Source organism: Sphingomonas sp. SKA58, from assembly GCF_000153545.1.
Lineage (GTDB): Bacteria > Pseudomonadota > Alphaproteobacteria > Sphingomonadales > Sphingomonadaceae > Sphingobium > Sphingobium soli.
Genome location: NZ_CH959308.1, coordinates 144,095 through 201,765, shown reverse-complemented (window position 1 = coordinate 201,765; position 57,671 = coordinate 144,095). Strand labels below are relative to the sequence as shown.

At 64.3% G+C, this 57,671-nt stretch carries 42 protein-coding genes (3 of these 42 only partly in view); 22 read left to right on the top strand and 20 right to left on the bottom strand.

What is annotated here, in order from left to right; all coding sequences use genetic code 11:
• The 3 genes in view from dgcN to SKA58_RS16215 are tightly spaced (at most 5 nt apart) and all read left to right on the top strand, a layout consistent with a single transcriptional unit that may run on beyond the window.
• A protein-coding gene (dgcN, locus tag SKA58_RS16225; protein ID WP_009823556.1) for an N-acetyltransferase DgcN crosses the window boundary here: on the top strand, positions 1-125 show its 3' end. It extends 907 nt beyond the left edge of the window; the window shows 125 of its 1,032 coding nt (coding positions 908-1,032); its start codon lies beyond the left edge, outside the window; its stop codon occupies positions 123-125.
• A 5-nt stretch (positions 126-130) separates the two neighbouring features.
• Entirely contained in the window at positions 131-1,123 is a 993-nt protein-coding gene (dgcA, locus tag SKA58_RS16220) for an N-acetyl-D-Glu racemase DgcA (protein WP_009823555.1), read from the top strand.
• A 2-nt stretch (positions 1,124-1,125) separates the two neighbouring features.
• Positions 1,126-2,400: a dicarboxylate/amino acid:cation symporter gene (locus tag SKA58_RS16215; protein ID WP_009823554.1), complete on the top strand. Its 1,275-nt coding sequence runs from the start codon at positions 1,126-1,128 to the stop codon at positions 2,398-2,400.
• On the opposite strand, the gene SKA58_RS16210 is transcribed toward SKA58_RS16215, so the two are convergent.
• From SKA58_RS16210 to SKA58_RS16190, 5 genes are all read right to left on the bottom strand, one after another.
• The gene (locus SKA58_RS16210; RefSeq protein ID WP_037543814.1) at positions 2,384-3,802 is read right to left on the bottom strand and encodes an NAD(P)(+) transhydrogenase (Re/Si-specific) subunit beta; all 1,419 of its coding nucleotides are present in this window, start codon (positions 3,800-3,802) and stop codon (positions 2,384-2,386) included. The two genes, SKA58_RS16215 and SKA58_RS16210, sit on opposite strands and share 17 nt — an antisense overlap.
• Positions 3,802-4,086, bottom strand: coding sequence for an NAD(P) transhydrogenase subunit alpha (locus SKA58_RS16205; RefSeq protein WP_009823552.1), 285 nt, complete (start codon positions 4,084-4,086; stop codon positions 3,802-3,804). Before SKA58_RS16205 ends, SKA58_RS16210 begins: the two co-directional genes overlap by 1 nt.
• A gap of 84 nt (positions 4,087-4,170) precedes the next feature.
• The gene (locus SKA58_RS16200) at positions 4,171-5,292 is read right to left on the bottom strand and encodes an NAD(P) transhydrogenase subunit alpha (protein ID WP_009823551.1); all 1,122 of its coding nucleotides are present in this window, start codon (positions 5,290-5,292) and stop codon (positions 4,171-4,173) included.
• A 231-nt stretch (positions 5,293-5,523) separates the two neighbouring features.
• The gene (locus SKA58_RS16195; RefSeq protein ID WP_009823550.1) at positions 5,524-6,285 is read right to left on the bottom strand and encodes an SDR family NAD(P)-dependent oxidoreductase; all 762 of its coding nucleotides are present in this window, start codon (positions 6,283-6,285) and stop codon (positions 5,524-5,526) included.
• A gap of 16 nt (positions 6,286-6,301) precedes the next feature.
• Entirely contained in the window at positions 6,302-7,486 is a 1,185-nt protein-coding gene (locus tag SKA58_RS16190; RefSeq protein ID WP_009823549.1) for an acetyl-CoA C-acyltransferase, read from the bottom strand.
• A 119-nt stretch (positions 7,487-7,605) separates the two neighbouring features.
• Here SKA58_RS16190 and SKA58_RS16185 point away from each other — a divergent pair, with 119 nt between their 5' ends.
• Positions 7,606-8,247: a TetR/AcrR family transcriptional regulator gene (locus SKA58_RS16185; RefSeq protein WP_009823548.1), complete on the top strand. Its 642-nt coding sequence runs from the start codon at positions 7,606-7,608 to the stop codon at positions 8,245-8,247.
• A gap of 9 nt (positions 8,248-8,256) precedes the next feature.
• On the opposite strand, the gene SKA58_RS16180 is transcribed toward SKA58_RS16185, so the two are convergent.
• From SKA58_RS16180 to SKA58_RS16160, 5 genes are all read right to left on the bottom strand, one after another.
• Entirely contained in the window at positions 8,257-9,570 is a 1,314-nt protein-coding gene (locus SKA58_RS16180) for an oligogalacturonate lyase family protein (RefSeq protein ID WP_009823547.1), read from the bottom strand.
• 14 nt (positions 9,571-9,584) lie between these two features.
• The gene (locus SKA58_RS16175; RefSeq protein WP_009823546.1) at positions 9,585-12,275 is read right to left on the bottom strand and encodes an exo-rhamnogalacturonan lyase family protein; all 2,691 of its coding nucleotides are present in this window, start codon (positions 12,273-12,275) and stop codon (positions 9,585-9,587) included.
• 21 nt (positions 12,276-12,296) lie between these two features.
• Complete coding sequence (locus tag SKA58_RS16170; RefSeq protein ID WP_009823545.1) at positions 12,297-12,995, bottom strand: DUF6250 domain-containing protein; 699 nt, start codon at positions 12,993-12,995, stop codon at positions 12,297-12,299.
• A complete protein-coding gene (locus SKA58_RS16165; protein ID WP_232209454.1) occupies positions 12,992-15,691 on the bottom strand; it encodes a TonB-dependent receptor in 2,700 nt (899 codons plus the stop codon). Before SKA58_RS16165 ends, SKA58_RS16170 begins: the two co-directional genes overlap by 4 nt.
• Positions 15,692-15,911: 220 nt before the next feature.
• On the bottom strand, positions 15,912-17,381 hold the full coding sequence (locus SKA58_RS16160) for a diguanylate cyclase domain-containing protein (RefSeq protein WP_009823543.1): 1,470 nt from the start codon (positions 17,379-17,381) through the stop codon (positions 15,912-15,914).
• Positions 17,382-17,601: 220 nt separating this feature from the next.
• Here SKA58_RS16160 and katG point away from each other — a divergent pair, with 220 nt between their 5' ends.
• Positions 17,602-19,809 (top strand): catalase/peroxidase HPI, encoded by a 2,208-nt coding sequence (katG, locus tag SKA58_RS16155; RefSeq protein ID WP_009823542.1) that lies wholly within the window; start codon positions 17,602-17,604, stop codon positions 19,807-19,809.
• A 45-nt stretch (positions 19,810-19,854) separates the two neighbouring features.
• Here katG and SKA58_RS16150 read toward each other — a convergent pair whose 3' ends face one another.
• The 4 genes from SKA58_RS16150 to SKA58_RS16135 form a co-directional block, all read right to left on the bottom strand.
• Complete coding sequence (locus tag SKA58_RS16150; protein WP_009823541.1) at positions 19,855-22,791, bottom strand: LpqB family beta-propeller domain-containing protein; 2,937 nt, start codon at positions 22,789-22,791, stop codon at positions 19,855-19,857.
• A 33-nt stretch (positions 22,792-22,824) separates the two neighbouring features.
• Complete coding sequence (locus SKA58_RS16145) at positions 22,825-24,699, bottom strand: gamma-glutamyltransferase family protein (protein WP_009823540.1); 1,875 nt, start codon at positions 24,697-24,699, stop codon at positions 22,825-22,827.
• 63 nt (positions 24,700-24,762) lie between these two features.
• Positions 24,763-25,719, bottom strand: a complete 957-nt coding sequence (locus SKA58_RS16140) for a FecR family protein (protein ID WP_009823539.1) — start codon at positions 25,717-25,719, stop codon at positions 24,763-24,765.
• Positions 25,655-26,242, bottom strand: coding sequence for an RNA polymerase sigma factor (locus SKA58_RS16135; protein ID WP_269572093.1), 588 nt, complete (start codon positions 26,240-26,242; stop codon positions 25,655-25,657). Before SKA58_RS16135 ends, SKA58_RS16140 begins: the two co-directional genes overlap by 65 nt.
• Positions 26,243-26,623: 381 nt before the next feature.
• On the opposite strand from SKA58_RS16135, the gene SKA58_RS16130 reads away from it, so the two are divergent.
• On the top strand, positions 26,624-30,046 hold the full coding sequence (locus SKA58_RS16130; RefSeq protein WP_009823537.1) for a TonB-dependent receptor: 3,423 nt from the start codon (positions 26,624-26,626) through the stop codon (positions 30,044-30,046).
• A complete protein-coding gene (locus SKA58_RS16125; protein ID WP_009823536.1) occupies positions 30,046-31,878 on the top strand; it encodes a gamma-glutamyltransferase family protein in 1,833 nt (610 codons plus the stop codon). Before SKA58_RS16130 ends, SKA58_RS16125 begins: the two co-directional genes overlap by 1 nt.
• A 23-nt stretch (positions 31,879-31,901) precedes the next feature.
• Here SKA58_RS16125 and SKA58_RS16120 read toward each other — a convergent pair whose 3' ends face one another.
• Positions 31,902-32,363 (bottom strand): Lrp/AsnC family transcriptional regulator, encoded by a 462-nt coding sequence (locus SKA58_RS16120; RefSeq protein ID WP_009823535.1) that lies wholly within the window; start codon positions 32,361-32,363, stop codon positions 31,902-31,904.
• A 129-nt stretch (positions 32,364-32,492) separates the two neighbouring features.
• On the opposite strand from SKA58_RS16120, the gene SKA58_RS16115 reads away from it, so the two are divergent.
• Together SKA58_RS16115 and SKA58_RS16110 are read left to right on the top strand one after the other, a co-directional pair.
• Positions 32,493-33,545 (top strand): Leu/Phe/Val dehydrogenase, encoded by a 1,053-nt coding sequence (locus SKA58_RS16115; protein ID WP_037543942.1) that lies wholly within the window; start codon positions 32,493-32,495, stop codon positions 33,543-33,545.
• Positions 33,546-33,796: 251 nt separating this feature from the next.
• On the top strand, positions 33,797-34,039 hold the full coding sequence (locus SKA58_RS16110) for a hypothetical protein (protein WP_009823533.1): 243 nt from the start codon (positions 33,797-33,799) through the stop codon (positions 34,037-34,039).
• Between the two features lie 59 nt (positions 34,040-34,098).
• Here SKA58_RS16110 and SKA58_RS16105 read toward each other — a convergent pair whose 3' ends face one another.
• Both SKA58_RS16105 and SKA58_RS16100 read right to left on the bottom strand, forming a co-directional pair.
• Positions 34,099-34,362, bottom strand: a complete 264-nt coding sequence (locus SKA58_RS16105) for a hypothetical protein (protein WP_009823532.1) — start codon at positions 34,360-34,362, stop codon at positions 34,099-34,101.
• Between the two features lie 38 nt (positions 34,363-34,400).
• Positions 34,401-35,072, bottom strand: a complete 672-nt coding sequence (locus SKA58_RS16100; RefSeq protein WP_009823531.1) for a DUF4197 domain-containing protein — start codon at positions 35,070-35,072, stop codon at positions 34,401-34,403.
• Positions 35,073-35,211: 139 nt separating this feature from the next.
• Here SKA58_RS16100 and SKA58_RS16095 point away from each other — a divergent pair, with 139 nt between their 5' ends.
• The 5 genes from SKA58_RS16095 to SKA58_RS16075 all read left to right on the top strand — a co-directional run bounded on the left by SKA58_RS16095 (position 35,212) and on the right by SKA58_RS16075 (position 39,010).
• Positions 35,212-36,078, top strand: coding sequence for a 2-dehydro-3-deoxygalactonokinase (locus SKA58_RS16095; RefSeq protein WP_009823530.1), 867 nt, complete (start codon positions 35,212-35,214; stop codon positions 36,076-36,078).
• Entirely contained in the window at positions 36,075-36,707 is a 633-nt protein-coding gene (locus SKA58_RS16090) for a 2-dehydro-3-deoxy-6-phosphogalactonate aldolase (protein ID WP_009823529.1), read from the top strand. Before SKA58_RS16095 ends, SKA58_RS16090 begins: the two co-directional genes overlap by 4 nt.
• Positions 36,708-36,876: 169 nt before the next feature.
• Positions 36,877-37,179: a hypothetical protein gene (locus SKA58_RS16085; protein ID WP_009823528.1), complete on the top strand. Its 303-nt coding sequence runs from the start codon at positions 36,877-36,879 to the stop codon at positions 37,177-37,179.
• On the top strand, positions 37,176-38,687 hold the full coding sequence (locus SKA58_RS16080) for a PepSY-associated TM helix domain-containing protein (protein ID WP_009823527.1): 1,512 nt from the start codon (positions 37,176-37,178) through the stop codon (positions 38,685-38,687). The genes SKA58_RS16085 and SKA58_RS16080 overlap by 4 nt, the downstream gene beginning before the upstream one ends.
• Positions 38,684-39,010, top strand: a complete 327-nt coding sequence (locus tag SKA58_RS16075; protein ID WP_009823526.1) for a DUF3325 family protein — start codon at positions 38,684-38,686, stop codon at positions 39,008-39,010. Before SKA58_RS16080 ends, SKA58_RS16075 begins: the two co-directional genes overlap by 4 nt.
• Before the next feature lie 4 nt (positions 39,011-39,014).
• Here SKA58_RS16075 and SKA58_RS16070 read toward each other — a convergent pair whose 3' ends face one another.
• Both SKA58_RS16070 and SKA58_RS16065 read right to left on the bottom strand, forming a co-directional pair.
• Positions 39,015-40,379, bottom strand: coding sequence for an ATP-binding protein (locus tag SKA58_RS16070; protein WP_009823525.1), 1,365 nt, complete (start codon positions 40,377-40,379; stop codon positions 39,015-39,017).
• The gene (locus SKA58_RS16065) at positions 40,376-41,104 is read right to left on the bottom strand and encodes a response regulator (protein WP_009823524.1); all 729 of its coding nucleotides are present in this window, start codon (positions 41,102-41,104) and stop codon (positions 40,376-40,378) included. The genes SKA58_RS16070 and SKA58_RS16065 overlap by 4 nt, the downstream gene beginning before the upstream one ends.
• A 367-nt stretch (positions 41,105-41,471) precedes the next feature.
• Between SKA58_RS16065 and SKA58_RS16060 the strand changes: the two genes are divergently transcribed.
• The 3 genes from SKA58_RS16060 to SKA58_RS16050 are packed head-to-tail and all read left to right on the top strand — an operon-like array spanning position 41,472 to position 47,113.
• Positions 41,472-42,602: an efflux RND transporter periplasmic adaptor subunit gene (locus SKA58_RS16060; RefSeq protein WP_198005991.1), complete on the top strand. Its 1,131-nt coding sequence runs from the start codon at positions 41,472-41,474 to the stop codon at positions 42,600-42,602.
• Positions 42,603-42,611: 9 nt separating this feature from the next.
• Positions 42,612-45,752: an efflux RND transporter permease subunit gene (locus SKA58_RS16055; RefSeq protein WP_009823522.1), complete on the top strand. Its 3,141-nt coding sequence runs from the start codon at positions 42,612-42,614 to the stop codon at positions 45,750-45,752.
• Positions 45,749-47,113, top strand: a complete 1,365-nt coding sequence (locus SKA58_RS16050) for an efflux transporter outer membrane subunit (protein ID WP_009823521.1) — start codon at positions 45,749-45,751, stop codon at positions 47,111-47,113. The genes SKA58_RS16055 and SKA58_RS16050 overlap by 4 nt, the downstream gene beginning before the upstream one ends.
• 608 nt (positions 47,114-47,721) lie before the next feature.
• Here SKA58_RS16050 and SKA58_RS16045 read toward each other — a convergent pair.
• Entirely contained in the window at positions 47,722-49,215 is a 1,494-nt protein-coding gene (locus SKA58_RS16045) for an MFS transporter (protein ID WP_037543934.1), read from the bottom strand.
• Between the two features lie 191 nt (positions 49,216-49,406).
• On the opposite strand from SKA58_RS16045, the gene SKA58_RS16040 reads away from it, so the two are divergent.
• Positions 49,407-51,404, top strand: a complete 1,998-nt coding sequence (locus SKA58_RS16040) for a glycoside hydrolase family 127 protein (protein WP_009823518.1) — start codon at positions 49,407-49,409, stop codon at positions 51,402-51,404.
• Positions 51,405-51,538: 134 nt separating this feature from the next.
• Positions 51,539-53,698 (top strand): catalase, encoded by a 2,160-nt coding sequence (locus tag SKA58_RS16035; RefSeq protein WP_009823517.1) that lies wholly within the window; start codon positions 51,539-51,541, stop codon positions 53,696-53,698.
• 178 nt (positions 53,699-53,876) lie between these two features.
• Positions 53,877-56,843 carry a TonB-dependent receptor gene (locus SKA58_RS16030; protein ID WP_037543810.1) on the top strand — a complete coding sequence of 989 codons (2,967 nt, stop codon included), beginning with the start codon at positions 53,877-53,879 and terminating at the stop codon, positions 56,841-56,843.
• Between the two features lie 108 nt (positions 56,844-56,951).
• Positions 56,952-57,671, top strand: partial view of a SapC family protein gene (locus SKA58_RS16025; protein ID WP_009823515.1) — the 5' portion only. The gene runs 3 nt beyond the window's last position; only the first 720 of its 723 coding nucleotides appear in the window; the start codon lies at positions 56,952-56,954; its stop codon lies off the right edge, out of view.
• Positions 57,667-57,671, top strand: partial view of a cupin-like domain-containing protein gene (locus SKA58_RS16020; RefSeq protein WP_009823514.1) — the 5' end (the start) only. The gene runs 1,024 nt beyond the window's last position; the window shows 5 of its 1,029 coding nt (coding positions 1-5); the start codon lies at positions 57,667-57,669; the stop codon falls past the right edge of the window. Before SKA58_RS16025 ends, SKA58_RS16020 begins: the two co-directional genes overlap by 8 nt.

Here is a 57,671-nt window from a genome sequence, read left to right as displayed (position 1 = left end):
TGTGCGCCCGCACCGCCGACAATATGGGCCTGCCCTGCTGCGACCCCTATCGCATGGGTGTCGACGCGGTGGTCGATTTGCTGTTAGCCATGGATGCGCCCGCCGCCGCCACGGAGACGATCTGATCCCCATGCCCCGTTCATTGACCGTCACGGGCGAGACATTCCCGCTCGCCACCCCCTTTCGCATATCGCGCGGCGTCAAGACGGCGGCCGATGTCGTCACCGTGACGATCGCGCAAGGGGAGATTGAGGGGCGCGGTGAAAGCGTCCCCTACCCGCGCTATGGCGAAAGCGTCGCGGACAGCACCGCCGAAATCGAAGCCGTGCGCACCGCGATCGAGGGGGGCGTGAACCGGCGCGGGCTGCTGGAAATCCTGCCGGCGGGTGCGGCGCGCAATGCGGTGGATTGCGCGCTGTGGGACCTGGAATTGCGGCTTGAAGGGCGGGATTTCGCGGCGGCAGCCGGGATCGCGACGCCGTTGCAGCCGATCGCCACGGCGATGACGGTCGGGCTCGACACGCCGGACAAGATGGGGCTGGCGGCGGCGGCGCTTGCTGACGTGCCGCTCATCAAGGTCAAGGTGGACGCCAGCGATCCGGTCGCGCAATTGCGGGCGGTGCGGGCCGCCGCGCCTGATCCGCGCATGATCGTCGACCCCAATGAGAGCTGGAGCATCGCGCACGTCGAGGCCATGCAGGCGCTGGCGCGAGAATTGCGCATCGACCTGCTGGAACAGCCATTGCCGGCGGGCGAGGATGATACGCTGCGCGGCTATGCGTCCGTCATCCCCATCGCGGCAGACGAGTCCGTGCATGTCGCAGCCGATCTCGACAGCTTGCCCGATGGCTATGGCGTGGTGAACATCAAGCTGGACAAGGCCGGCGGGCTGACCGCCGCCCTGGCGCTGGCGGAAGCGGCGCGGGCGCGCGGACTGGGCGTGATGACCGGTTGCATGATCTGTTCATCGCTGTCGATCGCCCCGGCCTGGGCGATCGCGGCGCAGAGCGACTTCGTCGATCTGGACGGACCATTATGGCTGGCGACCGATCGGGCGGGCGGCTTCGCGGGCGACAAGGGCTATCTGTTACCGGCCCAGCCGGGCTTCTGGGGCGGCCTTTGACCATGGGGCCAGCGCGCCGCTGGTTTGCCATTCCGCTGTGGCAGCGAGTGGTCGGCGGGCTGGTCCTGGGCGTTGCGATCGGGCTGTTCTGGCCAATGGCCGCGCCATGGATCGCTTTCATCGGCGAATTGTTCGTGCGGCTGATCCGGATGCTGGTCGTGCCGATCGTGTTCGTGTCCATCGCATCGGGCGTGACCGCTTTGGGCGATCCCCGGCGGCTGGGCGCTGTGGGCGGCCGCACGGTGCTGCTGTTCGCGGCGACCACGGCCTGCGCGGTGTCGATCGGCATGGCGCTGGGCCTCATCATCGACCCGGGCGGCGGCGCGGCGCTGGGTGGGGCAGCGCCCCATGCGCTGGGCGAGGCCAAGTCGGTGCATGATCAGCTGATCGGCATCGTACCGGTCAATATCGTCGAGGCGCTGGTCGAAGGCGACATGCTGGCGATCATCTTCTTTGCGATGCTGTTCGGGTTCGGCGTCATCCTGGCGGGCGAGGACGGACGGCCGATGGCGGGCGTACTGGATTCAGCAAGCCGCGTGCTGTTTCACCTGGTGCGGATCGTGATGGAGGTGACGCCCTTTGGCGTGCTGGCGCTGATCGCGCAGGCGGTGGCGGACAATGGCGTTGCGGTGTTCACCAATATCGGCTGGCTGGCGCTGTGCGTCGTGCTGGGCGTGGCGGCGCAGATCCTGCTGGTGCATTTGCCGCTGATCCGGCTGGCCGCACGATTGTCGATCCGGCGCTTTTTCCGCGCGGCGGTGGACCCGCTGCTGGTCGCCTTCTCCACCGCATCCTCGGCCGCGACGCTGCCGGTCGCCCTGCGCGTCGCGCAGGAGGATCTGGCGATCGAGCCGGCCGTCGCCTCTACCGTGCTGCCGATCGGGGCGAGCATCGGCAAGGATGGGACGGCGATGTATGTCGGGCTGCTCAGCGTCTTTAGCCTGCAGGCGCTGGGAGTGCGGGCGGACGGAACGATGCTGGCGATCATGCTGCTCACCGGGTCGCTCGCCGCCTTTGGCACCGCACCCATTCCATCCGCTTCGCTGTTCATGCTGGCGGCGGTCTTGTCGGCGGTGGGGGTGGCGCCTGAACAGACGGCGCTGGTGGTGGGCTTTGTCCTGCCGTTCGACCGGCTGCTGGACATGACGCGCACGGTCGCCAGCGCCAGCGCCAACCTGACCGTCACCGCCGTCGTCGCGCGGCAGGAGCGCAAGGCGCTGGCCGGATCGAGTCCCCCCGCCCCGGCCAGCGACGCGCCGATCAATCCAGCGACTTGACGATTTCCTCCACCATTTTCTTGGCGTCGGCCAGCAGCATCATGGTGTTGTCCATGTAGAAGACTTCATTGTCGACGCCGGCATAGCCTGCGCCGCCCATGGAGCGCTTCACGAACAGCACCGATTTGGCATTGGCGACGTCTAGGATCGGCATGCCGTAGATGGGCGATGTCTTGTCGGTCTTGGCCGCCGGGTTGGTGACGTCGTTCGCGCCGATGACGAAGGCGACGTCGGCCTGACCGAATTCGCTGTTGATATCCTCCAACTCGAACACTTCGTCATAGGGGACATTGGCTTCGGCCAGCAGCACGTTCATGTGACCGGGCATGCGGCCCGCGACCGGGTGGATCGCATATTTGACGCTGACCCCGGCCTTTTTGAGCATATCACCCATTTCGCGCAGCGCATGCTGCGCCTGGCTGACGGCCATGCCATAGCCCGGCACGATGATGACGCTGTCCGCCTGGCTCATCAGGAAGGCGGCATCCTCCGCGCTGCCGCGCTTGTAGGGGCGGTCCACCGCTGCCGCGCCGCCCGACGCGCCGCCGCTTTCCGCGCCGAAGCCGCCGGCAATGACGCTGAGGAAGCTGCGGTTCATCGCCTTGCACATGATGTAGGAGAGGATCGCGCCCGCCGATCCGACCAGCGCGCCGGTGATGATCATCGCGCTGTTGCCCAGCGTGAAGCCCATCGCGGCGGCGGCCCAGCCCGAATAGCTGTTGAGCATCGACACGACGACGGGCATGTCCGCGCCGCCGATGGGAATGATAAGCAGGAAGCCGATGACGAAGCTGAGCGCCGTCACGGTCCAGAAGACCCATGGGCTCTGGTCAGTCACGAAATAGGCGACAAGGCCCAGGATCGCCGCCAGCGTGCCAAGGTTGATGAGGTGGCGCGCAGGCAGCATGATCGGCTTGCCCGACATATTGCCATTGAGTTTCAGGAAGGCGATGATCGACCCGGAAAAGGTGATCGCGCCGATCGCGACGCCCAGGCCCATTTCGACGCGGCTGGCCTGATGGATCTGGCCGGTCAGCATGTCGAGGATGCCGAAAGCGCCGGGATTGAGATAGGCAGCTGCGCCCACCAGCACGGCGGCAAGGCCAACAAGGCTATGGAAGGCCGCGACCAGCTGCGGCATGGCGGTCATGGCGATACGGCGAGCGATGACGAAGCCGATGCCGCCGCCAATCAGGATAGCGCCGATGATTTCCGGCAGGCTGGCAATGTCATGGGTGTAGAGCGTTGTCACGACCGCGATGGCCATGCCGATCATGCCCATGCGGTTGCCACGACGGCTGGTCGCCGGGCTGGACAGGCCGCGCAGCGCCAGGATGAAGAGGACGCCCGCAATCAGATAGGCGAGCGCGACGAAGGGCGAGACGGGAGCAAGCTCATGCATCACTTGCGCTCCTTCTTCTTGTACATGGCGAGCATGCGTTCGGTAACGGCAAAGCCGCCGAAGATGTTGACCGAGGCAAAGACGACCGCGAGCAGGCCCAGATATTTGGCCGCCGCGCTACCCGCTTCGGCCGACGCGACCAGCGCGCCGACGATGATGACGGAAGAAATGGCGTTGGTAACCGCCATCAGCGGCGTGTGCAGCGCTGGCGTCACCGACCAGACCACATAATAGCCGACGAAACATGCCAGCACGAAAATCGACAGGATGGAGATGAAGTCCATCGTTCCTACTCCCCGTTCACCCTGTTCGAGGCAGGGCGGTATCACGCGGTCCGGACCTGATGGCCGGCCGCGCCCAAATGAGCGTCAGCCCAGCAAACGTTCGTTGACGACCTTGCCACCCTGCGTCAGGCGGATGGCATTGCCGATTTCCTCGTCCAGCACCGGCGCGTTCCTTTCCTTGTCCCAGAAAGCGGACAGGAAATTATAGAGGTTGCGCGCAAACAGGGCGGAGGTGTCGGCGGCAAGGCGCGAGGGGACGTTGCGGTGGCCGACGATCTTGACGCCGTGACGTTCGGCCACTTCGCCAGCCACCGCGCCTTCGACATTGCCGCCCTGTTCGACCGCCAGGTCGACAATGACGCTGCCCGGTTTCATCGTCGCGATCTGCGCGTCTGAGATGAGGCGCGGCGCGGGACGGCCCGGGATCAGCGCAGTGGTGATGACGATGTCCTGCTTGGCGATATGGCCGGACACGAGTTCGGCCTGCGCAGCCTTATAGTCGTCCGACATTTCGGTGGCGTAGCCGCCGCTGCCTTCACCCTCTATCCCAGCGACCTTTTCGACGAAAATCGCCTTGGCGCCCAGGGATTCGATCTGCTCCCTGGTTGCGGCGCGCACGTCGGTGGCGCTGACCTGCGCGCCCAGCCGTTTGGCGGTGGCGATGGCCTGAAGCCCCGCAACGCCCACGCCCATGACGAAGACCTTGGCGGCGGACACGGTGCCGGCCGCCGTCATCATCATCGGAAAGGCGCGGCCATATTCGGCCGCCGCGTCGAGCACAGCCTTGTACCCCGACAGGTTCGATTGGGAGGAGAGAATATCCATCGACTGCGCGCGGGTGATGCGGGGCATGAATTCCATCGCCAGCGCTTCATAGCCCGCCACGGCATAGGCATCGACGCGCGCGCGATCCCCAAAGGGGTTGAGGCCGGCCACGATCCACGCGCCCGGCTTGGCACCTATCAGGCTGTCGGGCGATGGCCCCTGCACGCCCAACAGAATGTCGGCCCCCGCGACCGTGGCGGCGCGATCAGCAACAGTCGCGCCAGCGGCAGCATAATCAGCGTCGGCGATCGATGCGGTAAGCCCCGCGCCAGCTTCGATGGCGACGTCCGCGCCCAGCGCCTTGAATTTTTTCACCGTCTCCGGCGTGGCGGCGACCCGGCGTTCGCCCTCCGCCTGCTCCCGCACGATCGCGATTTTCACTATCCCCTCTCCCTTCTCCTGCACCGGCACGCCGAACGCGCCGGTAATGCGCGGGGGCCAGCAGGACGCGCCTATGCATCGATGCGCCCGATGCCCCCGATCTTTCCTTGCCCGCCTCTATTTCTGTCTTCTGGCGACGGCAACACGCATCATGCGTATCGTTTCTATCAGCTTCCAAGCAATATCTTTATGCGCCTGTTCGTCAGGAGTTTGGGGGAATGGGGTAGACGATCAGCGCGGCGGCATCCGGATCGCGCCGTCGAGGCGTATGACTTCGCCGTTCAGCATCGGATTGCGGATGATAGATTCGACCAGTTGCGCATATTCGTCGGGGGCGCCCAGGCGGCTGGGGTGCGGCACCTGCGCGCCCAGTGCGTCCTGCACATGCTGCGGGAAGCCTTCCACCATCGGCGTGCGAAAAATGCCGGGGGCAATGGTCATGACGCGGATATGGTGCTGCGCAAGATCGCGCGCGACCGGCAATGTCATGCCGACCACGCCCCCCTTGGACGCGGCATAGGCGGCCTGGCCGATCTGACCGTCATAGGCTGCGACCGACGCTGTGTTGACGATGACGGCACGTTCACCCGCCACATCGTCAACAGCGGCGGCGCGCGCGGCGAATTTCGACATGAGGTTGAAGCTGCCGATCAGATTGACCTCGATGGTGCGGCGAAAGAGGTCGAGCGAGTGAGGCGCGTTTTCCTTGCCCACCGTCTTGCTGGCAGGCGCGATGCCCGCACAGTTGACGAGAATGCGCGCGACGCCATGCGCCTTTTCGGCCTCATCAAGCGCGGCGGCGACGGCGGCGTCGTCCGCGACATTGAGCGCGAAGGCGATGGCGCCCATCTCTTGCGCGGCGGCGTTCGCCGCCTCCTCGTTCAGATCAAGAATGGCAACCTTCGCGCCATTGGCGGCCAGCATCGCGGCTGTCGCCTTGCCGAGACCTGATGCGCCGCCGGTGACAATGGCGGCCATATTTCTGATGTCCATGGATTTTGCCCCCCGTTCAGACCAGCTCGACAGCCATGGCGGTGGCTTCGCCGCCGCCGATGCACAGGCTTGCGACGCCGCGCTTCAGCCCACGATTTTGCAGCGCCGCAATCAACGTCGTCAGGATGCGCGCGCCCGATGCGCCGATGGGATGGCCGAGCGCGGTCGCACCACCGTTGACGTTCAGTTTTTCGGGCGGGATCGACAGTTCGCGCGCCGCGATCATGGCCACGACGGCGAAAGCTTCATTGACTTCGAACAGGTCGACATCCTCAATCGACCACCCCGCCTTGTCGAGCAGCTTGCGCATCGCAGGGACGGGCGCGGTCGTGAATTTGGAGGGTTCCTGCGCATGGGCGGCGGTCGCGACGACCTGCGCCACGATCGGCAGACCAAGCCGATCGGCGACGCTGCGCCGTGTCATCACCAGCGCGGCGGCACCATCGGATATGGAGGAGGCATTGGCAGCCGTGATCGTGCCATCCTTGGCGAAAGCCGGCCGCAGCGACGGAATTTTGTCTGGCTTCGCCTTACCGGGCTGCTCGTCGGTATCGATCAGCATGTCGCCACCACGCCCGGAGACAGTCACGGGGGTAATTTCGCGCACGAACGCACCCGACGCAATCGCGTCACTGGCGCGGGAGAGCGACCGGATCGCATAGTCATCCTGTTCGGCGCGGCTGAACTGATAGTCGCGCACGGCTTCTTCGGCAAAGACGCCCATCGCCTTGCCGGGCTCATAGGCGTCCTCCAGCCCGTCCATCATCATCGTGTCGATAATGCGGTCATGGCCGATGCGCGCGCCGGCCCGATGCTTGGGCAGCGCATAAGGCGCGTTGGTCATACTTTCCATGCCGCCCGCCACGATGATGTCCGCCGCGCCGGCCGCCAGCGCCTCATGCGCCATGATCGCGGCCTGCATGCCCGATCCGCACATCTTGTTGACGGTGGTCGCCTCCGTATTGAGGCCAAGGCCAGCGCCGAGCGCCGCCTGGCGCGCGGGCGCCTGACCCAGGCCAGCGGGAAGGACGCAGCCCATATAGATGCGATCGACGGCATCGGCAGGGAGCTTGGCGCGCTCGATCGCCGCCTTGACCGCGGCCGCGCCGAGATCGGTTGCCTTCAAGGGTGACAGCGCGCCCTGAAAACCGCCCATGGGGGTGCGGGCATAGCCGGCGATGACGATGGGATCCTGTGCCATTTTGCGTCCTCTTCCTGCGCGACGTGAGTTACGACGCCGATAAATCTACTGGTGAGTATATTGCTTATTCATGCGTTTTTTGTCAAGTTGATGGGCGGAGACGAGACGTGCAGATAGACATGGACAACAGGCCCGCTTCCCCGTTTCGGACACGGGTGGAAAAGGCGCAGGAGCGTGCGCAGAAACGAGACGCCGTGCTGACGGCGGCCGTGCGCATGTTTAACGCGCGGGGGTTTCATGCCACGTCGCTGGATGATGTCGCGGCGTCATTGGGGATCAGCAAGCCCACCATCTACCATTATCTCGGCAATAAGGAGCAGGTGTTGATCGAATGCGTGACGCGCGGGCTGGAGCCGCTGCGGGCCGCAGCCGATCAGGCGCGCAGCGAGGAAGGGCGGGGCATTGATAGGTTGCGGCGCTTCCTGATCGCTTATGCGCGTACGAACATGGATGATTTTGGCCGGTGCATGGTGCGGACGGGCGATGAACTGCTTTCGCCGCCAAGCGCAGCGGAAATCCGTGCGCGCAAAAGCGAGATCGACAGGACGCTGCGCGCCCTGATCGCCGATGGCATCGCGGACGGATCAATCGCGCCGGTCGACGTCAAGATGAGCGCCTTTGCCATTGCCGGCGCGCTCAACTGGCCGGCGCGCTGGCACGACCCCAACGGACCGTCCAGCGCGGAAGAAATTGCCGCCGCGCTGGTCGATACGCTGATCGGCGGCTTGGCGCCGCGCCCCTGCGCCCCGATTAGGGGATGAAGACCGCGCCTATTTCTTCACCCTGACGGCATAGACCTGGTTGCTGCCGTCCATGTTGGAGCGGAAGATCATCCATGCGCCATCGGGCGTGAAGGTGATATTGGGTTCCAACCGATAGTCATGGCGCGCCATATCGACGATCTTTTCCGCGTCGAACGTGCCGGGCGCGACGAGATCGGCCGCATTGTCGGCATGAATGCCCGCCACGTCGGGAATGTCTTTGGGTGTGAAGAGATAGAGATATTTGCCGTCGGGCGCATGGGCGACCATTTCGCTGTCACCGCCATCGCCGGAAAAATGTTGCAGATCGGGCGCCTGATTATAATGGACCGACCACATATTGCGGTCGACATGATACCAGCGGCGATGGCCGGTCGCGAGTTCATAGCCCGCGAGCCAGAACACCTCCCCGCGCGGCGTCTGAAGGTCGTACCAGATCCATTTTCCGTCCGGTGAGAAAAATTCGTGGCCGGCGATTTCCATGTTCATGAAACGCTTGTGGACAAGTTGCTTGCCCGTGCCATCGGTGCGGATGGTCCAGATGCGATCGACCTTGTGCCAGGGACCTTCGTGGCAATACATGATGAGGCCGGGATCGGTGGGCGAGAATTGGACATGGTTGAGCCAGTCGGTCGAGGCGACCACCACCTTCCGCTCGCCGGTGCGAATGTCGATGGTAAAGATCTCCATCGGAATCTTCGCCTCCAGCCGTTCATTGAGGCGCACTTCCTTCGCTTCGGCGAAGGTCAGCGGCTGGCCGTCGGGGCCGGTGGCGGCGTAGTTGGCCTGGCCGAACTGCTGCTTGATTTCCGGTTCGCCACCCTTCTTCGTGCCATCGGGCTGAAGCGGCTTGTCGCTCGCCGCCCATTGGCCAAGCAGCAGGGTTTCGTCAGCATTGATTGAGCCGATCGAGCCCTTTGCCACGGTCGCGATGCGCCGCGTCTTGCCGCTGTCGATGTCGGCGGCGAAAATGGTCGTCGCCCCGCCTGCATCGTCGCGGCGGTGGCCGGCATAATAGGCCGTGCGCGTCCGGCGGCCGGTAAAGAGCAGTTGCAGGTCGCGCCCCTTGACCAGCGGCGTCACGCTCCAGTCGGCCAGCGTCACGACGCTGATGCCATCGGGCGTCGAGATGACCATCTTGTCGCCCTGGGGCGTATAGCTGTTCTGGTGGAAATAGAGGCTGGCCGCGCCGCCGGGCGCATCGGTGATCTGGACGATCTCATGCCCGGTGGTGGCGTCGGTCCACTGCTTCACCGGCTTGGCCACCGCAGCGCCGGTCCAGGCGAGCGCCGCCAGCGCGAGGAGCGAGATGCCGCTTTTCATGGAGATATCCTTCTTCAGCTTTGGGCCGGCAGTGCATCGGGGATGAGCGCCAGATTTTCGATCGCCGCCAGCCCCCATTGGGCCGCGGCATTGGTGGAGACATGGGGCCATTCGACCGTGGGGCCAAGGATTTGCGGTCCTTGCAGCGTCACGCGCGGGTCGCCCTGCGACAGGCCCAGGCCCGCCTCGCCCGAGAAAAACTCCTCCCAGGCGCGGCGCGCCATCGCTGGATCGCGCGTCTCATGCGCCAGATAGGCCGTCAGGCGAGAATGACCTTCACGCAGATTGCGGCCGCGATAGGGGAAGGGGAATTTCGCCTCCCATTGCGCGCGCGGGGCGTTGAACCAACGGCAATAGTCAAGCCAGGCCGTGCGGTAGGCAGGCACATCGAGCAGGTCGAGCAGTTCGGCATTGAGTTCGAGCGCGCCGAACACGGCGTTGAGATGCGATACCGATATGCTGTCTCCCTTGCCCAGGAAGCGGCCAGTCGACAGGTCGAACGGCGCGGTCCCGGTCAGCCAGCCATATTGCAGGCCGCCGATGCTGGTCATGCCGGCAAGCAGCCGGTCGCGCCATTTCCGCTCGCCGGTCCGTTCCCACTCGGCAAGCCAGGAGGAGGCGACCGCGCACCAGGTGGTGCCAAAGGTCATCTCTATGACGCCGTCGGGCAACGTCTTGCGTTCCGCCCCCGGCACCTTGCGGCCGATTTCGACATGGGCGAGCGTCTGGTCGGACAGTAGCAGGTCGCGCATCAGGTCCCCGACCCGTTCGTCGCCGGTCAGATAATAATAGATGCGCCGATAGATCGCGTTGGAAATGCGCGGCTGCTTGCTGCTGTCGCTCCAATGCTGGACGCCATGACGCGTGCCCAATCCCTTGAAGCGGCCGAGATGATAGACGTCGACCTCGCCCGTATGGCGGGTCATCGCCTCGGCGAAGCGGAACAGGCCCGCATCGCCGGTGCGCAGGACGCTCAGCCACAGCCACAGGTCGGGCGACAATTCGCTGTTATCCCAGGCAAAGCCGCCAATGTCGTAGCGCCACTGGTGCCGGTCAGCGTCGTAAGTGTGCATGATGTCGCCATGATTCCAGAAGCCATACCAGCGGCGGCGGTCGACCTCTGCCTCATAGAAGGCGGCGAGATTGGTGATCTGGTCCTCGATCCGCGCCTTCATCGGTGTCGATCGATCTGGCAGCGCCCAGGGGCCAAAGACATTCGCGGCATGGATGCGCTGCGGTTCGACCATCAGTTGCGGTGGCACGGCGTTGGCCTGCGCCATGGCGGCGAGCCGATCAGCGCCAGGCGTGGCGGCGCAGGCCCAGAGCGTCAGTTCGCTGGTGCGGGCAGTGCCGGTTGCGCTGTCCCAGCCGGGCTCATAATCTTCATAGGTGATGGCGAGCCCTTCATTCTGGGCGTCATAGCCCTCCATGCCGAGCACGCCGCGATAGGGGCGCATATCCATGGGACGTGCATCGGGCGACCACAGCCAGAGCGCCATACGCGCCTCGTCGGATGCGGCATCGCTGATATCGATCTGGGTCGGGTGCCGCTGCCAGAAATAGCGGGCCGCGAGCGCCACGCCGCCCATCGGCGAGCCGACATAACCAAGCCCAAGCGCGCGAGTTCCGGCCGTGGCATCGACCCAGGCATGGCCGGCCTGCGTGCGCTTGACGATGGCGAAACCGTCGGCGCTGAGCTGGCTGAGACTGAAATCGCTCCACGTCGGGATGCGATCCAGCAGGGGGCGGACGCTGTCGGCCATCGCGTCCATCGGCACGGCGCGACCCGCGATCTGCGCCGCGCGTGCCGCCTCTCCCGGATCACGGCGCAGACCGGTAAGCGGGCGGACGGCTTCGGAAAAGAGATGCCCCTGCGTGGTGGCGAGGCGGACATGGCGGTCATGCGGCGCGCCGGCCATCGGCACGGCGGCGACAAGGCCCAGGCTGCTGACAAAATCCTTTCCCGGATCACCGTCGAAGATGAAACTGTGCACGACGCGCAGATGATCGCCGCCGGCATAGGCATAAAGCCGCATGGTGAAGGGCAGCAGGCTGCGCCCCGCCCCTGCATGCATACCCTCTATCCTGACAACCGCGCGCACCGGGCCTTTTTGTTCGACCGTCACCCGGTCGATCCGGCCGGTCAGCTGGGTGCGGCGGCCGTTTTCGGGTGCATCATCAATACTGGCGACGAGCGTGAGCGGCCCCATCACTTGCCGATCGCCCGCCCAGGCACCGGCGATCGCAACCGCACCGCTGCGCGGAATCCGCCAGCGTGTCGCGCCGCTGACGATTTCGACCATGTCCGCCTGTTCGCGGACCATGACGCCCGCCTTGGGCGCCGTGGGCCGGCCGGGTGCGACGTCCAGGGTCGCGGGCTGGTCCATACCGGCGGGCAGCGCGTGCGCCGACCATTTGAGCGACCCGTCGGGCCAGGTGGCGAGCGTCCAGTGCTGGGACGGGAGCGGCTTGCCGTCGCCGCGCACCGCCAGTGGCGCGCCCGGCTTTACGGCCCCGCGCGGCCAGGGCACGCCGAAGGTCTGGCCAAGGCTGAGCCTGGGCGCTTCGCCGTCGATCCAACGGACCGGCGTGCTGCGCGGCATGGTCGATGCGGCGCGGGCAGCGGAGGGGATCAGCGCGGCGGCGCTGCCCATCAGGCTGGCGCGCAGCATGTCGCGGCGGCCGATGGTCAAAATGCTGGTCATTGTCCCCTCCTATGCCGGTCTTCAGAGCCGGGTGATCGAGAATTTGCGTAGCTGGATATGGCTTTGGGTGGTGCGCACGCCAAAATGGCCGCTGCGATAGGGATGCCGGTCCGTCATGGCGAAGAGGGTTTCCCCGTCACGCTCCACTGCGATATGGGCGCCATCCGCGATCAGGCGCAGATGGAACCAGCAATTGGGCGTGAGCATCGCGGCCGGATCGGTCCGATCGTGCGCGGGCAGCAGCGGCCGATCACCGGCGCGGCCGACATATCGACGCATCCGCGTGGTGCTGTTCCGATTGCCGCCGATGCCGACATAATAGGTGCGCAGGCTGTCATAGTCCTCAAACACGCCGCTGCGGCGGGCGGCGAGCGCCGACCCGCCCGGCACGGCGGGGTCCTGCGCCATCCAGAAGGCGTTGACGTCGCTGACCGCGTCCTGCGGTCCACCGGCCTGCACCGCGCGCACGTCATAGGCGATCGCGACCGGTCCTTTTAGCGGCTGGCGAAACCAGAGAGTCAGGCCGGCGGGCGTGTCGATGTCGAGCACGCCCTGCGCGGCGGACACGCGGGCCTGAGGAGACGCGGCTTCCAGTAGCCACTGATCCAGACCGTGGGAGAAATCATCCCGATAGAGCATCTTGCGGGCAGCGCGCGCCGCGACTGGCGTGGATGCCAGCGCGGCGAGCAGTGTCCGGCGCGAAAGGCCGGTTCCGATCACAGTTTCAGGCGGACACCGCCATAGACACGGCGACCGAAGGTTTCGATGATCGTGCGGCGATAGACGCTGTTCGCATTCTCCTTGCGCGTGGCGTCGAGCAGGTTGACCCCTTCAAGGAAGAAAGCGACGCCGGGCATCACCGTGATGTTGAGCGACGCGTCGAGCTGGCCATAGGCTTCGCCAAATTCCGGGTTGCCGCCGCGACCGGCGGCGTTGATCAGATATTTGGACCGCCAGTTATAGGCGCCGCGCAGGCTGACCACATCATCTTCATAATAGGCCGACAGATTGTAGCTGTGGCGCGAGAGGCCCTGGAACGGCAGGGAATCGCCGGTAAACCGATCCACCCCTTCATAACCGCTGTCCTTGGAATAGGTGTAGTTGGCGATCACACCCATCTGCTTGAGCACAGGGACGTCGAGGAAGTCGAACGCAAGCTGCGCGCCGGCTTCGACGCCGTTGATCGTCACCTTCTGCGTGCCGTTGGTGGGCACGGTGATGGTATAGGTGACGTCCGTCGCCGGATCCGTATAATCCTCCGTCGTGTTCTGGATGAAGCTGCTGATTTCCTTGCGGAAATAGGTTACCGACGCAAAGCTGGTGCGGTTGATATAATATTCCAGGCCCGCATCATATTGGCGCGCGCGGAAGGGCTGGAGCCCCGGATTGCCGCGCGATCCGGTGAGGCCCACCACATCCAGCGTGAAGCGCGGCGCAAGCTGCTGCGGCAGCGGGCGCGCCATGACTTCGGTCGCCGTGACGCGCGCCATCAGCTTGTTGGGAATAAGCTCCGCCTTCATATTGAGCGAGGGCAGGAATTCGGTGTTCTTGCTGTCATAGGCGACCGGAGAGACGATGCCGCCCTGGCTCAGATAGCCCGACGTGTCGACCTTGGTATTGACGACGCGCGCGCCGATGACGCCCGTGACCGGCACCGCGCCGACATCAAAGGCGAAGGCGGCCTGCGCATAGCCGGCCAAGTTCTTTTCACCCACTTCCCACGTGTCAGTGAACACCTGGCACGTGCCGCCCGGACGCGTCGGGCAGCCATTGGCTTCGAACGGATCGGGCACGCCGATCGCGTCGGCCACGCCCTGCGTCATGTTGAGCCAGCCGCGATAGCCGTCGCTAAAGCCCAGATCACCGGTGTGGAAAAAGGGCGCGGTACCCAGCGATGCAAAGCCGACCGCATTGTCGATCTGCTGCTGGACGGCGGGATCGGAAAACCCGTTGAGCACGGTCGAACGATTGAAGAATTTGCTCGTGACCTTGAGGTCGCGATACTGACCGCCGATCTTGATCGACGTCAGGAAGCCGCCGTCGGGCTTATATTCCGCGTCCAGCTTGGCCATTTTCTCCGACTGATCGTCATAGCGCGGGCGGCGCAGGACGGTCAGCTGGTTGATCCCCGCGCGGGTCGTGGGATCATTGGGCAGGATGATGTTGGGCGCATTCTGGCCATTGGCATAATCGACGATCAGGCTGTCCATGCCGGTGACGGCGGCGGTCGCGTTGATCTCGTTATTATAGGCCTTGGCCTTGGAATAGGAGATTTTCGGCGTCAGCGTCAGATTGCCGGTCGTCCATTCCGCACCCAGCGCCAAATTATAGGTGGTGCGGCGAATGTCGCCCAGAATGTTGCGGTAGGAAACGCCCAGCTGGCTGGTCTGTGCCAGTGCGGGATTGTTGGTCATTTCCAGATGCTGGACCGTATTGTCCGGCCCGATGATGGTGTTTTCAGTATCGACGATGCCGCCGCTGGTGCCGGTTTGCAGATATTGCGAGGTGACGGACTGGTTGGACCGCGTCCAGTTGCCTTCGAAATAGGCTTTGAGGTCATCGCTCGGCTGCCACTCCAGGATGCCGTTCAGCGCGTAGCGGCGGGTTTCGAGGCGGTTGATGACATAGCGGGGAATATCCGGGAAGAAATCGCCCATGCCATCGTCGTTAAGGTCATAGAGATCGCCATTGGGGTCGCGCAGCTGGACCCAGCCGGTGGTGCGGGCCTGATGGCTTTCGACATTGCGGTTTTCGAACGTGCCCGACACCAGGATGCCGATCGTGCCGTCGGCGAAGGTGTCGCTGCCGATCAGGGCCAGGCGCGGGTCCATATGGTCGCCGATATCGGCATAGATGGCCTGCGCCGATCCGGCGAGATAGGGCTTGCCGCCATTATCGAACGGGCGACGGGTGATGATGCGCACGGTGCCGCCCACGCCGCCTTCGGTCATGTCGGCGGTGGCGGACTTCACCACTTCCACGCGATTGACGAATTCGGAAGGCAGATCGCGGAAATCGACGTCGCGGCCGCCGCCGACCGTGGTCGACAGGGCGGTGGTGCCGTTGATTTCGACCCGGTTCAGGCTGGGATCGGCACCACGGATGGTGACGCCCGACCCTTCGCCGTCGGAACGGGTGATCTGGACGCCGGTGACGCGCTGCAACGCTTCGCCGACATTTTTGTCAGGGAATTTACCGATATCTTCCGCCGAGATCGCGTCCAATACGGTTGGCGAATTGCGCTTCGCATTGAGCGCGCCCTGAAGGCTGGAGCGGATGCCGGTGACGACGATGTCGGCGACGTCATCATCCTGGGTGGCTTGAGGGGCGACATCCTGTGCAGCGACGGCAAGCGGCGCAACCGCCGCCAGAGCCGCATAAGAAATCGTAGCAAGTTTCACATAACGCAACCGCACCAGTCATCCTCCCTTTTCCAATATTCCACATATTGGGCTTTGATTGCGTTATTTGGAAAGAAATCATGCTTGTTGTCAAGCGTCCCTTTTCGGCGCGGCGAAAGGGCCAAGCGAAAAGCTCGGGGAAATCAGCGTCTTGCTCGTGAAAAATATGACGGGACGAAGCCCAAAGTGACCGGCCCGATGGTCCCGCAATGTGGTCGACAGTATCGCCCGCTGCCTAGGAAAGCGCGACTCCGTCGCGTATGATCGGCGCGTCGGACCCGAATATCCTGCCTGTGCCGCGCATATGGCGTTTGGCCTGGTAAAGGGCGAGATCGGCGCGCCGCATCAAGTCCAGTTGCGTGACGCCGGGGCCGTCGGCGAGTGTCGCGCCGACTGTGGCGGATACGCGCCGCGTCTGGCCATCCTGCGTGATGGACACCTGAAGCTGATCCAGAACCCGTTGGACATAGGATTCCAGATCTGCACAATCGCGCGGACGGGTGACCAGCAACGCAAATTCGTCGCCGCCCAGTCGCGCCGCAAAAGCGTTGGCCATACAGCCTTCGCGCATGCGCGCCGCCATTGCCCGCAGGATATCGTCGCCGGCCGCATGGCCAAAACTGTCATTGACCGCCTTGAAACCGTCCAGATCGATGAGCAGGAGCGCAACAGGCTCCGCCCGTCTCTTCAACCGCGCCAGAGTTTCGCCCAGACGCTTTTCAAAGCTCGCGCGATTGGACAGGCCGCTCAAGCTGTCAGTGCTGGCGCTGTGACGTAATTCCTCCTCGCGCAGGTGCCGTTCGGTGACATCCTGAAACACGCCGACGATAGCGGCGGGCCGGTCATGCCGGAATTCGACTTCGCCAATGCTGCGCACCCGGCGCATCCGCCCATCGGCAGCAATCAGATCGGTTTCGAAGTCGAACCCCTCCCCGGTTCGCATGGCCTTGCGCAGCCTTTTTTCGATCAGCCGCGCCTCTTCCGGAGAATAAAAGGCAAGGGCCTCTTCCAGCGGCGGGGTGGAGCCGATCGGCAAGCCATGGATGGCATAGACCTGGTCGGACCATTGAACCACGCCATCGTCCAGCGACACACGCCAGGACCCGACGCCAGCCAGTTTTTCCGCCTGACGCAGGAGCCGATGCTGGCCGTCCAATATGTCCGCCCGCTCCTCCGCCAGTTCCGCCAGATAGCGCGCATCCTGCGCCGTGGCATGGGCACGCAGAAGCGATTCCGCGACAGCGGCCAGATCGCGCAAAATGTCCCGTTCCTCATCCGACAGCGCGCGCGGCTGCGTATCGATGACGCAGAGAGAGCCAAGCCCGGGAAGCATATCGGAATGCCCGTCATGATGCGGTCGCAACGGGACCCCGGCGTAAAAACGGATATGCGGCTTGCCCACCACGAGCGGGTTGCGCGCGAAGCGCGGGTCGGCGCTGGCGTCCTCTATCACCAGCAGATTGTCCTGATGGATGGTATGCGCGCAAAAGGCCTGATCGCGCGGCGTTTCCCGCACCTGGCCCAGACCCTGCGCCGATTTGAACCATTGCCGATCCTGATCCACCAGCGACACCAGGGCGATCGGGCAGTCGAGCAGCCGCCGCGCCAGCGCGGTCAGCGCGTCAAAATCCCGCTCCGGCGGCGTATCGAGGATGTGGAAGCTCGCCAGCTTGCGCAGGCGGGCGTCCTCCAGCGTCTGATGCATGCGCCCTTTCCTTCTTGCCTAACAGTTTAGCGCCCAATCCTAAGATTTCCTTACCAGAGCGGGCACATCGCCGCCCTATCGGCTCGAACGGTCGCAGCTGCTGTTCGGTTGCGCTTGTCACTGTCAGCGGTTTTTCCGATTTCCTTTCGCGGGGGCTGGGGGCTTATAGTTCTAACGCCGCGACACCCCCTGAGCGGCCGATTGAGAGAGGAGTCAATCCATGGACGCAAGGACAAGTGGAAGCCCCCTGAGCGATCCGGGCAAGGAGCCGGCCGCGATGCGCAGCCTGCTGGGTCGCACGAACCGCGACTGGTGGCCCAACCAATTGTCGCTCGACATTCTCCATCAACAGGGTCGCACCGGCGATCCGATGGGTGATGATTTCGATTATGCCGCGGAATTCAAGACGCTGGATCTGGCTGCCGTCAAGCGCGACTTGACCGCGCTGATGACCGATAGCCAGCCCTGGTGGCCGGCCGACTATGGCCATTATGGTCCGTTCTTCATCCGCATGGCGTGGCATAGCGCGGGCACCTATCGCACCGGCGACGGACGCGGCGGCGCGTCGTCCGGCACGCAGCGCTTCGCGCCGCTCAACAGCTGGCCCGACAATGCCAATCTGGACAAGGCGCGCCGGCTGCTCTGGCCGATCAAGCAGAAATATGGCCGCAAGCTGAGCTGGGCTGACCTCATGATCCTGGCGGGCAATGTCGCCATTGAATCAATGGGCGGGCCGGTGTTCGGCTTTGGCGGCGGACGCGCGGACATATTCGAGCCGGAAAAGGATATTTACTGGGGCACGGAAGAATTTTGGGTCGGCCAGGAAGGCAATCTGACGCGCATCGACGAGGAAGAGGGCCGCGCGCTGGAAAACCCGCTGGCTGCGATCCAGATGGGCCTCATCTACGTCAATCCCGAAGGTCCGGGCGGCAAGCCCGATCCGCTCCAGTCTGCGCGCGACATTCGCGAAACATTCGCCCGCATGGCGATGAACGATGAAGAGACGCTGGCGCTGACGGCGGGCGGCCATACCTTCGGCAAATGCCATGGCGCGGGCGACGCATCCCTGGTCGGCGCGGAGCCCGAAGGCGCAGACATCGCGCAGCAGGGCCTTGGCTGGCAGAGCGGCCATGAAACCGGCATCGGCGATCATACCATCACCAGCGGCCTGGAGGGCGCCTGGACGCCGACGCCGATCCAGTGGTCGATGAACTATTTCCGCATGCTGCTGGACTATGATTATGAGCTGGTGAAAAGCCCGGCCGGCGCGCAGCAATGGCAACCGATCAACCAGAAGCCCGAGGATATGGCGCCCGGCGCGCACAGCCCGGACAAGCGGTTGCCCACGATGATGACGACCGCCGACATGGCGTTCAAGATGGACCCCGAATATCGCAAGATCGCCGAGCGCTTTTACGCCAATCCCGACCAGTTCGCCGACGCCTTCGCCAGGGCCTGGTTCAAGCTGACCCATCGCGACATGGGGCCCAAGGTCCGCTATCTCGGCCCCGATGTGCCGGAGGAGGATCTGATCTGGCAGGACCCGGTTCCGGCGGGGCCAGTGCTGAGCGATGCCGACGTCGCAACGCTGAAGGACAAGATCGCCGATAGTGGCCTCAGCATCAGCCAGCTGGTCAAGACCGCCTGGGCGTCGGCCGCGACCTACCGCGATTCCGACAAGCGCGGCGGCGCCAATGGCGCGCGCATCCGCCTGTCCCCGCAAAAGGACTGGGACGCCAATGAGCCCGACGAACTGGCCAAGGTGCTGGCTGTCTATGAGGGCATCCAGCGCGATTTTGGCGGGCGCGTCAGCATCGCCGACCTGATCGTGCTGGGCGGCAATGTCGGGGTCGAACAGGCGGCAAAAGCCGCGGGGCACGACCTGCATCTGCCCTTCGCTTCAGGCCGGGGCGATGCGACGGACGAACAGACCGACGCCCACAGTTTTGAACCGCTGGAGCCCAAGGCGGACGGATTCCGCAACTATCTGCAGGTGCGCTTCAACGTACCGACAGAAGAGCTGATGGTCGATCGCGCGCAGTTGCTGGGCCTTAGTGCGCCGGAAATGACCGTGCTGGTCGGCGGTTTGCGCGTCCTGGGCGCCAATCATGGCGGCACGTCGCATGGCGTTCTGACCGACCGGCCGGGGCAGCTGACCAACGACTTCTTCGTCAATCTGCTCGACATGGGCACGGCGTGGAAGGAAGTGGACGATCGCGGCGACGAGGTGTTCGTCGGCACCGACCGGGCGAGCGACGAGGAACGGTGGACCGCCACGCGCACCGATCTGGTGTTCGGCTCCAACTCGCAGCTGCGCGCACTGTCCGAAGTCTATGCCGCGTCCGACGCTGGCGACAAGTTCGTTGCAGATTTCGCCCGCGCCTGGACGAAGGTGATGAACGCCGACCGGTTCGACCTCAAGGCATGACGATCAGCCGCCGGGGTGCGCAGCGCATCCCGGCGGCTCATCCCCTTATTGCACGGCGGCGATCAGGTCTGAAACCTGATGGACAACGCCATTGGCGACCACCGTCTTTACCTTGAACGTGTTGGCGATGTCGGCGCGCGGGTCCCCTTCGATCAGCGCGATGTCCGCCAGTTTGCCCGGCTCGAGCGTCCCGGCGTCGAGATTAAGCGCGCGGGCGGAATTGACCGTTGCCGTCTGCAACGCCTGGAAAGGCGTCAATCCCCCGTCCACATAGGACGCGATTTCCGCGTGAAGGTTGGTCGCGATCATCGTGTCGGTGCCGGCCACGACCTGTGTCCCGGCGTCATACATTTTCTTCATGGAGGCGAGGCCACCCTTGAGCAGCGGGCCGACGATGCGGGCAATCGCATCATCATCCTGGGTGACGCTCTCCTGCGCCCAGCTGGGATAGAGCTTGACGCGCGGATCACTGCGATAGTCGGGATGCCGTTGCAGATAGCCGGTCAGCGCCCCGAAATTGGTCGGCGTCAGCGTCCGCCGGCTTTGTCCGAACAGCTGGATCACGTCCTCATAGGCCATGCCGCCCGGTCCCTGTTTGGGCGAATAGCCACGGCGGCTGGTCGCACCCATATGTTCGGTGCCATCCACGCCAGAATAGGCGGCGGGGAAGATTTCATGGCCCGACACCGGAATACCCATGGCGTGCGCCGCCTCCACGATGCGCCGCTGATAGAGGTCGGGCATGCGCACATAGCTTTTCTGAATATCATATCTGAGCGCGCGGGCGCGGCCCAGTTCGCGCTCCAGATGGGCGGGGCTGGAGACGGCAATGCCCATTTTGTAATAGACACGCTGCCATTCAAGCAGCGGGCCGCCAGTATAGAGGCGCGGGCTGATCCGCACCCCTGCCTCCGCCGCCTCGCGATCCTCGACCGCATCATAGACCTGAGTGCCTGGATCGCGCACGGTGGTGATGCCATAGGCCAGCCACGCCTTTTCCAGGTTCGAACCGAAATCCTTCTGGATATGGGAATGATATTCGATGAGGCCGGGAATGGCCGTCAGGGTGCTAGCGTCGACATAGCGGGCAGTGGCGTCGCTCCTGGCCGGATCATGATCGCGAATGGCGGTGATCCGGTTGCCGTCGATGACGATGTCCTTGTTCGTCTGCGTCGCGTCGGTGACGGAATCGACCAGTGCGCCGACGTGAATGATGGTGCGTCCGGTCGGCTTGGCAAGGCGGTAAGTGAGGTTGATCGGCACGTCGGTGACGACGCCGGTTTCCAGATTGACGGTCTTGAGCGCGTCGTTCGACTGGACCAGAATGGTTTTGCCATCCCCGCTCCAGGTCGGGAAGAAGGCGATGTCCGACGTATAGCTGCGCGCCGGGCCCAGCGGCTTGGCGTCGGCCGCCACCGGCCAGACCTTGAGCAGGCCTTCATAGATGCCCGCCATCCGCGTGCCGTCAGGCGACCATGCCGGGCCGCTGCCGCTGCGCGTGTCGAGCGACATATTCTCTTGCGGGATCTGCCAGAAAGGCTTTGTCGTGCCGTCGACCGGGATGACATAGACCTGATTGGTGCCTTCGCGGAAGCTGTTGGAATATTTGTAGGACAGGCTGATGACGACATATTTGCCGTCCGCCGACCAGCTGGGACTGCCAGGCTGACCGAGCGACGTCTGAAGCCGTGTCACCTTGCCGCTCGCGACATCCACGACGCAGACGCCCGCCACGCCCCAGCGGCCATCGACGTCGATGAAGGCGATCTGCTTTCCGTCCGGCGACCATGCCGCGCCCAGCGGCTGGGTGTCCATGTTCGTCAGTTGCCGGTCCTTGCCGGTCTTCAAATCCTTGATGAACAGCTGCGGCAGGCCGCCGACCCGGTCGGAGGAAAAGACGATGCGCCTGCCATCGGGCGACCAGTCGGCGTCGGCGTCAAGCGCGGCGTCCTTGGTCAGATTTTCAGGCGTGCCGCCCTTGGATGAGACAATATAGAGATCGCCAAGCGCGACAAAGGCGATGCGGCTGCCATCGGGCGACAGGCGCGGATGGGTGATGCCCAGCGCCTTGCGCGGCGCGGTCGAATCCCAATCGCGTTTGGCGCGCGTGTAGCTGGGCCGCACGACTTCGAGCGTCGCTGCGAAATCGACAGTGGACTTACGCGGGCCGCCCTGCCGAACCTTGCCGTCCGAGACATAATGATAACCACCGCCCGTTCCCCAGGAGACACGGAAGGGGAAGACATTTTCGGTGCCGCTAACCTGCTTGTCGTCGATGAACAAATGGCTGCCGCTTGCATCCTGCACGACATAGGCAAGCGCGCCGCCGGGACCAAAGGAGGGGGCATCCGCCTTGCCCTCCACCTTTTTGAGCAGGCTTTCCTGCCCGGTGGCGAGATCGGTGACGTAGAGCGCGCCGCCCATCATGCCCTCCGCTCCGGCATAGGCCACACGCCGGCCATCCGGCGACCAGGTCGGCATCCGGTCTTCGCGCGGATTGCTGCTGATCTGCTTCATCGCGCCGGTCGCCACGTCCATCGTCCAGATGTCGTAATTGCCGCTGCGGTCGGAGGAGAAGGCGATGGTCTTGCCGTCGGGTGAATAGACCGGCTCGCGATCGTCATAGGCGCCCTGCGTCAATCTGCGCATGTCGCTGCCATCGGGCTTGATGGTCCAGAGGTCGTAGCCGCCGTCGCGATAGGCGAAATAGAGAAGATGCGAGCCGTCGGGCGCCCAGACGGGCTGGCGCGCGTCGTTGAAATAGTCGGTGATGCGCCGCGCCTTGCCGCCGGCGGCAGGAATGATCCAGAGGCTACCTTGCAGGTCGACCGCCAGCCATTTGCCATCGGGGGAGGCCGATACTGCCATCGACGTGCCTTCATGCACGTCGAAAGCGATCGGCTTTTCGCCGCCGGGAGGCGGGAGGTTGGCAGGCTGGGCCAACACCGGCGCAGCCGTGCCGAGCCATGCGATGAGGGCCATGGCCCTGAGCGACGATGTCATCCTGTATCCCCCTTACCAACCAAAGACATAGCGTTCGCGCCGCACATCCGCCGCCCCGCGCAGGGTGCCGGTTTCCGGCACGACGCCCGCCGCGACGATGCCGGTCGACACGCCAAACGGCCCGAGCACGTCCAGCTTGTGCCCACGCGCGGCCAGCCCGTCGCGCACCGCCTGGGGCACCCGATCCTCAATCTCCAGCACCCCCGGTTCATCCTTCTTGATCGCGAAGGAGCCGTGGAAATGGCTGGAATTGATGCGGGGCGCCTCGATCGCGGCCTGAAGCGGCTGACCAAAGGCGAGCACGCGCAGCAGCACGTTCATGATCTGCTGGTCCTGATTGTCGCCGCCCGGCGTGCCGATGGAGAGATAGGGCGCGCCATCCTTCATCACCATCGAAGGCGACAATGTGGTGCGTGGCCTTTTGCCCGGCGCCAGGACATTGGGGCTTTCGGGATCCAGGTCGAACACGGTCATGCGGTTGCTCATCGGCACGCCGGTATCGCCAGCGATATAGGCGCCGCCCAGCATCCAGCCGGAACTGGGCGTGCAGCTGAACAGATTGCCGTGCCGGTCGACCACTTCGATCGCGGTGGTGTCGGCGGTGGGGACCGGCGGTTTTTTCAGCATATGCGGCGTGAAGGCGGGCGTCGGTCGCTTGCCGCCCTCCATCGCCCATGGGTCGCCATAGCGATGCTCCAGCGACGCCCTGGGTCCGATCAGCTTCGCGCGCTGGGCGGCATAGGCCTTGGACAGCAACGCCTTGGCCGGCACCTTGGCAAAGTCGGGATCGCCGAAATAGGCATTGCGGTCGTCAAAGGCGAGCTTGATCGATTCCGCCAGCGTGTGAAGATAGGCCTCGCTGCCCGGTTCCATAGCGCCGATGCCGGCTGCTTCCGCGATGTTCAGCGCAATCAGCAGCGCCGGCCCCTGGCTCCAGAAGCCGCCCTTGCAGATGGTGTAGCCGAACACGTCCGTCGTGACCGGTGCTTCCAGCTTGCCCTGATAATCGGCAAGGTCGCCATAGCGCATCAGGCCGCCATCCGCCTCCATCGCCGCGCCAATGCGTCGGGCGATGTCGCCTTTATAGAAAGCGTCGCGCCCGGCCTGGATCGCGGCCTTGCGATCCTTGGTCCGGGCAAGGGCCGCCTTGTCCGCCGCGGCGATGACGCGCATCGTGCGGGCAAGATTGGGCTGGCGAAATATCTCACCAACCTTGGGCAGCGCACCGCCCGGATAATAAGTGTCATAGGCGGTCTTGTATTTCGCGGTCGCCTTCTGCTGGCTGACGAAAACCTCGGCCAGAAAGTTATACATGACGAAGCCATCGGCCAGTTCGATCGCGGGCTGCATCACCTGATCGAGCGTCATGGTGCCATTGAGTTGCAGCGCGCGCGCCATGGCGTCCACCATGGCAGGAATGGTGCCGCCCATCGGGCCATTGCCCGGGATCATGCCAAGCTGCGCGAATTTGTCGGGCGTGGCGAGCGCCGGGGCTGTCCCCTGCCCATTGATGACGGTCACGTCCTTCGTGCCGCTATCATAGATGATCGTCGGCGCTTCACCGCCAAAGCCGAAATGCGATATTTCGGTCACGGCCGCGGCAAAGACGGCCGCGACCCCCGCATCGGTGGCATTGCCCCCCGCCATCAGGATGCGCGTGCCTGCGGCCACCGCATAATGACGACCGGCAGCAACGATGCCGAAATCACCGACGATTTCGGGCCGCAGTGTCTCGCCCGCGCTCTTGAGCCGCGTGGGTTCGGGCGGCGGCGGCGGTGTCTGGGCGGTCGCCGGCGGCAGGCCTGCGACCATGGCCGCGCCGCCGCCGACCGCCCATGCGCCGAGCGCGCGACGGCTCAATCCCGCTGGCGGGTCCTGTGTCTTCATGTCTGCTTCTCCCCTGTTCCCCGTGGCATTGCAGGAGGAACGCATTGCGGTTGCCCGTACCGATCAGGTCGGACTCAAGATGATGCGGCCGGCCTCGATGCGCGTTACGACGCCCAGACTTTCCGCCACCGCCTGCGCGAAACCGCGCGGGTCATTGGCGATGAACAGGCCGGTGATGGTTTCCTGCGCCAGCACCGGATCGGCAATGACGATATGTTCGTCATTATAACGGGCAAACTGCGCGGCGGCGCTGGCCAGCGTGGTGTCGCGAAAGGCGATCTTGCCTTCGCGCCAGTAAAGCTCCTGCTCAATCGTGTCAGACGCGATCGCAGCGGTCTCGATCGGCGTGGCGGCGCGCGGATCGACCACCGCACGCGTCCCCTGGGACACGCGGACAGGCGCTGCCCTGGCCTCGCTCACTTCCACCACGCCTTCGCTGACGATGACGTCGACCGGGCGGCGCGCTTCGTGCCGGACAGTGAAGGCCGTACCCACCGCGCGGACCCGCGCGTCCCCGGCGATAACAACGAAGGGCCGGGACGCATCCTTGGCGACAGCGAACAGCGCCTCGCCACCCCGCAGGATGATCGTGCGCTGCCGATCGGTGAATTGCACGTCCATTTCGCTGGCGGTGTTGAGGTTGACGATGCTGCCATCCGACAGGGCGATGCGCAGCATTTGGCCCTTGCCGGTCGCATAATGATCGCCGTCGCTCCACAGGCCCAGGGCAACCGCCCCGACCGCTGACGCCGCCAGCGCCATGCCAGCGCCGCGCAGCAGGAACCGACGGGTGAGCCATGGGATACGGGCGGCGGGATGGGTGCTACCGGACGCCTGCGCAAGCTCCACCCGCGCCAACGCCGCCCGTGCCATCGCCCAGGCGCCCAGCCTGCGGCTATCGCCGGAAAGCCAGGCATCCAGATCCGCCTGTTCCGCCGGGGTCAGCGCGCGCGCATCAAGACGGGCCGCCCATATGGCCGCCTGTTGCTCGATCTGCGCGCTGCTTTCCCTTGCTGTCATAATGCTCCGTATCCGGGATTTGGTCGTAAGACGCGGGCTGACCGGATTTTCCGCCACGTCCGAAAATATTTATCAAATGGCGGATACCGCGCCCGACATGCTTTTCCACGGTGCTTTCCGACAAACCCAGCAGTTGCGCGGTTTCCCGCTGGGACAATCCCTGCACCTTGCGCAGCATGAAGGCTTCGCGGCATCGCGCAGGCAACAGGTCGATCGCGTCGGCAACCAGGCGAAATTCCTCGCGCTGTTCTGCCTGAATATCGGGTGGCAGGTCATCGGCGGCGAAGTTCAGCCGCTCTACTTCGCTCAGCGTTTCCATGGATACGACCGGCGCTCGACGCAATTCGCTCGCCACCACCGACAGCGCAGCGCGAAAGAAATAGGCGCGCGGATTTTCGATATGGTCGACCGCTGCCAGGCTGGCGAGCTTGGCGTAGGTTTCCTGAATGACGTCGTCAATCTGCAAACCATGCTGGATCCGCCCCGAAAGCCAGCGCCGTAGCGCCGGTTCGTGCGGACAGATATGGCGTGCAAGCCAGAAAGCCCTGCTGTCCTGAATCGGTCGGCCCCTTCCCCAAGACGATCATGGCTGTTCAACGAAGTGTCCGGGCAAATCCGCCGTATCGGGTGAAAAACAGGGCGCATGTAAAAAATGTGACGGTGGCCATGGCGGATAATGCGCGCGCCGCTGTCTTTCCCAATGTGACCAGCGGCCATGCAGCCGGGCGCAGGGAGGGGATGCCGAGGCTTTCCACAAGGAAGGCCAGAAGGGCGCCAGCCGGCAGTGATACCGGCATCGAAGCAGTGGAATTTCTTGTCGATCAGCCAGTCCGGTGCGCGGCGGTAGCCGTGCGCCCGGGGGAAGGCGCGCACCCATGGCGCGTCATGAGGGGGAAGCAAAGACATGACCAGATTGAAATGGACGGCCATGATCCTGGGCGGGGCGAGCGCGCTGGCGCTCGGCGCCGGCACGGCTATGGCGCAGCAACGCAATTTCGATTTGCCCGAAGGCCGCGCGGCCGACGTGCTGCCATCCTTTGCCCTGCAAAGCGGATTGCAGATCATCGCGCCTTCGAAGAAACTGCGCGACACGCGGACCCCGCGCCTGCAAGGCGCCTATGACGCACGTCAGGCGCTCAAGCGCATCATTCGCGGGACCGATCTGGTCATCGCGTCCGACCGCAATGACGTGGTGACGCTGCGCGACAGGAATTTGTCGGCGCTGCGCGGTGACAATGCGGCACAACGCCCCATTGCTTTTGCGCAAATGCAGGTGGCAGGCACGATGTCGGACGCCGCGCCCGCGCCGCTGCCCGCCGAACCACAGGGCAATGACGGGGCGGAGATCGTCGTCGTCGGCACGCAGATCAGGGGCGCGAAGACCACCGGCGCGCTGCCGGTCAGCGTCGTCGGCCAGGAACAAGTCGATGCCGTTGCCGCCGTGTCTGGCGGCGATCTTTTCCGCTCCATCCCGCAGCTGGGCGGCGTCACCTTCAACGAACAGGTGCTGGGCGGCGGTTCGGGCAATGCGGCGCGCGGCGACGTGTCGACCGTATCGCTGCGCGGCCTGGGCCAGGGCAACACGCTGCTCCTGATCAATGGCCGCCGCACGGTGTTGCACCCCACATCGCAGGCCATCACTGGCGTGGTCGATTCCGGCGTGCCGACCTTTGGCTTCAACGCCAACACCATCCCAGTGGGCGCGATCGAGCGGGTCGAAGTGCTGCGCGACGGGGCGGCGGCGCTTTATGGGTCCGACGCGGTCGCGGGCGTCGTCAACAATGTGCTGAAATCCAATTTCACCGGCGCCACGTTCGACGCGCAATATGGCGCGGCCGAAGGCACCAACCTGCGCGAATTCACGGTCAACGGACTGGTCGGGTTCAATTTTGGCGGCGGACGCGGCAACATCTCGCTCTTTGGCGGCTATGCCCAGAAATCGAAACTTTACTTAAGCGATCAGGACTATACCGCCAATCTGGACCGGCGACCCTATGTCGTTGGCACGGCGTTCGAAGGCAATGCCGCCTTCAACGGCACATCGACCAGTACGCCCTGGGGCACGTTCCAGGCGACCGGATCGGGCATCATCACCAGCAATGGCGTCGCACTGACCAACGCGTCGCAGCAGTTTCACATCCAGCCGGCGACCAATCCCGGGTGCCAGGTTGCGGCCACGACGCCGGGCATGTGCTGGGACGATGCCAGCGGCACGACGCAGATGGCGACGGTGGATTCCAACCTGCGCTACGACGCCAATCAGACATTCCCGGACCTGACCACCCAGCCGTCCGTCAAACGCATCAACCTGTTCAGCTTCATCAATTACGAACTGACCGACAATCTCGATTTCTTCGGCGAACTGGGTTTCTACCGGGGCAAGACCGACGCCATCATCGGCAGCGGCGGGTCGCTGGGCAATATCCCGATCACGGTGGCCGCCGACGCCTATTGGAACCCGCTTGGCCCGACCTTGCTGGCCGACGGATCGGCCAATCCCAACCGCTTGCCCGGCCTGGTCGGCGTGCCCGACGAAGGACTGCCGGTCACGATCCGCAGCCTCAACTATGTCGACGCGGGCCAGAAGCGCGTGAACGTCACCAATTACCAATATCGGTTCCTGGGCGGCCTGCGCGGCAGTTTTGGCGACTGGAACTGGGAAACGGCCGGCCTTTACACCTGGGCGACCGTCAAGGACGTGATGGACGGCACGTCCAGCACATTGTTGCAGGCCGCGATCAACAAGACCACGCCCGACGCCTATAATCCCTTCAACGGCGGGTGTGTCGATACGCCGGCAGTGGGCGATTGCACCCCCAATGACGAAGCGGTCGTGGACAGTTTCCGTATCCAGTCGACCCGACGCAACAAGACCTCGCTGGCGCTATGGGATCTCAAGATATCCAACGCCAACCTGCTCGACCTGTGGGGCGGCAACAGCATCGGCATCGCCAGCGGCGTCGAATTCCGGCGCGAAACCTACAGGGACAACCGCGATCCACGCCAGGGCGGCGTCGCCGGCGTCGACATCACCTATACTGATGCTGTGACCGGCATTTTCTACGGATCGGACCTGATGGGGGCCAGCCCCAGTCCCGATGTGTCGGGCAGCCGCAAGGTCTGGTCCGCCTATGCCGAACTGGCACTCCCGCTGGTCAGCCCGGAGATGGAAATTCCGATGATCCGCTCCTTCGACATTCAGGTCGCGGGCCGGTACGAACGCTACAGCGATGTCGGCGACGTCGCCAAGCCCAAGGTCGCTGCAAGCTGGGACCTGCTCCAGGGCTTCCGTCTGCGCGGGTCATGGTCGCAGGGCTTTCGCGCCCCCAATCTGGAAGTGCTCAATACCGCAACGCTCGACCGGGTGAATGGCGGCATCGAATATATCTTGTGCGAAGCGGACCTGCGCGCCGGCCGCATCGGCAGCTTTTCCCAATGCGCGCGCAACGTATCGGTGTTGCGGCGGTCGGGCGGCAATCCGGACCTGAAGCCCGAGGAATCGACCAGCTGGAATTTCGGCGCCGTGCTTCAGCCGCCTCTGCCTGACGGGCTGGGCCAGGTGACCTTCACCGTCGACCGGTGGCGGATCAAGCAGAAAGGGGTCGTGGGCCTGCTCGATTACCAGAATGCGCTGAACCTCGACTATCTGCTGCGCGTGCAGGGCAGCAGCAATCCGGCGGTCGTCCGGCGCGATCCCACGGCGGACGATATCGCGCTGGTCGCTGGCACGGGCCTCGCGCCCGTGGGCGAGCTGCTCTATGTCACCGCGCCATTCCAGAACCTGTTGCCGATCCAGGTGGATGGCATCGACTTCAATCTGGACTATCGGGTCAATACGGGTTCGTTTGGCAATTTCAGCCTGAACGTCAATGCCGCGCGACTGATCAAATATCAGGTCGATGCCCCGGCCGCCGTCCAGGCCGTCATCGACGGACAGGCGGACGGAACGATCAACGCCGCCGTGCCGGTGTCGGGCGGGGGCGACGTGGTGAAGCGCGACGGCCAGCCGCGCTGGCGCATATCGGGCAATCTGACCTGGGACTATGGCCCGGTGCGGATCGGCGCCTTTACCCAGTTCATTTCGGACGTCTATCAAAATGGCGTGTTCGACGCGGCTGGGAATAATTTCGTGGTCAAGGGCCAGACCACGGTCAATCTCTACGCCACCTACAAGTTTGACCAGGGCATGATGAAGGGCACGGCGATCACCATCGGCGCGCGCAACATCTTCGACAAGAACCCGCCGCTGGCATCGACCGGCTACCTGTCCAGCCTCTACCAGCCGCAGGCGCGTTACTGGTATACCAGCATCAAGAAGAGCTTCTGATGCAGGACAAGGGCCTTGCCCGCCGCGAGTTGATCGCGGCGGGCCTCGCCAGCGCGGCGGTCGGCCTGCCCATCGCCACGCTGGCACAATCAGGCACGCGCGCGCCCGATGCCCCGCGCAGCGCGCCGGCCATGGTTCGCGCCCATCGCGTCGAAGTGCCCATGCCCCATGGCGGCGTTGCCGCCGGGCATCCCCTGGCCGCGATGGCGGGAACACGGATGTTGTTGCAGGGCGGCAGCGCGGCCGATGCGGCGGTCGCGGCAATGGCGGTGATGAATGTCGTGGAACCCTGGGCGTCGAGCGCGGCGGGCAATGGTTTTGCCACCTGCCTCGACCGCAAGACGGGACAGGTCCATTCGCTCGCCTTCACCGGAGGCGCGCCCGCCCTGTTCGATCCGGCTGTCGATCCTGCGGAACTGGACAGCGGCCACAAGGCGGTGACGGTGCCCGGCGCCTTTGGCGGCTGGATCGCGCTGGCGCGGCGGTTCGGCAGGTTGCCGCTCAAGACTTTGCTGGAGCCGGCGATCGGCTATGCCCGCGATGGCCATCCGCTCGATGCGTCGATCGCGATGTTCATCGGCCGGCAGCAGGCGGTGCTCGCCCGCTATCCGACCAGCGCCGCGATATTCCTGCCCGGTGGCAAACCCCCTGCCCCGCGCGCCCTGTTCAAGAACCTGCCTCTCGCGCGCACGTTACAAAGCCTAGCCGACGCGGAGACGCACGCGCTGCAAGGCGGCGCGGATCGCGACACGGCGCTGCAAGCCGCCTATGACCATTTCTATACCGGGCCGGTGGCACAGGACATGACCCGCTTTTCAGCGGCCAATGGCGGCTGGCTGCGCATGGCGGACATGGCGGCCTACACACCGATCTGGGAAGCGCCGGTATCGACCCGCTATCGCGGGCTGGACGTCTATTGCAGCCCGCTTACATCGCGCACGGGCCTAGAATTGTGCGAACAGCTCAATATCGTCGAAGGATGGGATCTTGCGGCGCTCGATGCGACTGATCCGCTGCTGACGCACTGGCTGATCGAGGCGATCAAGGTGACCAAGGCGGACGTCTACCGTCATGCCGGCGATCCGCGCTTCGTCACGGTGCCGGTCGATCGCCTGCTATCCAAGGACTTCGCCGCCCAGCGTCGCGCGATTATCGACCGCGCCCGCGCCATTGCCTTTCCCCAGGGCGCGGACATCGCGCAGCTGGGCGTTCCACCCCTGTTGGCGATGGCGGACACGCGGTCGCGGGGCGGGGATACGACCAGCCTGTCGGTGGTGGATGCCGATGGCAATGCGATCGCGGTCACGACGACGGTCGGCGGCGGCTTTGGCACTTCCGTCGTGATGGGCGACACGGGCCTGCTGTGCAACAACGGCCTGCGCATCGGATCGACCGCGCCCTATGACGGCCATCCCAATCGCGCTGCGCCTGGCAAGCGGGCGTTGCTGGGCAATGGTCCTGTCATCGTGCTCGACAAGGGGCGGCTCAAACTGGTGTGCGGCACGCCCGGCGGCGAGACGATCGGTCAGACGCAATTCCAGTTTCTGGTGAATGTCATCGACCGGGCCATGCCGATCCAGCAGGCGATCGAAGCGCCGCGCTTCGCGCTGCATGCCGAACCCAGTTTCTACAAAGCGGGAGCAGCGATCCGCGTGCAGATGGAAAGCCGCTTCGACCCGGCCATCACGCAGGCGCTGGCCGCCATGGGACACAGGCTGGACATGGTCAGCCCTTACGCCATTGGCAGCATCCAGGGCGTGCTGGTCGATGCGTCCGGCGCGCGCATGGGCGGCAGCGATCCCCGCCGCATGGGCTATTCAGTGGGATATTGATCCGATTGAAAGAGGGGGCACGGTCAGATCGGCAGTTCGTTGGTGGACTTGATCTCCGACAGGGCGACGGTCGAATGAATTTCCTGAACGCCCGGCAATTTGCTCAACTGTTCGAAGAAGAAGCGTTCATAGGCGTCGATGTCCTGCGTGACGATGCGCAGCATGAAATCCATCGTGCCCATCAACACATAGGCGTCGAGCACTTCGGGAAAGGCACCGATGGTTTTGCTGAATTCGTCCAGATTGGCGCGGCCATGGGCATTGAGCTTCACCTGCGCGAAAATTTGCGCGTTGAGGCCGACCTTGCGCCGGTCGAGCAGCGCAACGCGCTTGCGGATTAGCCCTTCGCGTTCCAGCCGGTCGATCCTGCGCCAGCAGGGCGAAGGCGTCAGCCCCACCCGTTCGGCGATCTGCGCCGTCGTCAGGCTGGCATCGCGTTGCAGTTCGCGAAGAATCTTGCGCTCAAATGGGTCGAGTTCGATCATGTTTTCCGCTCTAGCGGCACATGCGGGATAGATCATCCCGAATAACACCGCGTCAGTCCGATTTCGAGCAAGACTCTTCGCATGTCTGCGTTCATAAGCCGGCCCGCAAATGCCCCAGAGGAGAATATGATGGTCGATCACGCCCCTTCCCCCAGCAAGACGATGCGGACCGTGCGCCTGCGCGACGCGGCCAGCGGCCTTGACGGGGTGATCGCCATTCATTCGACAGCGCTTGGCCCGGGCGCGGGCGGCTGCCGCTTCTGGCGCTATCCCGATATCGAGGCCGCGACGCAGGATGCCTGCCGCCTGGCCAAGGGCATGAGCTACAAGAACGCGATGGCGGAACTGCCGCTGGGCGGGGCGAAGGCGGTGCTGCGCTATCCTGAAGGCGATTTCGATCGCGTTGCCCTGTTCCAGGCCTTTGGCAAGGCCGTCGAGGCGCTTGAGGGGCTCTATGTAACGGCGGAGGACGTCGGCACCAGCGTGGCGGATATGGAGCAGGTGTCGACCATGACGCGCCATGTCGCGGGCCTGCACCCGGCGCAGGACATGGCGGGCGGCGATCCGTCCCCCTGGACGGCGCTCGGCGTGTTCGATTCCATGCGCATGGCCGCGCAATTGGCGCTGAAGGCGGACCTTGATGCGCTCACCGTGGCGGTGCAGGGTGTCGGCAATGTCGGCGCGAGCCTGTGTCGCCAATTGGCCGAGGCCGGCGCCAAACTCGTGATCGCCGACATTGACGCGGAGCGCTGCCGCGCGCTGGCCGACGAACTGGGCGCGCGCGTGGTCGATGTGGCGGATATCGCCGCGGTGGAGGCCGACATCTTCGCGCCCTGCGCCCTTGGCGGCGCGCTGACGCAGGACAGCGTTGCAGCGATGAAGGCGCAGCTGGTCTGCGGCGCGGCCAACAACCAGCTTGCGACGCCGGACGTCGCCGACGCCCTGCTGGCGCGCGGCATCGTCTACGCCCCCGACTATGTCGTCAATGCCGGCGGCATCATCAGCGTGTCTGCCGAATATCTGGGCGAGGACGAAGCAAGCGTGCGCACCCGCGTCGCCCGCATCGGCCCGCGCGTCGCTCGCATCCTGGAGCAGGCCGCCCGCGAAGGGCGATCGCCGGCGGTGGTGGCCGATGAAATGGCCGAAGCGGTCATTGCCGGCGCAGCGGAAAAAGCCGCCTGATAAACGGTGCCGGCGCGCGCCCGGTGCAAGGGCGCGCGCCGGGCTTCGTTGTACCACCATTCACACGGCTCGCGAACTTTACCAACTCGTGGCAATTAATCCTCGATGATAGGGATTTGCACATGATGACATGAGCCGTCAGTCTAAAAAACCGTGCAAATCTGAGCTTTTCATGAAACTGGCACACCCCCTGCAATGATGATGGCACGATCCACGAGGGACCGTGACACAGTCAGGGAAGGAACCACATCATGAAGACCATCATTCTCGCCACCGTCGCCGCCGCTTTCGTCGCCACCCCCGCTCTGGCGCAGCCTGAAGGCAATTTTGGCCGCGCCAAGGTGAGCTATGACGAACAGTCCGACAGCTATTGCTTCCGCGAAACGCCTGCCGGCTCCATGGTGCCGCGCACCGAATGCCGCACCAAGGCGGAATGGGCCGAGGCCGGACTGACGATCAGCCGCAAGTCCAGCATGCAACTGGCCCAGCGTTGAGCCGAAGGAGCGGGCCCGGCGCGGCGGATATGCCGCAAAGCCGGGCCTGTTGGCCAAGTCTAGTTGGTTTCGCGCTTCAACCGCTCGGCCAGAGCCTCGATCTCATCGGGCTCAAGCAGCCAGGTCCGCGTCTTGCGGCCTTCGCGGTGGACGGGCTGGGTCAGCACTATGCGCGCCTGCGCGCGGGCGGCTGGCTTATATAAGCCGAAATGCACCGCGCAATCGCGGATCGTGCCGATCAGCGGCGGCTTGCCGTCCAGGTCGATCATGGTCGCGGGTTGATCCCAGGGGATAGACGCGACGCCGGGAAATTTCTGTTCCATAGCAATGCGTCACCACGGCGCGCGCGCGAAATCAAGGCCTAACCGAGCAGGGCGATCAGCACAGGATCGCCAGTAGCGCGCGGATCGCGGCGGATTTCCGCCTCTTCCTGTCCGATCGCACGGAAGATCGCGTCGCCGATCTGATTGGAGACATTGGTCGCCATCGCAGCATAGTCCCGCCCGCCGCTGGCGGACAGTGCGGCCGAAAGCATTTCGAACATATCCGACCGGAGCGCGCGCGATGCGCCGGGGATCAGCGCATCGACCACAGCTCCGCGCGTTTCCCGGGCGAGCAGGTCGCTCGCCGCAGTCGGGCCGCCGCGCAGCACCGATACCGCGTCGGCCAGCGTCATCCGCTGCACGGCGTCCATGACGATCGGCGCGGCATTGTCGGCAAGATCGACCGCCACATCATTCAGCGCCATCGCTACCCGATTGCGGACGGCATTGGTGCGCAGCAAAGCGGACAGAACCGCGCCGCCCTTTCCGCCACCCAGATCGGGCGGGCTGATGCGCGTCAGTTGATTATCGTAGAAACCACCCGGTTCGGTCAGCCGCGCAAAGGCGCGCTCGCTCGACAACTGCAACAAGCGACGCACCGCCTGTTCGACAGTGTAGCGGCCCATCGGCGTCGCGCAGGCGGCGAGCGGAAGCAATGCCAGCGCTGCAATGAGGCTGCGCCGGTTGGAACGCATATGGGTCGGCTGCATGATCTGTCTCCCTCAGTACGCCCTGCCGATGAACCTGGCGGCTTTGACGCAAGCTGAACGCATGAACGCCGCATGATGCTTCGCGTTGCGCGCAGGCGGCGCGGTTGCCAAATCCATATGCGCGATATACTCGGACAATATGGGGCAACAGGACTTCATTGCAGTCGATTGGGGAACCACCAACCGGCGCGCCTATCGCATCCGCGAAGGCCAGGTCATTGACAGCTTGCAGGACGCACTGGGCGTGACCGCCGTCCCGTCAGGCGGCTTTGAACAGGAAGTGGCGCGATTGCGCGCGTGTCTTGGCGACGCACCGATGCTGCTGGCGGGCATGATCGGGTCCAATCGCGGATGGATGGACGCGGGCTATGTGGCGACGCCCGCCACGCTGGCGCAGATTTCCGCTGCCATGATCACGCCGATGGACGGCGTGCACATCGTTCCTGGCGTATCTCACGTCGCGCAAGGACGCGGCGATGTGATGCGGGGCGAAGAAGTGCAGTTGCTGGGCGCGATCTGCGCGGATCTGGCTCCGTCCGACGCCCTGCTGTGCCAGCCGGGTACGCATTGTAAATGGGCGTGGATGACAGATGGTGCGATCGCTCGGTTCGCCACCGCCATGACTGGCGAGATGTTTGCGCTGCTCAAGAAGCATGCGCTGATCGGGCAGGAGATGACGGGCGAAATCAGCGCAGGCGACGCCTTTGCCGACGGCGTGCGCGATGGTGCGCGCGGCGATCTGCTGGCCTCGCTGTTCGGCGTGCGCCCGGCCAGCCTGCTTGGTTTGCGCGCGCGCGCCGACGCCGCCGCCTATGTCAGCGGCCTACTGATCGGCGCGGACTGCGCCGCTTATGCTGCGGGGCAACGGGTGCATCTGCTTGCCGACGCGGCGCTGGGCGCGCTCTATGCCAGCGCGATCGTGCAATTGGGCGGTCAAGCGGTGCGGATCGACAGCCAGGCCGCCTTCATCGCCGGCGCCACCCGCCTTTGGGAGAATCTGACATGAGCCTCGATTTCACGACCGCTTTCGCCCGCTGCCCGCTGGTCGCCATCCTGCGCGGCGTTCGCCCGGACGAGGTTGAACCGATCGGCGACGCGCTGGTGGAGGCGGGCTTCACCTTGATAGAGGTGCCGATGAACTCGCCGGATCCGCTGGTCAGCATCGGGCGGCTGGCGCGTCGGCTGGAAGGCAAGGCGCTGGTTGGCGCGGGGACGGTGCTGACGCCCGATCAGGTGGACGCGGTGCAGCAGGCCGGCGGACGGCTTATCATCTCGCCCAACAGCAACCTGTCGGTGATCGGCCGCAGTGCGGAGGCGGGGCTCATTTCCATGCCTGGCTATTTCACCCCGACTGAAGCCTTCGCGGCGGTGCAGGCCGGAGCGAGCGCGCTCAAACTCTTTCCCGCCGAGGCCGCTACGCCCACCGTCTTGAAGGCGCAGCGCGCCGTGCTGCCCAAAGAGCTGCCGGTCCTGGCGGTGGGCGGCATCAATCCCGGCAATATGGGGCCATGGGTCGCTGCTGGTGCGGACGGCTTTGGCCTGGGATCTGCGCTCTACAAGCCGGGCGCGACTGCCGCGCAGGTGCGCGAGGCGGCACAGGCGTTCATGCAGGGCTGGAAGGCCGCGACCAACTGACATGCACGCCCGAAACCCTTGCCACATCTGCTAATGCGATTGACTCGCATGTGGTGATTTCCTATCGAGCGATCACGCAATTTGCTCGAAGGATCATCATGCATCGTTTCTCTGGCCATCTTCAGGGTCATCCGCGCCCGCTGACGGCGCTGGGCGGAAGCGAGCGCCAATGACAACGGGCGCGCGGCGGTCAATAGGGTGGCGCTATCGCGGCAATGTCGCACTGCGCGTGCTGGCCGGGACTTTGGGGGCCTATCTGGTGATGGCGCTGACGGCGGCCTTGCTGGCGCGAACCCTGCCCATGAGCCGGGTTGAGGCCGTGACCGTCGCCACGATGATCGCCTATCTGGTGGCCCCTGCCGTCACCATCTGGGCCTTTCTGGCGTCCGGGCCATGGCGCGCGCTGGGGAGCGTCGCGGGTGCCGCGGGATTGCTGGCGATCGGTGCGTGGGCCGCGGGGCAACCGGCATGAGGGGATCGGCGCCTGCTGCCCTGCGCGATGGCGCGCGCCAATGCATGACTTGGCTGCATGGTTGGACCGGGCTGCTGCTGGGCCATGTGCTGTTCCTCATGTGCCTCACGGGCACATTGACCGTGTTCAAGGCCGAGATTGGCCGCTGGATGCGGCCCGAAACGACCGCTATCGCCGCGCCAGCGGACGCGATCGTCGCGGCGACCCGCTGGCTCGATGAGAATACGCATGGTTCGGCCGGCTGGTATCTGACCGCCCCCGACGCTCACCAAAATGCGGTGCAGGCGACCTATGACAGCGACGGCGCCTATGTGACCCGCGCGCTCGATCCCGTCAGCGGGGCGCCAGTCGCGCGTGAGACGCTGGGCGGCGAATTTTTCTACCGGCTCCATTTCGAATTGGAGCTGCCCTACCCGTGGGGACGACTGGTTGCCTCGCTCGCGGCCATGATGATGCTGGTCGCGCTGGTGACCGGCATCATCGCACACAAACGCATTTTCAAGGATATCTTCACCTTCCGCCCGGCCAAGGGCCAGCGCAGTTGGCTAGACGGGCATAATGCGCTCGGCGTTCTTGCCCTGCCCTTTCACATCATGATCACCTTCACCGGATTGGTGACGCTGGCATCGGTCAACCTGCCCTGGGGAATCACGGCGGGCTATGGCACGGACGTCACAGCCATGTACAGTGACCTTGCGCCCGGCTCCGTCACCCGCGCGGCCACCGGTGAAAAGGCGCCGCTCGCGCCGATCGCGCCGATGCTGGCGACCGCGCAGCGCCAGTTTGGTGGCGCGCCGATCGGCCGAGTCTATGTCTTCAACCCCGGCGACACGGGGGCGGTTGTGGTCGTTTATCCTTCGGACGCACGGTCCATCGGCTACATGTCTGGTGAGGTCAGTTTCGACGGCGCGACCGGCCGGATGCTCAAGGCCTGGACCGAACAGCGCGCGGGCGTGCGCGCCTATCAGACCGTCTATGGCCTGCACATGGCGCGCTTCGCGCCCGACGTGACGCGCTGGCTCTATTTTCTGGGTGGCGCGATGCTGACCATGGCGATCGCAACCGGCATGGTCCTTTGGACAGTCAAGCGCCGTGAACGCGCGCCTTTGTCGATTGGCAATCATATGCTGGAACGGCTCAACGTCGGCGTGCTGACCGGCGTGCCGATTGGAGCGGTGGCATTCCTGATCGCCAACCGGCTGTTGCCGCTCGACATGGCCGCGCGCGCGCAGGCCGAGGTTTCGGCCGCGCTCTGGACCGCCGGGGCCGTGGTGCTCGCCGGACTCTTGCTGCGGCCCACGATCGGCTGGCCGCTATTGCTCGGCCTGCTGGCGCTCGCCTGCGCCTGCGCGGCCTTGCTGGGTCCGGTCTGGACGATCGAGCCGGGCATGCTGACGATCAACCTGATGCTGCTGGGCGTAGCGGGCGCGCTGCTGCCGGTGATCCTGCGCCAGGCCCGGCGGCGCGACCGGACAACACCCGTTCGTCACCGGGCCGTGCCGGCATGATCGCGGCGGCCGGCCTTCTCTATCTCGGCCTGTTCTTGCTCGCCAGCAGCATGAGCCGGCATCAACGCGCGCTGGCTGGTCCCTGGCATCAGCCCGCAATGGCTCCGCTGCTTGCTCCTGTCGGCTGGCTGCTGATCCTCGCTTCATCGATGGCGATGCTGCCCCACTGGCAAGGCGGCATCGGGCTGGTCAGTTGGCTCGGTCTGCTGCCCCTGGTGGGCGGATTGCTGCTTCTGGGCCTCAGCTACCGGCCACACTGGCTGAAGCAGGGGGCTGCCGGCGCGATCGCGCTCGTCATCCTTGGCGTCGCTAGCGGCGCCTGACGCCTTATCCCTTCATATCGATGGTCGCGACAACGCCGCCTTCGGGCGCGTTGCGCAACCGCACCGAAGCCTCGAAACTCATCGCCAGCGACCGCGCGATGGTAAGGCCGATGCCCGTGCCATGCCGCCCGCCGGGCTGGCTGCTCGGCCCGCGCGTAAAGGGTTCGAACATCTGGTCGATCTGATCAGCCGGGATGCCGGGCCCATGATCGCGCACATCGATCATCAATCGTCCGCCCGACCGCGTGCAACTAATGTCGGCGCCACCGCCATATTTGACGCCATTGTCCACCAGATTGGCGATACAGCGGGTCAGTGCATTGGGCTTCACCCGCACGGTCCCGCCACACCCGCTGACGAAGCGCACCGGCGCGCCAAGATCCTCTGCATCCTCGGCCATGCTGGCGAGCAGCGAGTCGATGTCGATCACTGACCATTCCTCCCGCGACTCGGTGCTGCTCGCAAGGTCGAGACCCTCGCGCACCAAGGTCTGCATCGCCTGATGATCGGCCAGCAGCCGTTCGCGAAGGTCGGCATTGTCGACCAGTTCGAGCCGTAAGCGCATGCGGGTCAGCGGCGTCTGGAGATCGTGGCTGATCGCCGCCAGCAATTGCGTGCGCTCGGCGAAGCCCGCCCTCGCCCGGCGCTGCATCAGGTTGAAGGTCGACAAGGCGGCGCGCACCTCTTCGGGACCACGCTCGGGAATCTCCTCCGGGTCGAGCGACAGCGAAAATGCCTCCGCCGCGCGCTCCAGCCGCCGCAAGGGCTTGGCCACCGATCGCGCGACCAGGATCGCCAGTCCCGCCGACGCCGCAACGATGACCAGCAGATAGGCCGGGTTGAAGATCGTGCTTGGCGGCTTGATCAGACGGGGGAAACTCAGGGCCATGGCGCGGCGCGCGCCGCGCACGTCGGTGAAGCGCACGATCCAGCAATCCGGGCGCGGCGCGTCGATCACGCCGGCCGCGCGTTCCCTGTTCCCGCTGGGAAAGCACAGGCCGGCCGGCACCTGCCCCGCTTCGGGCTGCGAGCGCCTGCCGAGCCGCTCGGTCAGGATCAATTCCAGTTCGGCATCGGTGTCGCTGAGCGCCACGCCGGCGGGCGCCATCGCCGCGCCGACGATGCGACGGTTGGCCATCATCGCCTCGACGCGGGCAGGATCGCGTTGCAGCCGATCGGCGATGTCGACCGCGCTTGCCACCACGCGCGCGCGGCGCACCCGTTCGAAATCATGATGCCGCGCCTGTTCCGCCACCAGCAGGGCGATGATCGCGGCCACCGACATGCCCAGCGTCAGGATGAGGAAAATCTGCCCTGCCATCGTCCCGAAAAAGGCGCGGATCCGCTGCACAGGCCGCATGCCCGTCATAGCTGCTCCACCCCGCTGGCGAGGACATAGCCCTCGCCCCGGACCGTCAGGATCAACTCGTCTCCACCCGGCACTGTCGCCAGCTTCTGGCGCAAACGGCTGACCTGCAAATCGATCGACCGATCGAAGGCAGCGGTCGCGCGCCGTTCGGGCACCAAAGTCTCGCGCGACAGAACGACATTGGGTTCTTCGATGAAGCGCGACAGAAGGCGAAATTCGGCGGATGACAGCATCACCAGGCTATCGTCGGGCGCGACCAGCCGTCGCTGTTGCAGGTCCAGCCGCCAGGGGCCGAAGCGGGCGAAGCGCGCCGCCGCCGGCCGCGCGGTGGGATCGCCGCGTCCGCGCCGCAAAAGGTTGCGGATGCGCACCAGCAATTCGCGCGGTTCGAACGGCTTGGTCAGATAATCGTTCGCCCCCAGTTCCAGTCCCAGCACCCGGTCGATGGCGCTGCCGCGGGCCGTCACCATGATGATCTGCACGTCGGCGCCTTCGGCGCGCAATTCCCGGCACAGCATCAATCCATCGCCATCGGGCAGGTTGAGGTCGAGGACGATGAGGTCCACCGCCTCCTCCTTCAACGTGCGGCGCAGCTCGGCCAGGCTGGCCGCAGCGAGAAGGCGGTAGTTTTCCTGATGCAACTGACCGATGATGAGGTCGCGAATATCCGCATCGTCGTCGACCACCAGCACGGTCGCCTGTCGGGCAGGGGAGGAATCCAGCATGCCTCTTCCTACCGCCTCGTCCACCGAAAGTCTGCGCCTCTTCGCGCGCGATACAGGCTGATACAAAGGGATACCAAGGTGCACGGCGGCGCAACAGTTGGAGCGGAAGCGAAAACAACTCGCACTATGACGTGACGGGCAAACTCCCGAAGAGGATGGGGTCGGCTGACCCCCTGTGGCCGACGCAAAGCGGAGCTCCTGCGATGACCCCTCGCCGCTGACGCGGCTGGAAAACCCGAACGAACAGGCTTGATCGGCTTGGCGCACGACCCCTCCCCCTCCCCTGTGCGCCCGATCATCCCCCTGTGTCTGACCGGCGGCATCGCAGGAGCCCGTAACGCCGACGCCAAGGAACGATCGCCGATCCATGCCGACCTCCGCACGATCCCACGGCCTTCGGGTCGCACCGATTGCCCTGATGATGATGCTGGCCGCATGCAGTCAGGAAAAGGCCCCAAAAAGGGGACCGGTGGAGGTCGGCGTGGTCACGCTGGCGGCGCGCAATGTCACGGTGGACAGCGAATTGCCCGGCCGGACGGTATCGACCTTGATGTCGGAGGTCCGGCCGCAAGTGTCTGGCATCATCCAGAAGCGCCTGTTTACAGAAGGCGCACTGGTGAGCGCCGGCCAGCCGCTTTACCGCATCGACCAGCGCCTTTATCGCGCATCGCGCGACGAGGCGCTTGCCACGCTGGCAAGCGCGCAGGCCACCGCCGCCGCCGCGCAGGCCCGGGCACAACGCTATCGCAGCCTGGGCGATACCGAAGCGGTGAGCGCGCAGGACCGGGATGATGTGATCGCCACGGCACGGCAGGCGCAGGCCGCCGTGCAGCAGGCCCGCGCAACCCTTCAGACGAGCAACGTGAACCTAGAATTCACGCTGGTCCGCGCGCCGATCAGCGGGCGTATCGGCCGCACCCTCTTCACGCCTGGCGCACTGGTGACAGCCAGCCAGGCCGACCCGCTGACCACGATCCAGCAACTCGACCCCATCTATGTCGATGTGACGCAATCGAGCGCGCAACTGCTGGCGCTCCGCCGGTCGCTGGCATCAGGCAAGACCCTGCCCGCCAGCGCGACCATCCGGCTGAAGCTGGACGATGGCAGCGACTATCCGCTGGAAGGCCGCATCGAATTCGCCGAACCGATCGTCGATCCCGACAGCGGCACAGTCACGCTGCGCGCGCGCTTCCCCAATCCCGACGGCCTGCTGCTGCCGGGCATGTTCGTCCGCGTGGTCGCGCCGCAGTCGGTCGTCCCCGACGCCATATTGGCGCCGCAGCAGGGGATTACCCGCGATGCCAAAGGCAATGCCACCGCCCTTGTGGTCGGCAGCGGCAACAAGGTTGAGCGCCGTACCGTGACCGCCGCGCAGGCGATCGGCGACACATGGCTGATTACCGCCGGGTTGAAGGCCGGCGACCGGTTGATCGTCGAAGGCACGGACAAAGTTCAGCCCGATGCCGCAGTGAAGCCCGTGCCGGTCGGCGCGAAATAGGGGCCGATCATGCTCAGCCGCTATTTCATAGACCGGCCCATCTTTGCCTGGGTCATCGCCATCGGCATCATGCTGGCGGGCCTGGGCGCGATGCTGTCGCTGCCGATCGCGCAATATCCCGACATCGCACCGCCGGGCGTCGGCATCAGCGCAACCTATCCGGGTGCCAACGCCGAAACCGTGGAAACCAGCGTCACGCAGGTCATCGAGCAGCAGCTGACCGGCATTGACGGCCTCATGTATTTCTCGTCCTCCTCCACCAATAACGGGCAGGCGCGGATCACCGTCACCTTCCAGAAGGGCACTGACCCCGACACCGCGCAGGTGCAGGTCCAGAACAAGGTGCAGCAGGCGCTCAGCCGCCTGCCCAATGCGGTGCAGCAACAGGGGCTGACCGTCACCAAGCAGCAGACCGATTTCCTGCTGGTCGTGGGCCTGTATGACGAAACGGACACGGTCACACAGGCCGATGTCGCAGACTATCTGGTCAATAACTTCCAAGACCCGATTGCGCGGATCGACGGCATCGGCGCGACCCAGGTGTTCGGATCGCAATATGCGATGCGTATCTGGCTCGACCCGTTCAAGCTGGCGACCGTCAAGCTGATGCCATCGGACGTGCAGAGTGCGATCCAGTCGCAGAATGTCGAGGTTTCGGCGGGACAGATCGGTGCCGATCCCGCGCCCGAAGGGCAGCAGCTCAACGCCACGGTCCGCGCCCGATCGCGCCTGCAAACGCCCGAACAGTTCCGCAATATCATCGTCAAGACGCAATCGGACGGGTCGGTCGTGCATCTGTCCGACGTGGCGCGGGTGGAACTGGGCAATGAAAGCTATACCACCTCGGCGCGACTGAACGGTCATCCCGCGTCCGGCATGGCCTTGCAGCTGGCGCCGGGCGCGGATGCGCTCAAGACCGCTGAACTGGTGAAGGCCAAGGTCGCCGACCTGTCCGCCAACCTGCCCCATGGCTACAAGGTCGTCTATCCCCGCGACACCACCCCCTTCATCCAGCTGTCGGTCGATGAAGTCATCCACACGCTGATCGAGGCGGTGGTGCTGGTCGTCATCGTGATGTTCCTGTTCCTGCAAAGCTGGCGCGCGACGCTGGTGCCCGCCATCGCCGTGCCGGTCGTATTGCTGGGTACCTTCGGCATTCTCGCCCTGTTCGGCTATTCCATCAATACGCTGACCCTGTTCGGCATGGTGCTCTCGATCGGCCTGCTGGTCGATGACGCCATCGTGGTGGTGGAAAATGTCGAACGATTGATGGAGGAGGAAGGGCTTTCGCCGCGCGACGCAACGATCAAGTCGATGGGCGAAATCGGCGGCGCACTGGTCGGCATCGCGCTGGTCCTGTCCGCCGTCTTGTTGCCCATGGCCTTTTTCGGCGGGTCGACCGGCGTCATCTATCGGCAGTTTTCCATCACCATCGTATCGTCGATGCTACTGTCGGTGCTGGTCGCGCTGATCCTGTCGCCGGCGCTGTGCGCGACCTTGCTCAAGGCGTCGGCGCATGACCAGCGGCAGCGCGGCTGGGCTGGCAAGTTCAACCGCTGGTTCGATCGCCTGACGCGTGGCTATGTCCACCGCACCGAGCAGATACTGGGCAAGCGCATCCTGTTCTGGAGCGCCTATGTGGTGATCCTGGCGGTCCTGGCGCTGCTGTTCACGCGACTGCCCACCAGCTTCCTGCCGGTCGAGGACCAGGGGCAGGTCATGGCGCAGGTGTCGCTCCCGGCCGGTGCGAAGTCCAGCCGCACGGCGGTGGCGGCCGAACAATTGCGGCAATATTTCATGAATGATGAAAAGGACAATGTCGCCTTCGCCTTCATCCTCACCGGCTTTAGTTTCCAGGGCCAGGGCGAAAATGTCGCGCAAGGTTTCATCAATCTGGCCCCCTGGGACGAACGCAAGGGCAGCGCAAATTCCGCCGGCGCCATTGCCGAACGCGCGAACAAACAGCTTAGCGCGATCCGGGATGCCAAAGTGCTGGCAATGACGCCGCCCGCGATCCGGGGCCTTGGTCAGTCCAATGGCTTCACCTTCGAGCTATTGAACAGCGGTGGATTGAGCAGGGACCGGTTCCTGGCGCTGCGCAACCAGTTGATCGCCGCCGCAGCGAACGACCCTGTCCTGTCGGGCGTGCGCGCCGCGACGCTGGAGGATACGCCGCAGCTTCAGGTCGATATTGACTCCGAAAAGCTGGCGGTTCTGGGCCTCACCCAGTCCGGCGTCGACAATGTGCTCTCTTCCGCCTGGGGCAGCACTTACATCAACGACTTTGTCGATCGCGGGCGGGTGAAGCGCGTCTATATGCAGGCCGACGCGCCCTATCGCGCATTGCCTGACGATCTCGACAAGTGGATGGTGCGTCAGAGCGCGACCGGGCAGATGGTGCCCTTTTCCGCCTTCGCCACCACCCATTGGGTGATGGGCCCGACGTCCGTTTCGCGCTTCAACGGCCTCCCTTCCTTCGAAATACAAGGTCAGGCTGCGCAAGGCGCCAGCTCGGGCGAAGCGATGGACCGGATCGTCGAATTGCAAAAGCAATTGCCCGCCGGCACCAGCTACGCCTGGAGCGGCCTGTCCTATCAGGAACAGCTGTCAGGCGGGCAGGCGCCTTTGCTCTATGGTCTCTCGGTGCTCGTCGTCTTCCTCTGCCTTGCCGCCTTGTATGAAAGCTGGTCGATCCCGCTCGCGGTGCTGCTCGTCATCCCGCTGGGCCTGGTCGGCGCGGTCATCGCAGTCTGGGCGCGGGGCCTGGAAAACAACATCTTCTTTCAGGTCGGCCTGCTCACCACCATGGGCCTTGCCGCCAAGAATGCGATCCTGATCGTCGAATTTGCCGAGCTTGCGCATCATCAGGGCAAAAATGCCTGGGACGCGGCGCTGGAGGCCGCGCGCTTGCGCTTCCGCCCGATCCTGATGACCAGCCTGGCCTTCATCGCGGGCGTGGTGCCGCTGGCAATCGCAACCGGTGCGGGCGCGCAAAGCCGCGTCGCCATCGGCACGGCGGTGATCGGCGGCATGACGACCGCGACCCTGCTGGCGATCTTCCTCGTGCCGCTCTTCTTCGTGACGATCCTGCGCCTGTTCGGCAAGGACAAGCCCGCCGGCCCCGCCGCCAATATGGAGGCCATGGCATGACCCGTGTGCTGATCGGCATCAGCGCGCTGATGCTGGCGGGATGTTCGATGACGCCCGCTTATGAGCGACCGGCCGCGCCCGTGCCTGCCACATTGCCGCAGGGCGAAGCCTATGCCCCGCGGCCCGCCGGCGCGCAGGCAGGCCTTGCCTGGACGCAGCTGGTGCAGGACGCCCGCTTGCGGACCATCATCGACCGGGCGCTCGCCAATAACCGCGATCTGCGCGCCGCCATCGCCAATGTGCAGTCCGCCCGCGCGCAATATCGGGTCCAGCGCGCAGCACGGCTGCCGACGATCACCGCCGATGCCGGGGCCAGCATCAGCCACCGCAACGACGCGCGCCTGGACAATTACAGCGCCGACATCGGCTTCAGCGCGTTTGAGATCGACCTGTTCGGCCGGGTGCGCAGCCTGACGCAGGCCGCGCTGGAATCCTATCTGGCGACGGAGGAGGGCGCGCGCGCGACGCGCATCGCGATGATCGCGGAAACCGCCAGCGCCTATGCCACGCTGGCGGCGGATCAGGATTTGCTGGTGCTGGCGCGGCAAACGCAGGCCAGCGCGCAGCGGACGCTCGACCTCACCCGAACGCTTAATGCTGCCGGTTTGGCCGGAAAGCTGGACGTACATCAGGCCGAAACCATCGTCGAGCAGGCCGCGTCCGACGTCGCGGCGACCGTGACCCAGGTGGCGCAGGATCGCAACGCGCTGGACCTGCTGGCTGGCGCACCGGTCGAGGACGCGCTGCTACCCCAGTCGCTCGACAGCCTGATCTCCGGCATAGCGCGCGTACCCGCCGGCCTGTCGTCGGACATATTGCTCCAGCGGCCCGACGTGCTGCAAGCCGAGCACCAACTCAAGGCCGCCAATGCCGATGTCGGCGCGGCCCGTGCGGCGATGTTCCCGACGATCAGCCTGACGTCGGCCATTGGTGTAGCGAGTACGGCCCTGTCATCGCTGTTCGGCAGCGACGCATTCGGCTGGTCCGCCAGCCCGTCGGCGATCCTGCCGATTTTCGGCGGCCCCAACCGCGGCAATCTGGACTATAGCAAAGCGCAACGCGACCTGTATCTCGCGCAATATGAAAAGGCGATCCAGACGGCATTTCAGGAAGTGGCGGACGGATTGGCGCGTGCCGGAACGATCGACGCGCAGCAGGTGGCGCAACGGCGGCTCGTGATCGCCAGCAGCAGGGCCTATGACCTTGCCGAACAACGCTATCGCGCCGGCATCGACACCTTCCTGACGGCGCTCAACAGCCAGCGATCCCTCTACAATGCGCAGCAATCGGCGATTGCCACAGATTTGGCGCTCGTTAACAATCGCATCCTGCTCTACCGCGTCATTGGCGCCGATCAGTGAGAGTCCCCCGTTTGTAGGTCGGCCGGGCATGCGCGAGCGCGGGGCCGCGCCCACTTGGCCGTCCGCTGGCCACGGAGATATTTCCAGCAGACTGTCGATATGGTCGCTATCTACAAATGACGCGCATGCCCGCCCAAGGCGAAGACCCCCGCCTATCCGTACCGGATCGTATCATTTGCGTCGCGCAGCGCTCCGCCGCTTTTCATGAGGGCGGCTTATGATATGATCGGTGCCAAAGAAAATGATGGAGAGGATCATGCTTCGGATAGCAAGATTTCTGGACTGGCTCTGCGCGCTGTTCGCGTCCGGCGCGCAGGACGCCCTGCGGCTCAACCAGCTTATTTGTCCATTCTCGAGCCACGCCGGGAAATCAGATGGACCACCCCCGCGCTGACTGCCGTAGCGAACAAGTAAATTCTTGAAAAAAAGGGCCGATCCGAAGATCAGCCCGTGAAAGTTTTAGGAGAGGATGCCTGAAAGGCAGGGTCGTTTTCATATAAAATCGATTTTGCCGCAAGTGCGAATGGCTTTGTTGCGATTGCAAAATCTGCAATCGTGGCGAAATGAAACCCTTTCCGTAACGGAAATTGCCGCTGCCCTGGGTGATATTAAGTGATTCGGGCCTTCCCCATAGGTGCGACTCGCAGCGATGCTCCGGCTGCGATCAGGAGCGTCAAGGCCGCGAACGCCATTGTCCAGATCGGTGCGCCGGGGAAGAACGCCTTCATGATCGAGCCCATGACCGTAGCGACCAGCAATTGCGGCAATACGACGAAGATATTGAACAGGCCCATGTAAATGCCGATCTTGGCCGGCGGCAGGCTGGACGCCAGCATGGCATAGGGCATGGCGAGGATGGAGGCCCAGGCGACGCCGATGCCCACTTCGCTCAGCAACAGCCAATGGGGATCGCGTACAACCAGAAAGCTCGTAAATCCGGCCGCCCCGACGGTCAGGCACAGCGCGTGGGTCTTCGCTTGGCCGATCCGCCGCGCGACCCCCGGCAGCAGCGTCAGCGCCGCCACAGCCGCCACGCCGTTATAGACGGAAAACAAGACACCCACCCAGTTACCGCCCGCCTGATAGGCCGCGCTCGCCGGATCGGCCGACCCGAACATATATTGCGCAACGACCGGGGTGGTATGGATCCACATGATGAACAGCGCGGACCAGCTGAAAAACTGGATGACCGCCAGCCGTCGCATGATCGGCGGCATCGCCGCGACATCGCCCACGATATGCGCCAGCATCGTGTCGGCGTGACCGGCACGCGCCAACGCAATCGCGCCCATGCTTGCAAGGCCATAGCCCGCCAATAGCGCGGCGAGAAGATAGACTTCCTTTTCCATGTTCCAGGCATTGACCAACCCCGCAACCAAAAGGCCCGCAGCAATCCAGCCCCAGCATGGCGTCATCCGGCGACCGGCAAGGTCGGGCCCGACCAGCGCGTCGCTTCCGCCGTCAAAGCCGCGCAATTGTTCGGGCGCATATTCGCGCGTCGTCAGCACGGTCCAGAGCACCGCGCCAAAGAGCGCCGCGCCCCCCGCCCAGAAACTGTAGCGCACCGTATCGGGCACGGCGCCCGCCGCCGCGACATTGGAAACGCCCAGATGATCGAGCGCATAGGGGAACAGCGACCCCACCACCGCGCCCGCGCCGATAAACGCGGTCTGCACCGCATAGCCCGCCACATGCTGATCCTTGCCTAGCATGTCGCCGACAAAGGCGCGGAACGGCTCCATCGAGATATTGAGGCTGGCATCCAGCATCCACAGCAGCAGCGCCGCCATCAACAGACTTTGGCTTTGCGGCATCGCCAGCAGCGCGACCGCAGCCAGGATTGCGCCGGCCAGAAAATAGGGCCGCCGCCGCCCCAGTCGCCCGAGCCATGTGCGGTCCGACAAATGCCCAATCACCGGCTGCACCAGCAGGCCGGTCAAAGGCGCGGCGACCCAAAGCGCGGACAGATCGTCGATGCTGGAGCCCAGCGACTGGAAGACGCGGCTCATATTGGCATTTTGCAGCGCAAAGCCGATCTGGATGCCGAAAAATCCGAAGCTGATATTCCACAGCCCGGCAAAGCCCTGACGCGGCTTGTCCATGCCTTCCCCTTCCCGTCCCGCCGCGGCCGGCCTTGCGCCGCCTGCGCCTGCCCCTAGCGCTGACATGGGCGCGCAGGCTAGGCAAGGGCGCATACGAATACATGCGACCCTCGCCTTGTCGCTTCCTTGCTCCCGAAATCGGCTGACAGTCACCTTGTATTTTGTATGAGTAATAAGCTATTGCCTTGGAAATGGCGCGGTCAGGCGCCGGCAACAGGAGACAAGCCGTGCCCAAGACCCCATCCTGTACTGGCCCTTCGCGGCGCGATCTGTTGGGCAGCGCGGGCGCGGCGACCGTCATGGCCGGCGCCGCGACGATGCTTTCTCCAGCGCCGACTTTCGCGCAGGCCGCGCCTTCCGCCCCGGTACGACCGGCTCCCCTCAAACCGTTCGACATGGCCGACGTCACCCTGGACGATGGACCGTTCCTGCATGCCCAACGCATGACGGAGACCTATCTGCTGCGGCTTCAGCCCGACCGCATGCTGCATAATTTTCGGATCAACGCCGGCTTGAAGCCCAAGGCGCCGGTCTATGGCGGATGGGAATCGGAACCGACCTGGGCAGAGATCAACTGCCATGGGCATACGCTGGGCCATTATCTGTCCGCCTGCGCACTGGCCTACCGATCGACGCGGGACCGCCGCTTCAAACAGCGCCTGGACTATATCGCGAGCGAACTGGCCGCGTGCCAGAAAGCCGCGCATTCGGGCCTTATCTGCGCCTTTCCCGATGGACCTGCCCTGGTCGCAGCGCATATCAACGGCGAACCGATTACCGGCGTGCCCTGGTACACGCTGCACAAAATCTATGCGGGATTGCGCGACGCGGCGCTCCTTGCCGACAGCAGGGAGGCTCGCGAAGTCCTCTTGCGCCTCGCCGACTGGGGTGTCGTTGCGACACGCCCGCTGAGCGACGCGCAGTTCGAAGCGATGCTGGCGACCGAACATGGCGGCATGAACGAAATCTACGCTGACTTGTACGCCATGACCGGGAAAGAGGAGTATCGCACGCTCGCCCGGCGCTTTTCGCACAAGGCGGTGATGGAACCGCTGGTTGCGGGCAAGGACTTGCTGGATGGCATGCACGCCAATACGCAAGTGCCCAAAATCGTAGGATTTCAGCGCGTCTATGAAGAAACCGGCGACGATCGCTATGCGAAGGCGGCGGATTTCTTCTTTCGCACGGTCGCGCACACCCGGTCCTTCGCCACGGGGGGGCATGGCGACAATGAACATTTCTTCGCCATGGCTGACTTTGAAAGCCATGTCTTTTCGGCCAAAGGTTCGGAAACCTGCTGCCAGCATAATATGCTGAAACTGGCGCGACTGCTGTTCATGCAGGATCCGCAGGCCGACTATGCCGATTATTACGAGCGCACCCTTTATAATGGCATTCTCGCCTCGCAGGACCCTGACAGCGGCATGGCCACGTATTTCCAAGGCGCGCGGCCGGGATATATGAAACTCTACCACACGCCAGAGGACAGTTTCTGGTGCTGCACCGGTACGGGTATGGAAAACCACGTCAAATATCGCGATTCCATTTATTTCCATGATGACCGGTCGCTTTATGTCAGCCTGTTCCTGCCCTCCGCCGTCCAGTGGGCGGACAAAGGCGCGCGACTGGAACAGGCAACATCTTTCCCCGACACGCCGTCGACCAGCTTGAAATGGACATTGCGCACGCCGGTCGAGATCGCGCTGCACCTGCGCCACCCACGCTGGAGCCCTACGGCAACGGTCCGCGTCAACGGTCGGGAGGTGCTGCGATCAACCGCGCCGGGGCGTTTTTTGGAAGTCACGCGGCTGTGGCGGGATGGCGACCGGGTCGAACTGACCCTCGACATGATGCCGGGCGTGGAAAGCGCGCCGGCCGCGCCAAATATCGTCGCATTCACCTATGGCCCGCTGGTTCTGGCCGGCGCGCTGGGCCGGCAGGGGCTCGACCCGGGCGCCGACATCATCGTCAACGAACGCAAATATGGTGACTATAATGACGAAGCCGTAGCGGTCCCCGTCCTTGCTGGCGATCCCAAGCGCCTGGCCGAGCAGGTGAAGCCTGGCGACGGTCCGCTGGAATTCACGATCCCGGCGGAGGATGGCGCGCCGGTGCGCCTGATCCCCTATCACCGCATCGCGCATGAACGCTATGCAACCTATTGGCGGGTTAAGCCTGTCACGACCTGACCAGTACCTCCAGATCCACCGGAAAGGACAATCTTCCTAATCTCCATCAGTATCGCAACATTTGTCGGAAACATCGGTCATCGCGGGTGGTTCGTGGTCGCAGGGTCATGACGACCAACAGGAGACCGATTTCCATGGCGACGCACACAGGCAGCAATGCATCCCCTACTGGCAAAAAGGGGAAGGATGCCGCGCCCGATCTGTCGGACAGCTTCCAGAAAGAACAGGGTCAGGGCGGCGAAACGCATCAGACCGCGCAGGATGGCGGCGCAGTTTTGACAACATCGCAAGGCGTGCCGGTTGCTGACGACCAGAACAGCCTGAAACAGGGTGCGCGCGGCCCGACGCTGCTGGAGGACTTTCATTTCCGCGAAAAAATCTTCCACTTCGACCATGAGCGGATTCCCGAGCGCGTCGTCCACGCCCGCGGCTATGGCGCGCATGGCTATTTCGAACTGACCGAAAGCCTGTCCGACATTACGCGCGCTGACATTTTCCAGCGCGTCGGCGAAAAGACCGAGGCCTTTGTGCGCTTCTCCACCGTCGCGGGGTCCAAGGGGTCGCCCGACGTCGCGCGCGACGTCCGCGGTTTTGCCGTAAAGCTCTACACCAAGGAAGGCAATTGGGACATTGTCGGCAATAATATCCCGGTCTTCTTTATCCAGGACGCGATTAAATTCCCCGACCTGATCCACGCCGCCAAGCCCGCGCCCGATCGCGGCTTTCCGCAGGCGCAGACCGCCCATGACAATTTCTGGGACTTCATCAGCCTCAGCCCGGAAAGCATGCATATGGTCATGTGGATCATGTCGGACCGGACGATCCCGCGCTCTTTCCGCATGATGGAGGGCTTTGGCGTCCACACCTTCCGTCTGGTCGATGCCGACGGCCAATCCTCCTATGTCAAATTCCACTGGAAGCCCAAGCTCGGTCTCCAATCGGTGGTCTGGAACGAGGCGGTCAAACTGAACGGCGCCGACCCCGATTTCCACCGCCGCGACCTGTGGGACGCCATCGACGCCGGCGATTTCCCCGAGTGGGAGCTGGGGGTCCAGATCTTCGACCAGGATTTTGCCGACACTTTCGACTTTGACGTGCTCGACGCGACCAAGATCATTCCAGAGGAACTGGTGCCGGTGCGGATCGTCGGCCGCCTGGTCCTCGACCGGCAGGTGGACAATTTCTTCGCCACGACCGAACAGGTTGCCTTCTGCACGCAGAATATCGTCCCCGGCATCGACTTCACCAACGACCCGCTGCTCCAGGGCCGCAATTTCTCCTATCTCGACACCCAGTTGAAACGCTTGGGTTCGCCCAATTTCACGCATTTGCCGGTCAATGCGCCCCGCTGTCCCTTCGCGCACTTTCAGCAGGACGGGCATATGGCCATGCATAATCCCGCCGGCCGCGCCAATTATGAGCCCAATAGCTGGGGGCCCACGCAGGGCGGCCCGCGTGAAGACCCGGCGCGCGGCTTTACCAGCATTGCAGCATCGCCTGATGGCGACAAGCTGCGCATCCGCCCAGAAAGCTTCGCTGACCATTACAGCCAGGCGCGGCAATTCTACGTCAGCCAGACCCCGATCGAGCAAAAGCATATCGGCGACGCGCTGGTTTTTGAATTGTCCAAGGTGGAGCGGCCCGACATCCGCTCGCGCATGCTGTCGCATCTCATGCATATCGACGATGGCCTTGCCGACACGGTCGCCAGCGGGCTTGGCCTGCCCCTGCCCGAAAAGGCCAAGGCTGCGGTCTCGCCCAAGACCGATCTGCCGCCATCCGACGCGCTCAGCATCGTCAAGAACGGCCCCGACAATTTCGCCGGCCGCAAATTGGGTCTGCTGGTGAGCGATGGCGCCGATGCCGCACTGGTGAAGGCGCTGATGGATGCAGTGAAGGCGGCGGACGCCCTGTGCGAAGTGATCGCGCCCAAGATTGGCGGCGCGACGCTGAGCGATGGGGCGCTGCTCCCCGCGCAGCAGAAGATCGATGGCGGGCCGTCGGTCCTTTATGACGCGGTCGCGGTGATCGTATCGGACGAAGGCGCAGCCCTGCTGTCGAAGGACGCGCCATCCAAGGATTTCGTCGCCGACGCCTTTGCCCATTGCAAGTTTATGGGCCTGTCGCCCGAGGCCAAGCCGCTGCTGGTGAAGGCTGGGATAGCGGAGGATCTGGACGATGGCTGCATGGGCCTCAAATCCGCCGATGATGCCAAGGCTTTTGTCGCTGCGCTTGGGCCGCTGCGCTTCTGGGACCGCGAAAGCAAGGTCGATCTTGACGCGATGACCGACTGAGCCATTGCGGCAGGCGAAGAACAGGGCGGACCCAAATCTGCCCTGTACCTGCCTATTGCAGTAATAACACACTCCCCTTTGCATCTTGCGCAATGCTTGACCAAGTGAACGTTATCAAATAGGTGAACGTTCACAACAACGCACCAGATGCCGAGTCGCGGCACGGGGGAGGGGATATATGCGCATTTCCAAAGCACATCGTGTGTCGGCATTTGTCTGCGGCGCGTCAGCCGTTGCGATGGCTGTCGGCAGTCAGTCGGCCTTCGCCCAGGACGCGGCGATCGACGACCAGCCCGCCGAAATCGTCGTGACCGGCATCCGCGCCAGCCTGTCCGCCGCGCGCGATATCAAACGCGACGCGCAGGGCGTGGTGGACGCGATTTCGGCCGAAGATATCGGCAAATTTCCGGACACCAACCTGGCGGAATCGCTCCAGCGCATTACCGGCGTATCGATCGACCGCTCCAATGGCGAAGGGTCGACCGTTACCGTTCGCGGCTTCGGCCCAGAATTCAACCTGGTGCTGCTGAACGGCCGCCAGATGCCGACATCCAGCCTGGGCGACGGCGCCAGCGCGCCGGCGAGCCGCTCCTTCGACTTCGCCAATCTGGCGTCGGAAGGCGTCGCAGGCGTCGAAGTCTACAAATCCGGCCGCGCGACGCTTCCCACCGGCGGCATCGGCTCGACCATCAATATCAAGACCCCCCGCCCGCTCGATCGTCCCGGTCTTCGCGGCAGCTTCGCGGTCAAGGGCGTCTATGACAGCTCGCGCAACAACAGCGACCCGATCACGCCCGAATTGTCCGGCATCATTTCCGATACCTTCGCCGATGGCCTGTTCGGCATCGCCGTCACCGGATCGTGGCAAAAGCGCAAGGCAAGCGTGAACCAAGCCAATGTCGGATGGCGCGACGGCTATCTGGGGTCTGAAAATAACTGGGGTTCGCTGCCGATGGAGGGCGACCCGCGTTTCGCCAATATCGAAAATCGTCCCGGCCCCAACGACGTCTATCAGGTCCAGCAGAACGCCAGCTATGACCTCAACGACATCAGCCGCGAACGCCTGAACGGGCAAGTCGTGCTCCAGGTCCGCCCGGCGGAAAATCTGACGGCGACGATCGACTATACCTATTCGCGCAACACTGTTCAGGTGCGCAATTCGAACGTAGGCATCTGGTTCAACTTCAACGATGTGTCGAGCAGCTGGACCGACGGCCCGGTCGCCGGACCCAATTTCTACACCGAGCGGTTCGGCGTCAATGAGGGCAAGGACCTGTCCTATTCGGGATCGCTGACTGAAAATCGGTCTGAAAACAAGTCACTGGGCGGCAATATCGCCTGGGACGGTCCCGGCGGCCTGCGGCTGGAACTGGATGCGCATCACTCGACCGCGGTGTCCGGCGCCAACAATCCCTACGGCACCAGCACGTCGGTCGGCACCGCCATTTTCGGCGTCGCCAGCCAGACGGTCGACTATACCAACGACCTGCCGGTCATTTCCGTCACCATGCATGACGGCATTGACCCACTGGACGCGGGCAATATCCAGGCGACCGGCAACGCCTTCCGCAACGCCTATTTCAAGGATCGCATCAACGAAGCGCAGCTGCGCGGCAGCTATGATTTCGACAATTCGATTCTCGACAGCCTCGATTTCGGCGTGACCTATATCGAGAACAAGGTGCGTTCGGCCTATGGCTATATCCAGAACGATACCTGGGCCGGTTCCACCACCAAGGAACAGATGCCCGACGACTTGTTCACGCTGACGAGCATCCCCGACAAGTTCAAGGGCGTGTCGGGCGCCAGCGACCCGGCGATGATCCAGCAATTCTACACGTTCAACTTCGAAAAAATGGTGTCGTTCCTCGATGATCTGAACGGCATCTGCGGCGGCGACGGCAATTGCCTCTCCTCCTTCACCGTCGACCGCCGCATCCGCGAACGCACCGTCGCCCCCTATATCCAGGGTAATTTCGAATTCGACGTCGCCAATCGCCCGGCGCATTTCCGCGCCGGCCTGCGCTATGAAAAGACCAAGATCAAATCATCGGCGCTGGTGCCGGTGCCGACGGCGACCGAATGGGTGTCGATCAACGAATTTAACCTGGTCTTTGGCGGCGGCAGCGATTTCACCACCTTCCGGGGCGATTATGACAACTGGCTGCCCGCCTTTGACGTCGACTTCGAACCGATCGACAATGTGAAGCTGCGCGCCAGCTACAGCCACACCATCACCCGGCCCGACTATGCCTCGATGCAGGGCGGTCAGACGCTCGACCAGCTGTTCCGCATCGGCGGCGGCACCGGCGCGCGCGGCAATCCGGGCCTGCTGCCCTACAAGTCCAAGAATATCGACCTGTCGGCCGAATGGTATTATGCCCCGGCCAGCTATCTGTCGGTCGGCTTCTTCGACAAGCGGGTCAGCAACTTCATCTCCAGCACGCGAGTTGATACCGACGCCTTCGGCCTCACCAACCCGGCCGATGGTCCGCGCTACCAGGCGGCGGTCGCTGCGCTTGGCGCTGGCGCCAGCACGACGGCGATCCGCAACTATATCTTCGCCAACTATCCCTCGTCGGTGGAAATTCAGAGCTTCGATCCTGTGACCGGCAATTATACCGGCAAGATCCTGGGCCTGCCGGAAGACAATCCGGTCAATTTCCAGGTCACGACCCCGATCAACTCGGATCAGACCGCGCATCTCTATGGCTTTGAATTCGCGATCCAGCATAATTTCTGGGATACCGGCTTTGGTACCATCCTCAACTATACCATCGTCCGGGGTGACGCGACCTACGACAACAGCCAGCCGTCCAGCGTTGCGCAATTTGCGCTCACCGGCCTGTCGGACAGCGCCAACGCGGTTCTCTTCTATGACAAGAACGGCATTCAGGCCCGTGTCGCCTATAACTGGCGTGACGAATTCCTGTCTGGCACCGGCCCCAATCCCTTTTATGTCGAAGCCTATGGCCAGGTCGACGCCAGCGCGAGCTGGGAGTTCAAGAAGGGCTACACCGCCTTTGTCGAGGCGATCAACCTCACCGGGTCCAGCCGTCGCGGCCATCTGCGCAGCGACCAGAATGTCTTCTTCGCCTCACCGGGCTATGCCCGTTATGGCGCGGGCATTCGCGTCAATTTCTGACCCGGCTTGATCACCGTCCTGCGGGGTGGGACAAGGCCGCGCCGGGCATTGCATCCGGCGCGGCCTTGCCATCGGGGCGGGGCCAAGCATTGGAGCGTCCCGCCTGTCATGAGCCAGCACCAGCTTCTCGACTCCCTCAACCATCGCGATCTGCGCGTGCGCACCGACAGCGCGGCGGAGCTGGGCGACGGCGTCATGGCGTGCCTGCTGATGCCCGCCGAATTTCGCCAGGCGCAGGCGCATTTCCCCATCCTCTTCCGCCGGGATCAGGCCAGCGGCGCGTTCAGCGCAGTCGCGCTGTTCGGATTTGAAAATGGCGAAAATCTTTTCCTTGAGGAAGGCCACTGGGACGCGGGCTACAAGCCTCTGGCCCAGGCGGTGCAACCTTTCCTGATCGGGCGGAGCGCCGATGGCCAAGCGGGCGGTCAGGTCCATATCGACATGGCCAGCCCGCGCATCCTGCACGACGGGGAGGATGGCGAGGCGCTCTTCGACGCCGCCGGCAAACCCAGCCCCTATCTCGACCTCATCGCCCAACGCCTGGGCGATCTCGACGCGGCCTATCGCGCCAGCGCAGACTTTTTTGCCGCGCTCGTGCGGCATGACCTGCTCGAACCCTTCACTATCGACGTGCCGCTGATCGACGGATCGAACAATAGCCTTGTTGGCTTTCACATCGTCAATGAAGATCGACTGCAGGCGCTCGACGCTGATGCACTCGCCGACCTGCACGGCGCGGGGCATCTGATGCCGCTGTTCATGGCCGTCGCGTCCGTCGCGCAGTTCAGCGAACTGGTCGTGCGCAAGAACCACCGGATCGCCCATGGC

Bases quoted from the DNA above. Each gene is read 5' to 3' on its own strand.
- SKA58_RS16140 (WP_009823539.1), bottom strand. From the start codon at position 25,719: ATGACAGCAAGGGAAAGCAGCGCGCAGATCGAGCAACAGGCGGCCATA.
- SKA58_RS16050 (WP_009823521.1), top strand. From the start codon at position 45,749: ATGACCCGTGTGCTGATCGGCATCAGCGCGCTGATGCTGGCGGGATGT.
- SKA58_RS16150 (WP_009823541.1), bottom strand. From the start codon at position 22,791: ATGGCCCTCATCGCATGGCTCGGCACGGCTGCGCCGGTGTTGGCCCAG.
- SKA58_RS16195 (WP_009823550.1), bottom strand. From the start codon at position 6,285: ATGGACATCAGAAATATGGCCGCCATTGTCACCGGCGGCGCATCAGGT.
- SKA58_RS16035 (WP_009823517.1), top strand. From the start codon at position 51,539: ATGGCGACGCACACAGGCAGCAATGCATCCCCTACTGGCAAAAAGGGG.
- SKA58_RS16085 (WP_009823528.1), top strand. From the start codon at position 36,877: ATGACAACGGGCGCGCGGCGGTCAATAGGGTGGCGCTATCGCGGCAAT.
- SKA58_RS16205 (WP_009823552.1), bottom strand. From the start codon at position 4,086: ATGGACTTCATCTCCATCCTGTCGATTTTCGTGCTGGCATGTTTCGTC.
- SKA58_RS16055 (WP_009823522.1), top strand. From the start codon at position 42,612: ATGCTCAGCCGCTATTTCATAGACCGGCCCATCTTTGCCTGGGTCATC.
- SKA58_RS16180 (WP_009823547.1), bottom strand. From the start codon at position 9,570: ATGAAAAGCGGCATCTCGCTCCTCGCGCTGGCGGCGCTCGCCTGGACC.
- SKA58_RS16185 (WP_009823548.1), top strand. From the start codon at position 7,606: ATGGACAACAGGCCCGCTTCCCCGTTTCGGACACGGGTGGAAAAGGCG.
- SKA58_RS16125 (WP_009823536.1), top strand. From the start codon at position 30,046: ATGCAGGACAAGGGCCTTGCCCGCCGCGAGTTGATCGCGGCGGGCCTC.
- SKA58_RS16190 (WP_009823549.1), bottom strand. From the start codon at position 7,486: ATGGCACAGGATCCCATCGTCATCGCCGGCTATGCCCGCACCCCCATG.
- SKA58_RS16110 (WP_009823533.1), top strand. From the start codon at position 33,797: ATGAAGACCATCATTCTCGCCACCGTCGCCGCCGCTTTCGTCGCCACC.
- SKA58_RS16095 (WP_009823530.1), top strand. From the start codon at position 35,212: ATGGGGCAACAGGACTTCATTGCAGTCGATTGGGGAACCACCAACCGG.
- SKA58_RS16120 (WP_009823535.1), bottom strand. From the start codon at position 32,363: ATGATCGAACTCGACCCATTTGAGCGCAAGATTCTTCGCGAACTGCAA.
- SKA58_RS16210 (WP_037543814.1), bottom strand. From the start codon at position 3,802: ATGCATGAGCTTGCTCCCGTCTCGCCCTTCGTCGCGCTCGCCTATCTG.
- SKA58_RS16075 (WP_009823526.1), top strand. From the start codon at position 38,684: ATGATCGCGGCGGCCGGCCTTCTCTATCTCGGCCTGTTCTTGCTCGCC.
- SKA58_RS16080 (WP_009823527.1), top strand. From the start codon at position 37,176: ATGAGGGGATCGGCGCCTGCTGCCCTGCGCGATGGCGCGCGCCAATGC.
- SKA58_RS16045 (WP_037543934.1), bottom strand. From the start codon at position 49,215: ATGGACAAGCCGCGTCAGGGCTTTGCCGGGCTGTGGAATATCAGCTTC.
- SKA58_RS16175 (WP_009823546.1), bottom strand. From the start codon at position 12,275: ATGACCAGCATTTTGACCATCGGCCGCCGCGACATGCTGCGCGCCAGC.
- SKA58_RS16060 (WP_198005991.1), top strand. From the start codon at position 41,472: ATGCCGACCTCCGCACGATCCCACGGCCTTCGGGTCGCACCGATTGCC.
- SKA58_RS16100 (WP_009823531.1), bottom strand. From the start codon at position 35,072: ATGCAGCCGACCCATATGCGTTCCAACCGGCGCAGCCTCATTGCAGCG.
- SKA58_RS16215 (WP_009823554.1), top strand. From the start codon at position 1,126: ATGGGGCCAGCGCGCCGCTGGTTTGCCATTCCGCTGTGGCAGCGAGTG.
- dgcA (WP_009823555.1), top strand. From the start codon at position 131: ATGCCCCGTTCATTGACCGTCACGGGCGAGACATTCCCGCTCGCCACC.
- SKA58_RS16070 (WP_009823525.1), bottom strand. From the start codon at position 40,379: ATGACGGGCATGCGGCCTGTGCAGCGGATCCGCGCCTTTTTCGGGACG.
- SKA58_RS16160 (WP_009823543.1), bottom strand. From the start codon at position 17,381: ATGCATCAGACGCTGGAGGACGCCCGCCTGCGCAAGCTGGCGAGCTTC.
- SKA58_RS16030 (WP_037543810.1), top strand. From the start codon at position 53,877: ATGCGCATTTCCAAAGCACATCGTGTGTCGGCATTTGTCTGCGGCGCG.
- SKA58_RS16105 (WP_009823532.1), bottom strand. From the start codon at position 34,362: ATGGAACAGAAATTTCCCGGCGTCGCGTCTATCCCCTGGGATCAACCC.
- katG (WP_009823542.1), top strand. From the start codon at position 17,602: ATGGACGCAAGGACAAGTGGAAGCCCCCTGAGCGATCCGGGCAAGGAG.
- SKA58_RS16040 (WP_009823518.1), top strand. From the start codon at position 49,407: ATGGCGCGGTCAGGCGCCGGCAACAGGAGACAAGCCGTGCCCAAGACC.
- SKA58_RS16115 (WP_037543942.1), top strand. From the start codon at position 32,493: ATGGTCGATCACGCCCCTTCCCCCAGCAAGACGATGCGGACCGTGCGC.
- SKA58_RS16065 (WP_009823524.1), bottom strand. From the start codon at position 41,104: ATGCTGGATTCCTCCCCTGCCCGACAGGCGACCGTGCTGGTGGTCGAC.
- SKA58_RS16130 (WP_009823537.1), top strand. From the start codon at position 26,624: ATGACCAGATTGAAATGGACGGCCATGATCCTGGGCGGGGCGAGCGCG.
- SKA58_RS16145 (WP_009823540.1), bottom strand. From the start codon at position 24,699: ATGAAGACACAGGACCCGCCAGCGGGATTGAGCCGTCGCGCGCTCGGC.
- SKA58_RS16090 (WP_009823529.1), top strand. From the start codon at position 36,075: ATGAGCCTCGATTTCACGACCGCTTTCGCCCGCTGCCCGCTGGTCGCC.